We start from the raw sequence: 56,038 nt of genomic DNA on the forward strand, positions 1-56,038 counted from the left end.
CCTTCCGCCTGCTGACCGCAGCGGACGGCGTCCCGCTCCCCCGCGCGGTCGCCGCCAGCTGCTCGGTGCCCTTCGTGTGGACCCCCGTCAGCATCGACGGCCGCCCCTACGTCGACGGCGGTGTCCGCTCCGGCACCAACGCCGATGCCGCCGCCGGGTACGAGCGGGTCCTCGTCATCGCCTGCGGACCCGAAGGGCCGTCTCCGTGCGGACCCTGGCTCGACGTCGCGGTCGAGGCCCTGCGCGCCGGTGGCTCGTCGGTCGAGGTCGTCGTGGCCGACAGCGCGTCCCAGCAGGCCTTCGGCACGAACTCGCTCTCGCTCGCCACCCAGGCGCCGTCGGCCGAGGCCGGCCACGCCCAGGGCACCGCGGTCGCCGAGCAGATCGCCGCCTTCTGGGCCGAGGACCTGGCGAGCGTGCACGCATGAGCGCCCCGTTCTCCGACCTCGACCAGTACATCGCGCTCCCCCGCGTCGACGGCATCGACGTCAGTCCGGACGGCACTCGCGTCGCCCTGACGGTCAGTGCACTCGATCCGGACGGCACCGGTTCCCGCCGGTCCATCTGGCAGGTGCCCACGTCGTCGACCGACGACAGCCGGTCCGCTGCGCGCCCGGTCCGCCTCACCCGTTCCGCCAAGGGCGAGGGCGGCATCGCCTTCACCCGCACCGGCGACCTGCTCTTCGTCTCCGCCCGGCCAGACGCGGACGCCAGCGACCTCGAGGCGGCGCAGCTCTGGGTGCTGCCCGCCGCGGGTGGCGAGGCCCGCCCGCTCACCCGTCTCGCCGGGGGTGTCGGTGGCGTCCTGGCCACCGCGTCGTCGTCGGACGTCGTCGCGCTGACCGCCGACCTGCTGCCGGGGGCCGGTTCCGACCCGTCGACGGTGCTCGAGGCCGACGCCGGGCTCCGGAAGACCCGCAAGGACAAGCACGTCCGCGCGATCCTGCACGAGACCTACCCGGTGCGGTACTGGGACCACGACCTTGGTCCGGCCCAGACCCATGTCCTGACGCTCGACACGGCCGGCGGCGCGGACGAAGTCGCTCAGCCCGTGGACCGCACGCCGTCCCCCGGCCGCTCCCTCGACCACGTCAGCGGAGCGCTCACCCCCGACGGATCGGTCCTGCTGGCAGCCGTGGGCGTCCGGGAGGCCCGTGGACACCGCTCGACGCTCGTCACCATCGACCTGTCCAGCGGCCACCGCACGGTGCTGTTCGACGACGTCGACGTCGACCACGAGATGCCGGCGCTCAGCCACGACGGTCGGACGATCGCCTGGGTCCGCACCGTCCGCTCCACCCCGGCCGGTGCGAACCAGCAGGAGGTCTGGACGGCCGGCATCGACGGCTCCGACGCCCGCCGCATCGCGGCCGACTGGGACCGTTGGCCAAGCGAGCTCGTGTTCGAGCACGGCGACGGGGCGCTCCTGGCGGTCGCCGACCAGGACGGCCGCGCGCCGGTCTTCCGCATCCCGCTCGACGGCGGCGCCGTCGAGCAGCTGACGCACGACGACTGGGCGTACTCGAGCCTGCGCGTGGCGGAGGCGACGGGCGTGGTCGTGGCGCTCCGGGCTTCCTGGGCGGCGCCGCTGCACCCCGTGCGGATCGCGACGGACGGTACGGTGACCGCGCTGGCGACGCCGGCGCCCCTGCCGGACGTGCCCGCCCACCTGGAAGAGGTCGAGACGACCGCTGCCGACGGTGCCCGTGTGCGCGGCTGGCTGGTCGTACCCGAAGGCGACGGGCCGCACCCGCTCGTCCTGTGGATCCACGGTGGGCCGCTCAACTCCTGGAACCAGTGGTCGTGGCGGTGGAACCCGATGCTGCTCGCGGCACGCGGGTACGCCGTGCTGCTGCCGGACCCCGCGCTGTCCACCGGTTACGGGCTCGACTTCGTGAACCGCGGCTGGAACGCCTGGGGGCAGGCGCCGTACACCGACCTGATGGCGATCACCGACGTGGTCGAGGCCCGAGCCGACATCGACGCCTCCCGCACCGCGGCGATGGGCGGGTCGTTCGGCGGGTACATGGCGAACTGGGTCGCCGGGCACACCGACCGGTTCCGGGCGATCGTCACCCACGCCAGCCTGTGGGCGCTCGACCAGTTCAACGGCACGACGGACTCGTCGCAGTACTGGTCGTCGATCTTCGACGCCGACGGGATCGCGGCGAACGACCCGCACCGGTTCGTGGGCGACATCACGTCACCGATGCTCGTCATCCACGGTGACAAGGACTACCGGGTGCCGATCGGCGAGGGGCTGCGGCTGTGGTCCGAGCTCGCGGAGCACCACGCGGCGCCGGACGGCTCGATGCCGCACCGGTTCCTGTACTTCCCGGACGAGAACCACTGGGTGCTCTCCCCGCAGCACGCCGTGGTCTGGTACGAGACGGTGTTCGCGTTCCTCGGGCAGCACGTGCTCGACCAGGAGTGGGAGCGACCCGAGCTGCTCGGCTGAGCGACACGTCCGGACCGAAGGAGCAGCCGCCGACGATCCCTGCCCGCGCCGCGACCACGGCTCAGAGGGCTTCGAGCACGTCGAGCGCCCGCTCGACCCCGTGCTCTGCCCGCATCCGCCGCCCCACGTCGGCGGCACGGTCGCGGCGGGTCAGGGCATCGCGCATCGCGGGTTCGAGCGTGCCCACCGACAGGCGACGCAGCGGAACCGGAGCGGCGGCCACGCCCTGTCGGTGCAGCTGCGCGGCCCAGAACGGCTGGTCCGCGGTGACGGGCACGACGACCGCGGGCACGCCGGCGCGGGCAACGGCGTGCGCGGTACCGGCCCCGCCGTGGTGCAGGGCGAGCGTCGCGCCCGGCAGCACCGCGTCGAACGGCGTCGACCCCACCGCCAGCACGTCGGGGCCACGGAGCGCAGCCGGCAGCGCGAGGCCGCCCGCCCCGGTGACGAGCAGCACCCGGAGGCCGTGGGAACGGGCAGCCGTGACGATCGCAGACCCTCGAGCCGCTGCGTCCCGCGCCGTCCCCGTCGCCATGGACCCGAACGAGGCGACGATGAAGCGACCGGCCCGCAGGAAGTCGCCGACCTCGGGGTCGAGTGACGCCGACGGTGTCGCCTCGTACCAGGCCCCCGTCTGGTGCACCCGCTCGGGCCAGTCGTCGGGCCGCGGGAGCAACGCGGGACTCACAGCCATGAGCGTCGCACGCGACGGCGACCGCCGCGCGGGACGACGGCCGCCCGGCAACTCGGCGGCGGCGCGCACCACGTCGGCGTCGAAGAGACGGGCGACGGCGCGGGGGACGGCGTAGGTGGACCGGTTGCGCGGGCCGAGGTCTCGGGTCGCCGTCGGGCCTCCGGCGGCGGGGAAGCGCTCGCTCGGGGTCGCCACGGGTGCGAACTCCACCAGCACGCGGGGGACGCCGAGCGCGTCCGCCACCATCGGAGCGCTCAGGATCAGCGGGTGGTGCACCACCACGCCGGGGCCGAAGTCGACGCTCTCCCGCACCGCGGCCGCGAGCATCCGGCGCATCGCAGGACGCACCTCGGTGCGCAGGTGGTGCGCGAGCACTCGAGGGGTGCGCCGGACGGGGAACAGCACCCGGTGCGCGTCCAGGCCGAGGCGCACGGTGTCGACACCGTCAGGCGCGACCGCGTCGTCCGGCAGCGCCAGCCGCACCTGGTGTCCGCGGGACAGGGCACGTCGTGCCAGTGCGGCGAAGGGCTCGACGTCGCCGCGGGTGCCGGCGGTGAGCAGCATCATGCGCATCCGACCAGTGTGGCGGGGAAGCCGGCGCCCGGCGTCACCGTCGGCCGGGTACGCTCGGGCCCGTGACTGACGGACTCGAGCGGATCCCGCGAACCGCGCTGTCCGGGATCGGACCGGCCGTGCGCCGGCTCCTGCTCATCTCGCGACCGGTGCTGTGGATCAACACCATCGGCTCCGGGCTCGTTGCCGTGTGGCTCACCGGCGCGCTGTTCGACGTGCGGGCGTTGCCGCTCATCCTGTGGCTCACCCTGCCGTTCAACCTGCTCATCTACGGCGTCAACGACATCTACGACCAGGACACCGACGCGGCCAATCCCCGCAAGGGGTCGATCGAGGGTGCCAGGATCCGACAGTCCGAGGTGCGACTGATCGCCTGGGCCGTCGCGGTCGTGAACGTCCCGTTCCTCGTCTACTTCTCCATCGCACTGCCGCCGCTCGCGAACGCGGTGATCCTGCTCTACGCGGGTGTCTTCGTCTTCTACTCCGCACCGCCGCTGCGGTTCAAGGCGCGGCCGTTCCTCGACTCGCTGAGCAACGCCGCGTACGCGCTGCCGCTGGTCATCGTCCCCGCGGCGCTCTCGGTCACCCCGGTGTGGCCGGCTGCCCTCGGCCTGATGGCGTGGAGCGTGGCCAAGCACGCCTTCGACGCGGTGCAGGACATCGAGGAGGACCGCCGTGCGGGCATCACCACCACCGCGGTCCGGCTCGGCGCGCGCGGGACGGCATGGTGGAGCGGGTCCTGGTGGATCGCCTCGACGGCACTCTTCGCCGTGGTGAGCGTGCCCGTGGCCGCAGTCAACCTGCTCATCGCCGGCATCCTGGTGGTGTCCCTGCTGCGTGATCCGACGCCGGAGACCGGTCACCGCCTGTACCGTCTGTCGGTCGCCTTCCCGTACATCGCGGGGTCGTTCGTCGGGGTGCTCCTCATGGTGTCGATCGTGTTGGGAGGCCGCTCGTGAGCCGCATCGTCGTGGTCGGGGGCGGGATCGGCGGCCTGACCGCCGCCGCGCTGCTCGCACGTGCTGGCCATCGGGTCACCCTGCTCGAATCCTCCGCAGAGCTCGGCGGCAAGAGCCGGCGCATCCACCTGGGTGCGGACCGGATCGACACCGGCCCGTCGTTGATGACGTTCCCCGCCGTGTGGGACGAGTTGCTGCGGCGACTCGGCGACGGCGCGGACGCGGGCGCACCCGAGCGCACTCGCGATGCCGGTCACCTCGACCTGGTGCGGATGCCCGAGGTCGGTCGCTACTACCACGACGGCGAGGAGACCTCGCTGCCGGTGGCGCCCGACCACCCGTGGTACCCCGCCTGGCGCCGGTTCTCGGACCTGCACGCACCCCTCGCCGACGACGTGACCGAGCTGCTGCTCGCCGACCCCCTCGACCGCGCGGCCCTCCCGGCGCTCCGTCGGCTCCTGGCCGTCTACGGTTCGCGACTCACGACGCGCGCCTACCTGGACGGCTTGCAGTGGCTGCCGGACGGGCTGCGCGAGATCATCGCGATCCACACCCTCAACGCGGGCGTCTCGCCGGCACGCACCCCGGCCCTCTACGCGAGCATGCCGGCGATCATGGCGGAGACCGGTGCCTGGGTGCCGCGCGGCGGGATCTACGAGATCGTGCTCGCGCTGGCCCGGCTGGCCGAGGCCGCCGGAGCCGAGGTGCGCACCGGCGAGGCCGTCACCCGCATCGAGCGCGGGTGGGTCACCACCGAGGTCGGGCGGTACCCGGCCGACCTCGTCGTCAGCGCCGTGGACGCCGACCGACTCACCACACTGACGGGCCCGTCGCGGATCCCACCGCTCCCCCGTCTGCGTCCGCGCACCCTCTCCTGCTCGGCCGTCGCGGTGTACGGCGTCCTCCGCCAGGAGTTGCCGGCGGACCTCGCGGCGCACAGCGTGGTGCTCCCGACGAAGCCGGCGGCACTGCACCGCAGCCTGGAGGCCGGCGACGAGCCGGCGGACACCATGGTGTTCGTCAACCAGTACCGCGCGGGTGAGGTGTACCCGAACGGGCGCAGCACCGCAGGGATCCTGCTCACCGCGCCCGCCGACGGCGGTCACTACACGGCGGAGCACCCCTTCGTGCGGCGCGAGGTCGACCGTGTCTCCCGCGCGATGGGACTCGACGGGCCCCTCACCGACCTGCTCGACGAGCAGGTCGTGCTCGATCCGCAGTACTACGGCGAGGGCGGCGAACCACACGGGGCGCTCTACGGAGCGGCACGCCCGCCGTGGCTGAGCGGGCCGTTCCACAGTCCCTCGTACAACGACCCCTGGCGGCCCTGGCTGTGGCGGGTCGGTGCGTCGGTCCACCCCGGCGGCGGCGTCCCGGCGGTGGTGGGTGGCGCGATGATCGCGGTGAACCGGCTGCTCAAGTCGACACCGGCCTGACACGAACGAGCGAACCGGCGAACCGGCGAACCGCTCCACACCAGCCGGGCAGTTACACGAACGCGGCCTGCCCGGTGATCGCCCGGCCGACGATCAGGGTGTTCACCTCGCGCGTGCCCTCGTACGAGTAGATCGCCTCGGCATCGGAGAAGAACCGAGCGACGCCCTTGTCGAGCACGATGCCGTTGCCGCCCTGCACCTCGCGGCACCAGGCGACGGTCTCGCGCATCTTCGAAGTGGCGAACGCCTTGGCCATCGCGGAGTGCTCGTCGCCACCGACCCCGGCGTCCTGCATGGCCGAGGCCTGCGTGCAGAGTGCGATCGAGGCTGTGATGTTCGACAGCGACTTGACGAGCAGGTCCTGCACGAGCTGGTGCGCGGCGATCGGCTTGCCGAACTGGACCCGCTCGCGGGCGTAGGCCAGGGCGGCCTCGTACGCGCCGATCGCGATGCCGACCGCCTGCCAGGCGACCTCGGTGCGGGTCAGTCGGAGCACCTCGGCGGTCGAGCGGAACGACGTGGCGTTCTGCAGCCGACGCGACTCGGGGACACGGACGTCCCGCATGACGATGTCGGCGTTCTGCACGCCGCGCAGCGCGATCTTGTCCTCGATCTTCGTCGCGGTGAAGCCCGCGGTGTCGGTGGTGACGAGGAAGCCCTTGACCTGGCCGTCGGCGACGTCCTTCGCCCAGATCACGACGACGTCGGCGAAGGTGGCGTTGCCGATCCAGCGCTTCTCGCCGTCGAGCACCCACTCGTCGCCCTCGCGCCGCGCGGTGGTGCGCAGGCCCTTGGCGGAGTCGCTGCCGGAGTACGGCTCGGTGAGTCCGAAGGCCCCGATGAGCTCGCCGGCGGCCATCCGTGGCAGCCACTCCCGCTGCTGCTCGTCACTGCCGGCGACCGCGATGGAGTTCATCGCCAGGCCGGACTGCACACCGATGAAGGTGGCGACGCTGGCGTCGACCCGGCCGAGCTCGAGTGCTGTCCACCCGCGGTAGACGGCCGAGTTCTCGAACCGGCGCACCATCGGGACGCCCGGCCCGTACATGCCGAGCTCGGCGAGCGGCGCGATGACCTGCATCGGGAACTCGGCCCGCGCCCAGTACTCGTCGGCGATCGGCCGGACCTCCTGCTCGAGGTACTGCCGGAGCTGCCCGAGCGACGCACGCTCCTGCTCGGAGAGCTGCTGCTGGAAGCCGTAGAAGTCCGATTCGAGCAGGGCCGTGGCGGGCATGGTCGTTGACATGGGAACCACGATGCATCATTCTCGAAAACGTTGCAAGAGAGGATCGCGTGTACACATCAGACTCTGCGCTGCGCGCCTTCCGGGAGGCCCGTCACACCTTCATCGCCGGGTCGCGGATCGACATGGGGGCGTTGGCTGCCGCACTCGGCGTCGATCGCACGTCACTGTTCCGCTGGGTCGGCAACCGTGACCGGTTGCTGTCCGAGATCTTGTGGTCCCTCGCCGTCCCGACGCTCGACGGGGCAACCCACGCCGCCGACGAGATCGGAGCGACCGGGGCTGCCCGGCTCGTCGTCGTGCTCGACCGGTTCACCGCGGACCTGATCGACGCCCCGTACTTCCGGGCGTTCCTGACCCGCGAACCGGCTCGGGCGATGCGTCTGCTGACCACCTCGGAGAGCGACGTGCAGAGCCGGTTCGTCGCCCGGGTCACCGCACTCATCGAGCAGCAGGAGTCGTCCGGTACGTTCGATCCGGCACCGTTGTCGGCTGAGGAGCTCGCACGGCTGCTCGTCCGGATCTCCGAGTCGTTCACCTACGCCGAGTTCATCTCCGGTGAGACCCCTGATCCCGACCGGGCACGTGCGGCGTTCGAGTACGTCCTGCGGCCCGACGCGGTGCACGCCACACCCGCACCACCGATCGGAGACCGATGACCATCGACGAGTACCCGTTCCGCCGCTCCTACCCCACCAGGTGGAACGACAACGACATGTTCGGGCACGTCAACAACACGATCTACTACTCGGCGATGGACAACGCGTCGACGTACTGGTTCCGCGAGTTCGCCGGGCTCGACCCGTTCTCGTCGGAGTGGATCGCCGTGCTGGTGTCGTCGAGCTGCCGGTTCGTCGAGTCCGCCGTCTGGCCGGACGTCATCGAGGTCGGGATGCGCTCGAAGCACCTCGGCACCACGAGCCTGTCGTGGGAGTTCGGCCTGTTCCGGCAGTCCGACGGGGCGCTGCTCGCCACGGGTGAGTTCGTGCACGTCATCATCGACCGTGAAGGTGCCCGTCGTCCGATCCCGCTGCCCGCCGAACTCCGCGAGCTCGTCACGGGTTCGATGGTCGCGCAGCAGCCCGCCGTCGCCGACTGAGGACCTCAGCCCTTCAGCGCAGCCAGCTCGAGGTTGATGTCGTCGGGGTCCTGCACGGACAGGATCACCATGCCGGCGTCGCCGAGGTCGGTGACCTCGCCGTGCTCGACCCCTGCGGCGTCGAGGCGTGCAGCCGCCTGGTGCAGCTCGTCGACCGACCCCACGACGAAGCTCACGTGGTCGAGGCCGACGGTGTCAGGGTCGAACGTCTGCCCCGCCGGGGCGACCGGACGGAGCCCGAACACCTGGTCGCCGAGCCGGAACACGGAGCCGCCGTAGAAGCGCTCACGGTCCTCGCGCACGCCGGGCTCGTCGACCTGGTCGCTGAAGTCGATCGCCGGGTCGGTGCCGAGCAGCTGCTGGTAGAACGCCTTGCTGCGGTGGATGTCGGTCACGGTGACACGGACGTGGGCCAGGGCGGTCGGGCGTGCGAACGGCTCGGTCATGGTGGAGCTCCTCAGGGTTGCGCGCCGTGGTTGCGACGCGCACCCGAGGCAACCCTCGGTGCCTCCGAAGCACCCGAGGCCGTGCGGCGACCGGACAGCCGCGCGCACGACGTTCCGCACGCCGCACAACCAGAGCGCCCCCGAATCACGCGATCGCGCGGTTCGGGGGCACTTCGGTCGTGCAAGCGGCGCTGGACCCGAACGCCAGCGCCGCGGTCCGGGGTCAGATCAGGTCGTCGGTCAGGTGGTTCGGCGTGCCGAAGCGGTGCGCCGTGATCGACACCGCCTGCTCGCGGACGAACGGCAGGATCTCGAGCCGCCCGGCCTCGGTCACCGGGCCGCCGTACACCGCGACGTCCGGACGACCACCGACGGCGGAGTACAGCGCCGAGGTGTCCCCACCGATGAGCCGCACGCGGGTCGAGGGACCAGAAGCGACCGAGCTCGCGAAGGCCCCGTCGGACACCGTCTGCGACAGCGAGCGCACGATCGGCAGCGACCGGATCGCCGAGGCGACGGACGACGGCAGCGTCGCGGCCGTGGAGACCTCGATCGTCGTGCCAGCCCGGAGTGCGGCTGCGACGACGCGGACGAGCTCGATCACCGAGGCGTCAGCGTCCGCGTCGGCGACCGCGGCCAGCCGCACCTGCACCGACGGGAACGGCAGGTACCGGGCGATGTTCCGCTCGGCGGAGAGCGCCGAGACGTCCGTCGCGGTGCCGAACAGCGTCGACCAGGCCTGCTCGTCGGACGCCAGCGGGCGGTCGAGCATCGGCGAAGCGACCTCGGCAGCCCGGGCGAACGCCGAGACCGGACCCGACACGGCGACACCGGACGCACCGGCCGCCGGTGCCGGCGTCCACGACCCGAGCCCGAGCAGGTAGTTCAGCCCACCGGCCTTCGTGCCCGCACCGACCGCCGACTTCTTCCACCCGCCGAACGGCTGCCGCCGGACGATGGCGCCCGTGATGCCACGGTTGACGTAGAGGTTGCCCGCCTGGATCCGCGACAGCCACGTGCCGATCTCGGCCGGGTCGAGCGAGTGCAGTCCCGAGGTCAGGCCGTAGTCGACCTCGTTCACGATGTCGATCGCCTCGTCGAGGGAGTCGGCGGTCATCATGCCGAGGATCGGGCCGAAGTACTCGGTGCGGTGGAACTCCGAGCCACGGCGGACGCCCTGTCGGACGCCCGGGCTCCAGAGCTTGCCGGTCTCGTCGAGCTGCTTCGGCTCGACGGCCCAGGACTCCCCCGCGCCGAGCGTCGTCAGGCCGTCGAGCAGCTTGCCCGATGCCGGCTCGATGACCGGGCCCATCTGGGTCGCCGCGTCGGTCGGGTAGCCGACGGTGAGCGACGACACCGCGTCGAGCAGCTGGTTCCGGAAGCGCTTGGACTTGGCGACCGAGCCGACCATGACCACGAGGGACGCAGCCGAGCACTTCTGGCCGGCGTGCCCGAACGCGGACGCGACGACGTCCTTCACGGCGAGGTCGAGGTCGGACGACGGCGTGACGATCACGGCGTTCTTGCCCGAGGTCTCGGCGAGCAGCGGCAGGTCCGGGCGGAACGAGCGGAACAGCTCGGCCGTCTCGTACGCACCGGTGAGGATGACCTGGTCGACCATCGGCGACGCGATGAGCTGCTGCCCGAGGTCGTCCTCGGACACCTGCAGGAACGCGAGCACGTCGGCCGGTGCCCCGTGGGCGTCCAGCGCGGTCTCGATGATCGAGGCGAGCACGGCGCCGGAGCGCTCGGCGGGCGGCGCGGGCTTCAGGACGACGGCCGACCCGGCGGCCAGTGCGGCGAGGGTGGACCCGGCGGGGATCGCGACGGGGAAGTTCCACGGCGGCGCGACGAGGGTCAGCGCTGCGGGCGTGAAGGTCGCACCGTCGACGTCGTCGAGCGAGGACGCCAGGGTGCCGTAGAAGTGCGCGAAGTCGATCGCCTCGGACACCTCGGGGTCGGCCTGGTCGATGGTCTTGCCGGTCTCCGACGCCATGACCTCGATGAGGGCGGCACGGTTCGCCTCGAGTGCGTCGCCGACGGCGTGCAGCACAGCGCCACGCGCACCACCGGACCAGGTCCCCCAGACCGCACCGGCGGCCTTGGCGCGACCGAGCGCGGAGTCGAGCGCCGTGGCGGAGCCGACCCGGGCCTCCTGGACGGCACGGACGCCGAGCGTCGACGAGGCGACCCGTGCGGTGATGGCGTCGCCCCAGGCGCGGACGGCGCCGACCGAGGGGTCGCTGTCCGGGGTGTTCTCGAAGTGGCCGGGGCCGGGGCGGCCGACGGCGGCGTACCGGTCTGCGACCCGGTGGGATGCCGGCGCTTCGAGCCCCTCGGGCGTCGCGAGCGGCACCAGGGAGGCGCGGAAGCGCTCTTCTTCGCGGGCGAACAGTGGCGGCGACGACACCAGCGAGAAGACGGCGGACATGAAGTTGTCCTGCGACGCGCCTTCTTCGAGACGACGGATCAGGTAGGCGATCGCGACGTCGAACTCGCCCGGGTGGACGACCGGCGTGTAGAGCAGGAGCGAACCGACGGTGTTCTTCACGGCCGATGCCTGCCCCTGCGCCATGCCGAGCAGCATCTCGAACTCGATGCCGTCCCGCACGCCGCGCTCACCGGCGAGCAGCCAGGCGTGGGCGACGTCGAACAGGTTGTGCCCGGCGACACCGACGCGGACGTTGTCGACGCGCGATGGGGTGAGCGCCCAGTCGAGCACCCGCTTGTAGTTGGTGTCCGAGTCCTGCTTGGTGTGCCAGGTGGCGAGCGGCCAACCGTGCACCGAGGCCTCGACCTGCTCCATCGGCAGGTTCGCGCCCTTCACCAGCCGGACCTTGATGCCGGCACCGCCGCGGGCACGGCGGGCGGCGGACCACTCCTGCAGCTCCTGCATCGCGGCGAGCGCGTCGGGCAGGTACGCCTGCAGCACGATGCCGGCTTCGAGGCCCAGGAACTCGGGCTCGTCGAGGAGCTTCGTGAAGACCGCGATGGTGAGGTCGAGGTCCTTGTACTCCTCCATGTCGAGGTTGATGAACTTGGCGGGGCTGGCGGCTGCGGCGCGTTGGAAGAGCGGTCGGAGCTGCTCGACGATGTCGTCGACGGCGTGGTCGAACGCCCACGGGGAGTGCGGGTGCACGGTGGACGACACCTTGATCGAGACGTAGTCGACGTCGTCGCGGGCCAGGAGCTTGTGGGTGCCCTCGAGCCGGCGGGCGGCTTCGCGTTCGCCGAGCACGGCCTCGCCGAGCAGGTTGACGTTGAGGCGGACGCCGTCGCGCTTGATGCCCGCGATCGCCGGGCCGAGCTTGGAGTCGGTGGCGTCGACGATCAGGTGGCCGACCATGTTCCGGAGGACGCGGCGGGCGATGGGGACGACGACATTCGGCAGGACCGGGGCCATGCCGCCGCCGAGCCGGACGAGTCCGCGGAGCGCGGCGGGCAGGAACCCGGGGGCGTCCGGGGCGATCTGGCGGAGCTTGCGGGCGGCGACGGCGAGGTCTTCCGGTCGCACGACGCCGTCGACGAACCCGACGGCGAAGTCGAGGCCGGCGGGGTCGGCGAGCACCCCGGCGAGCTGCTTCGCGGAGCCGTCGACGGGGTACGACTCGGCCTCGGCGAGCCACTGTCGGACGAGCGCGACGGACTGGTCCGCCAGGGCGTCGTGGTCGATGGCGGAGTCCTCGTGCAGCGTCGTCATGGGTTCAGTGTGGAGGTCCGGGATGCGGTAGCGGAAGTGAGCGTTCCTGATGGATACCGTTCAGTTGCGCTACCGTTCCGGTCGCGCTCCGGCTAGCGTCGGACCATGCTCGACGTCCGCCGTCTCGTGCTCCTCCGTGAGCTGTCCATCCGTGGCACGATCGCGGCCGTCGCCGAGGCGGTGAACTTCACCCCGTCGGCGGTCTCGCAGCAGCTCAGCGCCCTGGAGCGGGAGGCCGGTGTGCAGCTGTTCCGCAAGGCCGGCCGACGGCTGCAGCTCACCCCGCAGGCCGAGGTGCTGGTCACCGCGGCGGGCCAGGTGCTCGACGTCCTCGAGCACGCGCAGTCCCAGGTCGAGGAGACCCTGTCGTCCGTGCAGGGCCGGGTGCGGGTTGCCGTGTTCCAGTCCGCGGCCCTGGCCCTGATGCCGAGCGCCCTGCACGAGATGGCGACGGAGCACCCCGACGTCCGGGTCGAGATGGTGCAGCGGGAGCCGGAGACCGCACTGAACGAGACATGGGCTCGTGACTTCGACATGGTGATCGCCGAGCAGTACCCGGCACATGCCGCACCGCACCTGCCCGGGCTCGACCGATCGGACCTGACGACCGACGCGGTGCGGCTCGCCCTGCCCCCGCTCGACACCGCGCTGCGCCCGGTGTCGTCGCTCGAGGACGCGCGCACCATGCCCTGGGTGATGGAGCCCCGCGGCACCGCGTCGCGGCACTTCGCCGAGCAGGTCTGTCGGCGCTGGGGTTTCGAGCCAGACGTCCGGTACGAGACCGCCGACCTGCAGACGCAGATCCGCCTGGTCGAGTCCGGCAACGCGGTGAGCCTGATGCCGGACCTGATGTGGACCGGCCGGACGACGACCTGTCGACTGCTCGAGCTGCCGGAGGGTCCGCGACGGACGATCTTCACGGTGGTCCGCGCCGCTGGCGCGTCGTCGCCAGCGGTGCGTGCTCTCCGCGCCGCGCTCGAACGTGCCGCGTCCGTCGTCGGAGCGTGACACGGCGGTCTGGAGGCGCGGCTCGGGTCGGCACGACGGCTGCGGAGCTCCGTTGCCGTCGTGATCATTCTGTGATCGAGCGATCGTCAGGACTGGCCAGCGGGCGACATTCCCTGAGTAGAGGACGCTGATCCGGCGTCCCGTCCAGGCATCCGAGGGGGATCCCGTGAACCAGTCCTGCAAGTACACCTTCCGCCGCAGCGCGGCGATCGGAGCGGCGATCGCGATCGTCACCGCTTCGTCGGCGTTCGGCATCGGGGCGAGCGCCGCCTCCGCAGCGACCGACGAGACCGCTGCGCCGAGCACCACCGCGACGTCGGCTCCGCAGGGCACGACCGCCGCGGGCACCGCGCCGACGCCCCCCGCCGCCGCAGAACAGCCCGCCCCCGAGGCATCGACACCCGTCACCTGGGCGGAGCCGTCGAGCAAGGACGCGCCGATCGTCCTCACCGTGACCGCCGGCCAGCCGTTCTCGCACACCTTCACCGCCCAGGGCGGCGACGGCCCGTTGGAGTACCTGTTCAACCCGTTGAACTTCGACCCGACCAACGACGTCAACGGCTGGTCCTGGAACGAGCAGACCGGTGTCCTGAGCGCCACCCCGAAGAGCACGTTCGACGGACCCGCACTGTTCCAGGTCACCGCGACCGACCTGCACCAGACCGCCGTGCAGTACGTCCAGGTCGACATCGAGCCCGGCGCCCCGGTGGGTGTCACGTTCGGCGTCGACAGCTCGGACTCCGACGTCAGCTGGCAGGTCGACGCCGACGGGACGATCCGGGAGTACGCGCCGGGTGGCACCGGTGACACCGTGGTGTCGGAGGTCCCCGCCACGGTCGGCTCCTCGATGACCCTCGCGGGGCTGGCCGTCGACGCGCTGGGCAACCGCACCACCCCGGGCGACGAGTACCCGCGCTCGACCGTCACGAGCACCACCGCGTCCGACGGCGTGGTCTGGGACCCGAACTGGTCGGCGAACACGGTGACGTTCTTGGAGCCGGGCACCCGCACACTGACGGTGTCCGAGGGCGGCGTCTCGACCTCGTTCACGGTCCGCGTCCCCGAGGCCCCCGCTGCCGTCGCCGGCATCACCATCGGGGTGCTCCCCGCGGACGGGACCTCCGGCGACCGGTGGGGCGTCGATGGCGACGTGATCACCTACTACCCGGCGGACGGCGACCCGCAGCAGGTCGACGCGATCCCGGCCCGACAGGGTGACCGGGTGCAGATCCGCGCCCTGGCCGTGGACGCCGACGGGCAGCCGGTCGGCGACCACACCGACCTCACCTTCACGAGCGACGTGGCCAGTGACCGCACCGAGTACGACCCCGAGGCTGTGGCCACGTGGGTGACCTTCGAGCACGCGTCGCCGCACACGATCACCGTCGCGTCCGGAGACGTGACGAGCACCATCCGCTTCGAGGTGCAGCCGACGGCGACGACCACGGTCACGACCACCCACACGCCGACCGCGTCGGGCACCCTCGCGTACACCGGTGCCGACGAGTCCGGCCCGCTCGCGTGGGCCCTCGGTCTCCTGGCATCGGGCGCCGGCCTGCTCGTCTGGCGCCTGCGTCGCCGACTCGGCTGAGGCACGTCACGGCAACCGCCTGACGGACCGGAGGTGCGCGGCGAGACCGCCCCGCACCTCCGGCCCGTCGTCGCGCGTTTCTGTGAAAAACCCCAGATGAGAGCCGGTAGTACCGAGACGAAACCGTGATCTCCGGCAGGGGTCGGAACGGGTCCGTGAACCGTAACGTCAGCACAGAGGAGCGCGCGGGCACCGCGTGCTCACCACCAGACTCCCGAGGGGGAACCATGCACCAGTCCACCAAGCCGCCCGTCCGCCGCGCGGCGACGATCGGCATCGTCGTCGCGGCGACCGCCATCGGCTCGGTCATCGGCGTCAGCGCGCCCGCGACGGCGGCGACGCCGACGCGGACGACGACACCGACGAGCACCACGGCGACCGCGACACCGGGTGCCAGCCTGACGCACGCCGCCAGCCCCGCCGCGAAGGCCACGGACAGCGCCACCCCGGCGGCAGCACCGGGTGACGGCAGCGACCTCGCGTTCACCGAGCCGTCGACCCAGGCCGCCCCGATCGCCCTCACCGCGACGGTCGGCACGCCGTTCAGTCACACGTTCACCACCACGGGCGGCAACGGCACCGTCGGGTACGCCATCCAGGACGCCCCGTCGGCGGACTACACGGTGAACGTCGAGACCGGCGTGCTGAGCGGCACGCCGACGACCGCCGGCACGTTCGACTTCGAGGTCGTGGCGCTCAGCGGCTCGACACAGGTGACCGAGTACGTCCGCCTGACCGTCTCGCCGTCGCCGGTCGTCTTCACCGAGCCCTCGACGAAGGCGAAGCCGCTCGCCCTCACCGCCACCGCCGGCGCGACGTTCACGCACACGTTCCGCACCACGGGCGGCACGGGTTCGCTGGCGTACGCGATCCAGGACGCACCCTCGTCCGACCTGACCGTCAACGTCGAGACCGGGGTGCTCACCAGCACCGTGACCACCGCTGGCACGTACGACTTCGAGGTCGTCGCCCTCCGCGGCACCGCGACCGCCACGGAGTACGTGCGCCTGACCGTCCTGCCGGCCGCACCCGTCGGGGTCCGCGCGATCGTCGACACCGGCACACCCGGCGCAACGGTCTGGTCGGTCGCACCCGGTGGCGTCATCAGCGCGTTCTCCGGCGGGGGCGACCCCCTCGGCACCGTCAAATCGATCCCCGTCCAGCAGGGCGGCTCGCTGGTGGTGTCCGGCCTCGCCGTCGACCGGTTCGGCAACCCGACCGCGCCGGCTTCCGTGAGCACCGGGTTCGGCGCGACGGTGACGAGCTCGGTCGCGTCGGACAAGATCGCCACCGATCCCCGGGGCGACGCCTCGAAGGTGACGTTCCCGCACGCCTCGGACCACCGCCTCACCATCACCCAGGGCGGCGCCTCGACCACGTTCGTCGTCGCCGTCCGTCCCGTCGCCACGGCCGCGGTCGCGACCACCACGAGCGGCACCCCCGGCACCCTCGCCTACACCGGCGCCGACGAGACCACGCCGTTGGCGTGGGCGCTCGGCCTGCTCGCCGCCGGCGGGGGCCTGCTGGTCCACCGTCTGCGGCGCCGTCGCGCCTGAGACGCGACCGACGAACGGACGGGAGGCCCGGTGCCCGCTGGCACCGGGCCGCCCGTCCGTCCGTCCGCACCGCCGCAGCCGCGCCGCGGCTGCGGAAGTCAGGCGGTTTCCCGCACACACCCCCAACCCGGGTCACATTCCGGTGAATCGTCACAGCCCCAGGACCTGATCCCGCTACGATCCGAGAACGCCGACATTCTCGGCAAATTCACATGATCCGGGCCTGTGGCCCGGACCGATTCCCTGGGGGAACCCGTGCACCGCAGCACCTCCACAGTCCGTCGCGCCTGCGCCGTCGGCACCACCGTCGCCCTGGTCGGCCTGACCACCGGCCTCGGCATCATGACCGCGACGGCCGCCAACGCCGAGACGCTCGACACCACGCAGCCGATCTCGGCCGTCGAGACCCCGGCCCCGGCCGAGGGCAGCGAGACGTCCACGCCGACGGATCCGCCCGCCGACACCACGCCCGAGACCCCGGCTCCCGCCGAGGAGACCCCGGCTGCACCGGCACCGGAGGCCACCGACGAGCCCGTCGCTCCGGAGACCACCGCGCCGACGGCCACCGAGGCGCCGACGCCGACCGAGACCCCGAAGCCGGACGTCACCGCCGAGGCCGCCGACGCCACCGTCGCCATCGAGGGCGCGGCGAAGGTCGGCACCCGACTCGTCGCCGTCGTCACCGGCTTCGACGACGAGGCAGGCTACAAGTACTCGTGGACCGACCAGGACGGCAACGTCCTGTCGAAGGCCGCGAGCTACGTCGTCGACCCCACCGACGTCCGCAAGACCATCACGGTCGCCGTGACGGGCACGCTGCCCGGCGCGACCGAGACGTCGACCGTCACCTCGGCCGCGACCGCGGCCGTGACGCAGACCCCGGCGTTCCTCGGCGCGGACGGCCAGCCCACCAAGGCCGGCGCGACGCAGGACAACCCGCTCGCGCTGAGCACCGTCGCCGGTGACGCCTTCTCGCACACCTTCCGTGCGCAGGGCTTCCCGGAGCCGAAGTACAGCCTCACCTGGTTCTCCGAAGAGGACGCCGACTACGCCGAGGAGTTCCCCGAGGACGAGTCGTCCCCCGAGGAACAGCTCCCCTTCGACCTGACCTTCGACGCCTCGACCGGTGAACTCAGCGGGACCGCCACCTTCGCGATGGACTACGACTTCGCCGTCACCGCGACCAGCGGCACCGAGTCCGTCACGCAGTACGTGTCGATGACCGTCGAGGCCGCAGCCCCGATCGGCGTCATGGTCTACACGACCGACCGCGCTGGCCTCTTCGATGACAGCGACCAGGAACGGACGAGCTGGATCATCGAGCCCGACGGCAGCGTCTTCACGCTCGGTGAGGACGACTTCCAGATCGGCGGCCGTCCGACCATCGAGCAGGGTGGCACGCTCGTGGTCCAGGGCGGTCTCGTGGACCGCTTCGGCAACCCCGAGGGCGGCTTCGACAGCGAGACGCGCGAGCTGCCGACGGTGACGTCGGACATCGCCAGCGACGTCATCGCGCCCGACCCCGAGCTCGGTGACTTCGGCATCGTCGGCGTCACGTTCCCGCACGCGTCGATCCACAACCTGACCGTCGCCGCCGGCGACTTCAGCACGTCGTTCGCCGTCGACGTCCGGCCGACCGTCGCCGCCGGCATCGCCGACCCGACCCCCGTCGCACCCGCAGCGGCCCCGGTCGCCCCGGTCAACACCGGCGGCCAGCTCGCCTACACCGGCTCGGACACCACCGACGCACTGCCGTGGGCCCTCGGCCTGCTGGTCGCCGGTGCCGGCCTGATCGGCGCCCGCTTCGCGCGCCGTCGTCGCGCCCAGCGCTGACACCCGGAGACGTCTCCCGTCCGTCGCGTGCCCGCGCGGCGGACGGGAGGCCCGCCACGGCCCCGCCTGCTCCCCACCGGAGCAGCGGGGCCGTTCCCGCATCAGCACCCGGGTGGGTCCGCGCCGGTAGCGTTGGCGACATGCCCACGCTGCTGCACATCGACTCCTCGGCCGACCTCTCCCACTCGCGCTCGCGCGCGCTGACCGCAGCCTTCGCCGATGCCTGGCGCGCCCGCGGCCCGGAGTACACGGTCGTCCGGCGCGACCTGCACATCGACCAGCTCCCCCACCTGGAGAGCTCCGCGCTGCACTGGGCCGCCGCCGACCGCACCGCCGACGAGACCGTCGCGCCCGAAGCCGACGCACTGCGGCAGGAGGTCATCGACGAGCTCCTGGCCGCCGACGTCGTCGTGGTCGGTGCGCCGCTGTACAACTACACGGTGCCCTCGACCCTGAAGGCCTGGATCGACCGCATCCACGTGCCCGGCATCCTGACCGGCGGCGTGCAGCCCCTGGCCGGGCGACCCGTCGTGACCGTGGTGAGCCGTGGCGCGACCTACGACGCCGGCACCCCGACCGAGGGCTGGGACCACGGCTCCCCCGTCCTGCACATCGTGCTCGGCACCGCGCTCGGCATGAAGCTGTACCCGATCACCGTCAGCGCCACCCTGGCCGACCGGCTGCCGGACCTCGCCGCCCTGGCCGAGCACGCCGCCGCCGAGTTCGCCGACGCGAAGACGACGATCGAACGCCTCGCGACGACGCTCGGCTGACCCGCGCGGCCGCAGACGGCTGAGGTCAGGCGGGCCGCACCTCGTCGGCCCGCCCGAGCAGGTCTGCGTGGAAGGCCGTCTGCGTCAGTGCGCTCGCGAGCAGGAACCCGGTCATCGACTCGATCCCGCCGCTGAACGGCACCCGGGCGGCGACCTCGAACAGCGTCGGACGGTCCAGTGCGTCGAGGGCCGCGGCGACGTGGCGGGAGCGTTCCTCCCGGTGCCGGGCCAGGGTCCGCGCACGGGTGACGACGTCGCGGAACCGGTACTCGTGCCCCGGGCAGACCTCGAGCTCGGCGTACGGGTCGAGCCGGGCCAAGGACGCCAGGTAGTCCCCCAGTGGGTTGGTGCTGGTCCGTCCACCGAGCCCGATGCCGGAGTTGATCCGCGGCAGCACGTGGTCGCCGGAGAACAGCAGCCCGTCAGCCTCGTCGAGGAAGCACACGTGCCCGCCCGTGTGCCCCGGGGTCCAGAGCGTGCGGATCGTCCGACCGGGGATCGGCAGCAGGTCGCCGTCCTCCAGCGACACGTCGGCGTACGGCGCCTCGATCCGGCCCATCCCGATCCGACGGCCGCTGCCCCACGCCTCGACGACCCCAGCCCGCAGGTGTTCGGGCAGCCCCCACGTCGCGATGTCCGCGTCGTTCCGCTCGGCGTCCGCGCGCTCCCGTTCGAGCGCTCCGACCTCGAGCCCGTGCATCGCCACACGGGCGCCCGTCGCCCGGCGGATCGCAGCTGCGGCGCCCAGGTGGTCGGCGTGCAGGTGCGTCACGGCAACGAGCGACACGTCATCCAGGTCCCGTCCGATCGCGGCGAGACCGTCCCGCAGCTCGTCGAGACGGCCGTCGGCCGACCACCCGGGGTCGATCACCGCGAGCGAGCCGTCCGCCCCCTCGACGACGTAGACCAGGGTGGCGTCGGGCACCCCGAACCGGAACGGCACCGCGAGGGTCCAGATGCCCGGCCGGACCTGCTCGACGGGCGGCAGGACACCGTCACGGAGCGCGGCGGCCTGCACGGGGCTGATCGGTTCCGGGGCCGGCGCTGCCGGCGGGGGCACGGTCGTCACGCTCGCCACCATACCGACGCGTGTTTGGCCGGCGATGGCCCTGCTCCCGACGCATGGTGAGCAGAAGAGGTCGGGTGCGGGCCGTGGACCCGACCATTCCTGCTCACCGAACGCACGCGCCGGGCGGAGCACGGGCCTCCAGGCAGACGGCGCAGGCTGCGCAGCACCGCGTCGACAGCGCCGACGACGCGCGCGAGTAGACAGGACGCATGGAGATCGCACCGATGCTCGCCAAGGCCGTCGCCACCGTGCCCGACCCGGACAGCACGAAGGGCGGGCTGCGGTACGAGCCGAAGTGGGACGGCTTCCGCGGCATCGTGACCATCGACGGCGACGACGTCGAGATCGGCAGCCGCGGCGCCAAGCCGCTCACCCGGTACTTCCCCGAACTCGTCGAGGCGTTCCGCGCGCAGTTCGGTGGACGCGACCACCCGGTCGTCCTCGACGGCGAGGTGATCCTGCGGTCCGGCGAGCCCGGTGCCGAGCGGCTCGACTGGGAGGCCCTGTCACAGCGCATCCACCCGGCGGCCTCACGGATCGCCAAGCTCAGCGTCGAGACCCCGGCACAGTTCGTGGCGTTCGACCTGCTGGCGGTCGACGGGCAGGAACTGCTCGACCTGCCGTTCGACGAGCGCCGCGAGCGCCTGGAACAGCTCGGCGACGCGATGACCGCCCCGCTCTTCGTCACCCGCACCACGCTCGACGTCGAGCAGGCCCGCGAATGGCTCACCACCTTCGAGGGCGCCGGGCTCGACGGCGTCGTCGCGAAGCCCCGCGCGCGGCCGTACGAACCGAACAAGCGCACCATGCTCAAGATCAAGCACCACCGCACCGCCGACGTCGTCGCCATCGGCTACCGCGTGCACAAGAGCGGCTCCGGTGTCGGGTCGCTGCTGGTCGGCCTGTACGACGCAGACGGCGAGCTCCGCCAGGTGGGCGGCGTCTCCGCCTTCACGGACAAGCGACGGGCCGCGTTGGTCGAAGAACTCGAGCCCGTCGTGCTCCGCGATGCGGACGGGAGGCCCGTGACCGGTGACGGGGAACGGTCGCGGTTCTCGTCGGGTCGCGACACGTCGTTCGTCCGGCTGGCGCCGGAACTGGTGCTCGAGGTCCGGTACGACCAGATGGAGGGCGACCGGTTCCGGCACACCGTGCAGTTCGAGCGGTGGCGGCCCGACCGTGACGCGACGTCGTGCGGGTTCGAGCAGCTCGAGGTGCCGAGTGCGTACGACCTGCACGACGTGCTGTCCTGAGGCGTTCGCCACCGCCCCTGTGCGCTCCTCCGGGTCGTGGAACGCACTGCGGTGTCCGTTTGTCGCTGTTCTGTCACGTTCCGGGAAAAGTAGTTAGCCGAACTAGCGAAGCCGTGCCAGGATGATCTCAGCAGCACGAGGCGTCCATTCCGGAGCCCCGGATGCCTGGATCGAATGGGGATCGACATGAGCACCAGCACGCTTGTCCGCCACCCTCAGCGGAGCCCCTTCACCGAAGTCCGAGAAGCACGGCGTCAGCGCGTCCTGCAGCTCAGCGCGGTCATCAGCGCCATCGCCGGCGTCACCGCCACGGCGCTCGCACTCGTCACGATCGGACTCGGCGCGTGATCGTCGACGGCATCACCGACGCGCACCGCGGCACCTGGTCGCGACTGACCCGCCTGCACACCGCGAGCGTCGGGCTGCCGACGCACACCACCCGCGTCGAAGACCCGGACCGCCAGCGGGACGTCTCCTCCGCAGCCTGAGGTTCGGCTCGGCTGGGCCCGTCTGCTCGACCGCTGGGCCTCAGCTCGGCTTCTTCGCCCGTGAGGGCTGCACGCGCGGCGGTTCCCCCGGCATCTTCGGGAAGTCCGGCGGGAACGGCAGCTCCCCCTCGCCGTTCGCCAGGTCACGCTCCCACCACTCCAGCAGCGGTGCGATGCTGCCCGGCTGCTCCCGCATCGACTCCCACGGGTCGCCGGTGGTCTGCAGCCGCTCCGGAACCGTCCGGATCGTGAAGCTCGTCGGGTCAGCGGTCGGCAGTTCGTCCCATGTGATCGGCGTCGACACCGAGGCGTGCGCCAAGGCCCGGGGGCTGTAGGCACCGGCCATCGTGCGGTCGCGGTTCGCCTGGTTGAAGTCGACGAAGATCCGCTGTCCCCGTTCCTCCTTCCACCACGCCGTCGTCACCTGGTCGGGCATCCGGCGTTCGAGTTCACGCGCTGCGGCGATCACCGCGTGCCGCACGTCGAGGAACTCGTGCTCGGGGTGGATCGGCGCGAACACGTGCAGGCCACGGTTGCCGCTCGTCTTGATCCACGTGATCAGCCCGGCCTCGTCGAGGACCTTCCGGAGCTCCTCGGCCACGGGCACCGTGTCACCGAAGCCGGTGCCGGGCTGCGGGTCGAGGTCGATGCGGAGCTGGTCCGGGTGGTCGCTGTCCTCGGCGCGTGAGGCCCACGGGTGGAACACCACCGTGTTCATCTGGGCGGCCCACACCGCCACGGCCGGCTCATCGATCACGAGCTGCGGGTGCGACCGGGCACTCGGGTAGGTCACCGTCACCGAACGGACGTAGTCGGGGGCTCCCTTCGGCGGGTTCTTCGAGAAGAACTGCTCGCCGTCGACACCACCGGGGAACCGCTGCAGCGAGATCGGCCGGTCGCCGTTCGCCCGGACGAAGGCATCGCCCACCGTCACGAGGTACTCCGCCAGGTCGAGCTTCGTGATCCCCGCCTCGGGCCAGAGCACCCGCGAGGGGCTGCTGATCCGGACCTCGCGGTCGCCGTCAGGCCCGGGCACACGCACCATCGTCGCTTCGCTCGCCATGCAGCGGACCGTACACGCGTGCCCGCCGCGCGCCCGCAGCCCGGTGTGCGTGCGCCTTCGCGCTCCCGCTGGACACCGGTGTTCCCGGGTCGAACACGCGCACACCGGTGTTCAGCGCACGAACACCGGTGTCTTGCGGGCAGCACTCACATGACGTTCCAGTGCAGGTGACCGTTCGCGTCAGGACCCTTGCCACCGCAGGTGTACGAGTTGCCGTTCGCCGCCTGCGCGACGACACCGGCCTGCGCATCGGCGCAGAACGCCCCGGGCGTGATGAAGTCCTGCGACTGCGCGGGCGCCTGCTCGACGGGCGCGGGAGCAGGAGCAGCTGGCGCAGGCGCGGGAGCCGCGGGGGCCGGAGCAGGCTCGACGTACGACCCGACCGCGGTCACCTCGGGCACCGGTGCCGTCGACACGGTCCTGGACACCTGGACTCGGTCCGTCTCGACGCCGTCGGTGGTGGTCACGCGGTACGTGCGGGTGAGCACGCCGTCGACACCCGCCGTCTGCAGCCGCGTCTGGCCCTTCGCCAGGGTCGGATCGTCGATGGTGGTCTTCCGGAAGTGGATCGGGAAGTCCTTCGAGACCTCCGACACCTCGACGACCGGGGTCGGCGTCGGGGTCGGCGTCGCGCTGGGTGTCGGGGTCGTGGCGACGTCGGCGACGGCTCGCGGAGCAGCCGTGTCCTGGCTGGCACTGGTCACGGCGGCACCGACCACAGCACCGGCGGTGCCCACGCCTCCGACCCAGATCACCGCTGCGATCGCGACGACGACCGAAGCCTTCGCCTTCGTCGGTAGTGCTGACCAGCGCATCCTGCGACATCCCCTCGTGTTCGGTACGACGATCCAGGGTGCCTCGTTCTCCGTCGACCGCTGCACCCCCACTCCGGGGCAGCCGCGCTGTGAGGATGAACCGTGCGCCGGGCAGGATGGGGCAGGTGAACGCGTACCTCGGCATCGACCTCGCGTGGGGACTCGGCTCGGATCGGAAGGCCGCGAACGAGACCGGGCTGGTCGCGATGGACTCCGACGGCACGATCACCGACGCCGGGTGGGCCCGCGGGGTCGACGCCGTCACCGACTGGATCGCCGCGCACCTCGGGCAACGGTCCCTCATCGCGGTGGACGCCTCGCTCGTCGTGACGAACCCGACGGGGATCCGCGAGTCCGAACGACAGGTCGGGCAGCGCTACGGCCGGTGGAAGGTCGCGGCCAACCCGACGAACCAGGCATCTGCGGCGAGCGCCGGCTCAGCGCTGCTCGACCGGCTGACCGCACTCGGCGTTGGGTACGTCTCCGACACGGACGCCATGCGGGCACGGACCGGTCCGGCGATGTTCGAGTGCTACCCGTACACGACGCTGGTGGGGGTGGAGGAGCTCGGGTACGAGGTCGAACGCCCCCGCTACAAGCGACTCGACCTGCGGATCCCCGCCGCCGAGGCCCGTGCCCGTCGCGCCGAGGCCTTCGACGAACTGGTCCGGCGGCTGCGCGAGACCCCGCTCGACCCGCCGCTGCTGCTCGACTCCCACCCGCTGACGCAGCGGCTCGCCGATCCGTCGGTGCTGCACGGTCCGACGCACAAGCACCGCGAGGACCTGCTCGACGGGGCGCTGTGCGCGTGGACGGCGTCGTTCTGGGAGCGACACGGCGACGAGCGCGTGCAGATCCTGGGAGGTGATCCTCCCCACCGACACGGCCCGGACGCCGCTGGCGCGTCGCCCGGGAACCGGCGGCGTGGGCCCACCCTCCCCACCGACACGCCAGACGAGGCGGGCCGCCGGCCCGTCGTGGTGGCGCCCGCACGCCCGTCGCAGCGGGGGCCGCGCGGCTAGGGTTGAGCAGTGAGCTCGACGACCGAACCCCTGCACATCGGGCTGGTGTCGCTGCACACCTCCCCCGGAGACGAACCCGGTTCGGGCGAGGTCGGCGGCATGAACGTCGTCGTCCGGCACCAGGCCGAGGCGCTGGCCGACCTGGGCCACCACGTGGACATCATCACGCGCCGGTCCGCCCCGACGCAGCCGGACTCGGTCTCGCTGGTGCCGGGCGTGTGTCTGCGGTTCCTGTCCGCGGGACCGGCCCAGCCGGTGCCGAAGGGCGAGCACGACGCGTTCATCGAGCCGTTCCGCCACGAGCTCGAGCAGCTCGGGCAGTTCGACGTCCTGCACTCGCACCACTGGTTCTCCGGAGCGGCCGCTCTGCCCGTCGCCCGCGAGCGCGGCATCCCCCACGTGCAGTCCTTCCACTCCATCGCTGCCGACCCGGCGACCCCGCTGTCCGAGGGCGAGCGCCCCGAGTCCGCCGGTCGCATCGCGGGCGAAGAACTGCTGGCCCGCGAGTCCGACGCCGTCGTCGTGGTGTCCGAGGCCGAAGCGTCGACCGTGCGCTCGCGGCTCGGTGGCGACGACGCCCGCATCTGGATCGTGCCGCCGGGGGTCGACGGTTCCGTCTTCCGTCCCGCTGCGGTCGGTGCGCGCCGCGCCGCCTCGCCCTACGTGGTCGCGGCGGCGCGCGTGCAGCCGCTCAAGGGCCTGGACCTGGCGATCGAGGCGATCGCCGACATCAGCCTGGAGGCCCGCCCCACTCTGGTCATCGCGGGCGACGTCTCGAGTGAGGCGGGCGACTACGTGGACGAACTGCGTCGGCTCGCCGACGCGCGTGGCATCGCCGACCACGTCACCTTCATCGGGCCGCAGTCCCGTGCCGACCTGGCGTTCCTGTTCCGTGGCGCGGCAGCCGTGCTCGTGCCGTCCCACTCCGAGACGTACGGCCTCGTCGCGCTCGAGGGGTCCGCTTCCGGGGTGCCGGTCGTGGCCGCCGCTGCCGGGGGCCTTCGTGAGGCCGTGGTCGACGGGGAGACGGGTGTCGTGCTCGAGTCCCGCGACCCGCAGGACTGGGCGAACGAGATCGAGCGGATCCTGACGGATGCGCCCTACGCCGCCGGGCTCGCTGCTGCGGGCCGGGAGCACGCGGAGCGGCTCAGCTGGGAGCGGTCGGCCGCGGGGCTCGAGGACGTCTACCGCCGGGTGCTCGGACGCTCGTGAACAGGTCGGGGGCCCCGGACACGGGCGATCGGTTCGCGGCGTTCTGGGCCGCGATCGACGCCGTGCCCGTGGAGTCCGACGCCGAGGCGCTCTACGACGTCGGATCGGCCGAGGGGCGGCTGCGTCGGGCGAACCTGACGCGGTACCTGGAGCAGTCCGGGCCGGGTGCCGACACGCTGCTCGTGGCCGAGGCCCCGGGGTGGCGCGGCATGACGAACACGGGCGTGCCGTTCACGAGCATGCGTGAACTCGGGTCCGAGTACCTCGTGCCGCCGGACCCGACCGCCCCGTGGGAAGCGTCGTCCCGCGTCGTGCACGCCGCACTCGAGGGGTGGCACGGCGCGCTCCCCGTCGCGTGGGCGATCTTCCCGCACCATCCGTTCGTGGCACCGGACCGGCTGACGAACCGCACGCCCCGGCCCGCCGAGGTCCGTTCGGGAGCCCCCGTCGCGCTCGCGCTGCTGGAGGCCCTCGGCGGCGCGGACCGGGTCCGGGTGGTCGCCGTCGGTCGGAAGGCGCAGGGAGCGCTCGCGCTGGCCGGCATCGAGGCGGTCGCCGTGCGGCACCCGGCGCAGGGTGGCGCGAAGCAGTTCACCGAGCAGGTGCGGGCGCTCGACCGCTAGCCGTCGGCCCGTCCCGGTGAGGTGCCGGTCGGGTGCCGGTCGGGTGCCGGTTGCGTCCCGCTCAGGCGGAGCGGACCTCGACACCCTTCGTCGCCAACCGCTCGGCGACGTGGGCGGGCAACGGTGCGGCGGCGTACACGGTGCGGAGCTCCGGCAGGTCGAGCAGGTCGTCCCAGTTCTGCGGGTCGAATCGGTCGTCCGAGCCGTCCCAGCCGGGGTGGACGTCCTGCAGGACCTCGAGGTCGGAGTCCACCCTGATCTCCGTGACGAGCGACAGGTGCGACGGCAGCAGGTCGAGGTCGTCGTAGTACTCGCGCGCCCGGTCGTCCTGCCCGTCGACGTCGAGGTCCTCGTCGGTCTCGTCCTCGGCGTCCGGGTCGTAGGGGTCGAGGACGTCGAGGTCGTAGCAGAGGACATCGAGCACCAGGAGCTTCGCGTTGAAGTCCGCGAACTCGATGGGCTCCTCGGTGGTGTTCGACTGCTGGTCCATGGCCCGGAGCGTATCCGTCGCCGCGGGACCGTGTTGCGATCGCGAGAAACCTTCCTGTGGGACTGGACAGCAAGGTGTTCCGCGCGCAAGGGTGACGCATGGCCACCACCAAGACGGACCGCCCACAGCAGGAGCAGCACGAGCTCCGCCGGGTCATCGGTCCCAAGCTCCTGCTGCTGTTCATCGTCGGCGACATCCTCGGTACGGGTGTCTACGCGCTCACCGGCCAGGTCGCGGCCGAGGTCGGTGGGGCAGCGTGGCTCCCGTTCCTCATCGCGTTCGCGGTCGCCCTGCTGACGGCGTTCTCGTACCTCGAGCTCGTGACGAAGTACCCGCAGACCGCCGGCGCCGCGCTCTACGTGCACAAGGCGTTCGGCATCCACTTCGTCACGTTCATCGTGACGTTCATCGTGATGTGTTCCGGGATCACGTCGGCGTCGACCGCGTCGCGGGCGTTCGCGGCGAACCTCGGCGCGGGGTTCGGCATCGAACTGCCGAACGGCGTGGTGATGCTCATCGCGATGGGCTTCATGCTCGCGGTGATGTTCATCAACTTCCGCGGGGTGAGCGAGAGCGTCAAGACGAACGTCGTGCTGACGCTGGTCGAGCTGTCCGGTCTCGTCATGGTGATCCTGATCGGGTTCTGGGCGATCGCGGGCGGCAACGCGGACTTCTCGCGGGTCGTGATGTTCGAGACGCCGGAGGACAAGTCCCTGCTGCTGTCGATCAGCACCGCGACGTCGTTGGCGTTCTTCGCGATGGTCGGGTTCGAGGACTCGGTCAACATGGCCGAGGAGACGAAGGACCCCTCGCGCATCTTCCCGAAGATCATGCTCACCGGCCTCGGCATCACCGCCGTGATCTACGTGCTCGTGTCGATCTGCGCCGTCGCCGTGGTGCCGATCGGTGAGCTCGCCGGCAACGAGACGCCGCTGGTGACCGTGGTGCAGACCGCGGCGCCGGACTTCCCCATCGCCGACCTGCTGCCGTTCATCTCGATGTTCGCCGTCGCCAACACGGCCCTGATCAACATGATGATGGCGTCGCGGCTGCTCTACGGCATGAGCAAGCAGGGCGTGCTGCCGGGCTTCCTGTCCCGCATCTCCCCCGCCCGTCGCACCCCGTCGACCGCGATCGTCTTCACCACGCTCATCTCGCTCCTGCTGATCGGGTGGGTCTCGCTCGACCCCGACTCCCCCATCGTCGTCGTCCTCGGCGGCACCACCTCGCTGTTGCTGCTGACGGTGTTCGCCGTCGTCAACGTGACCGTGCTCGTGCTGCGCCGCGACAAGGTCGACCACAAGCACTTCCGTGCCGGTGTGGTCATCCCGATCATCGGCATCGTCACGTGCCTGTGGCTCGTCATGCCGTTCTCGTCCGGTCGTGACCCGCAGCAGTACCAGATCGCCGGCGCCCTGCTGGCCCTGGGCGTGCTGCTCTGGGTCCTGACGTGGTTCACCCACGGACGGAAGCAGGCTGAGAAGGCCCCGACCGGACTCGTCACGGAACCGACGAAGGTGCAGCGCCCGCCGCACGACCAGCGCGACGCCTGATGGACGCGACGAGCGTCATCTGGACCGTCGTCATCGCCGTGATCGCCGCGCTGTCGCTGTCCGCCGGAGGCTGGCGCCTGCGTCGGGCCCGGGGTCAGGGTCAGGGTCAGGGTCGAGGGGTCGGCCGACGCGACCGCTGACCGCCGCGCACGGATGACCGTGACGGTTCTGGTTCACGAAGCCCTGCGCTTCGTGAACCAGAACCGTCACTCGTTGTTGGGGATGCACCTTCCCCGCGGCGAGCAACCGGCGGCGGACCGCGGACTCCGAACCGCGAACCCCGAATGTGCGACCACGGCGGGCCGCCGCAGGCTTCCCAGGAGGCGCCCGTACGCTCGTGCTGCTCTTCCTGCTCCGTCCGCCCAGCACTCGCCCAGCCCGTCGAGAGGTCCCGTCATGCGCCGTGTCGGCATCACCCTGGCCTCGGTGTTCGGCGCCGGGATCGTGGCGGTCGGCATCGGCGTGGTCGTCCTCGTGGTGATCGCGGTCAACTCGCTCGCCGGGGTCGCGAAGTCGAGCGCCGCGACACCGGAGCCCGCGTGCCCGGCCGTCGCCTCGAAGACGATCGGCGGCATGGTCGTGCCGGCCGGACCCGTCGCCGGCTTCTGCCAGGACCGCCTGGTGAACGCCGCGCACGTGATCGAAGCCGCCCAGGCACTCGGGATCGGCCCGCACACGCAGGCCGTCGGTGTGATGACCGCGATCGGTGAGTCGAGCCTGGTCAACCTGGACCACGGCGACGCCGCCGGCCCGGACAGTCGCGGACTGTTCCAGCAGCGCGACAACGGCGCCTGGGGCACGTACGAGCAGCGGATGGACCCGTACACGGCCGCGACGATGTTCTACACGAAGCTCGTGAAGGTACCGGGCTGGAAGACGATGACGCCGACGCAGATGGCACACGCAGTGCAGATCAACTCGGACCCGGACCACTACGCGAAGTCGTGGCCCGAGGCGAAGGTGATCGTCGAGGAGCTCACCGGCCAGACCGTGCCGGACACCGCTCCCCAGGGCTGACCCGTCACGAGGCCACCGCCTGCGTTTCCTCGTCGAACTCGACGATGGCCGCTCCGCCGGAGTGCACGACGACCTGCGCGCGGAGCCGGACGGACTGCTCGTCGAGGGCACACGCGCAGGCGTCGACCCACTCCCAGTCCACCGGGTAGAGGCGATCGGCGCCGGGGCGTTCCCACGCGAGCACGACGTCGGCGGCACCGAGCTGCGCGACGATGTCGGCGATCAGGGCGGCGAAGTCGTCGACGTGTTCGTCCGGCGAGTACGGCAGGTCGGCGATCGGCAGCAGGAACGGGATCGACATCCCGCGGTCGTCGAGGAACAGCACCCAGCACTGCCGACGCAGCGGGCGTTCGACGACGGCTTCGACGAGTGCGACGACGTCGTCGTCGGTGCGGACGGGTTCACGGGTCAGGCGGTCGAGCATCTCGGTGTCAGGCATGGCCCCAGCGTGGCGGCCCAGCATCCACCCCCGAGGCGACGACCAGCTTCTGTGGAGAGACGCTCGACGAGCCCGGCCTGTGGAGGAAGAACCGCTCAGATGCCGTGCGTGACCGAGCTGTCGACGAGCAACAGCGAGGCGAAGAACACCGCGACGATCGCCGCCATACCGACGAGCACCACCGGCCAGGTCAACCGTCGGCGCACGAGCCGCAGTACGCACACCACGATCGTCGCGACGAGCACCACCGCCACGATGATCGGCCCCAAGACGACCACGGAGTCACCCAGCGTCTCGTTGCAGGTGTTGCCCGGTGCCGCACACGACACGAACGCCAGCGACATGAGCTTGATCCCCCACCCCGCTGCCAACGCACCCACCGTGAGCACCACGAGCAGGGCGGCGGAGGCGACCACGTCCGCGACGCGAGCGCGTCCTGCCAGGGGGTGCCGGGCCTCCCGACCGAAGCGCGCCGGGCCGGACCCGAGCGGATCGGGACCCGACGCAGGACCCGATCCCGGCCCCACCCCGGGGGCCGGCCCGGTCTGCCGCGCGGGCGCGCCCATCAGGAGCGCCGGCCGCGCGTCGACCAGAGGGCGAGCGCGATGAGGACGGGCTGGCCGAACAGGCGACCGAAGCGCTTCTCGTCGCTGTCCAGGCCGAAGGCGTCGCGACGGTTGACCCACTGCGACAGGTTGCCGGGGAAGATCACCGTGAAGAACAGGGCAGCGATCGAGCCGACGAAGCGACGCGCAGACTTCGGCGCGAGCACCAGGGCCGAGCCGAGCGTGATCTCCGCGACCCCGGACGCGAGCACCGTCGTGTCGTCGTCGAGCGGCACGAAGTCGGGCACCTGCGCCGTGAACTCCTTGCGCGCGAAGGTGAGGTGGCTCGTGCCCGCGACGACGAGGGCCAGGCCGAGCAGGACGCGGAAGAAGGAACGCATGCCTCCATGGTGCCCGTTCCCACGGCCGGATGCCCGCGCTGCGCGACCCGGACGTACCCGAAGCGAGGTTCACTCGCTACCATGCCGTCCATGGGAGCAGTCGCTCGGGACCACGAACCGCCGGCAGCTCCGGCGACCTTCGCGGTGTTGCTCGGACCGGTCGCGTTCTACCTGGGCATCATCGTGCCCGCGCAGTCCACCATCCGCCACGTCCTGCTCGCTGCCGTGTTCGGGCTGGTCTGCGTGCTGAGCGGCTGGCGGGCGATCCGGATCGCCGGCCGTCGCCGAGCCGTGCAGGTGTGGTCGTGGATCGGCATCGTCATCGGCACCGCCGGACTCGTCATGCTCGTCTGGCAGGTGCTCGTGATCGTGAGCGGCGGCACGTTTCCGCCGCCGTTCTGGTCGCCGTACGCCAACCGCTGACGCGGTCCGGCCGGGAGGCCCGGATCGGGTCCGCCCCGCCGCCCACGAAACGGGTCGGTCCGGGTCAGGGCCGCCCCACCTGACGACGCCGGGTCACCAGCCGAGCGTGCCGGGCGCGCCCTTGAACGGGCCGACGATGTCCGCCGTGATCCAGCCGCCGTAGAAGTCGCCGTCCTGCGCCTGGACCCGTTCGCCGCCGACCTCGCACGAATCCATCGCCGACGGGTAGATCGCGACGCGTTCCCGCAGCGACTCGTAGCCGGGGACCGGTGTCGGGTAGTTCCACGCGGCACGGCTCGCGACCGTGCCATCGCCGCCGACGACGTCGAAGTAGCGCGCCAGGCCCTTGAACTCGCACATGCTCGATCCCGACGCCTTGACGAGCGCGCCCTCGGCCAGGTCGGCCATCGGCAGGTAGTAGACCGGCGGGTGCGAGGTCTCGAGCACGCGGACGGCGTCGGTCGTGTCCGCGACGACCGTGCCGCCCAGACGGACGACGACGCGGGCGGTGACCCGCTCGACGGCGGGTGGGCGGGGGTAGTCCCAGACGGATTCCTGGCCGGGGCCGGGCTCGGTCCTCTTCGGGTGGCGCATGCTCCAGGTGTACGCCCGGAGCCTGCGGTGCAGCCGCGTGCGTGCGCGGAATCGTCTCCGGGTGCACCATGGGCGGGTGACGACGACGACACGCACCCTGTTCCGACGGAAGCCCATCGAGACGATCGATGACGAGGCCGGGGGCGAGGGCGGCCTGAAACGGCACCTCGGCCTGTGGCAGCTCACCGCGATCGGCATCGGCGGCATCATCGGCGCCGGCATCTTCACCCTCGCCGGCACCGTCGCGAACGGCGTCGCCGGACCCGCGGTGCTGATCAGCTTCCTGGTCGCCGGCGTCGCGAGCGCCGCCGCCGCCCTGTCCTACGCCGAGTTCGCCGGGCTCATCCCGAAGGCCGGCAGTGCGTACACGTACGGCTACGCGGTGCTCGGCGAGATCGTCGGGTGGTTCATCGGCTGGGACCTGTTGCTCGAGTACACCGCGATCGTGGCGGTGGTCGCGATCGGCATCTCCGGCTACGTGGGGTTCCTGGTCGGCCAGTTCGGCATCGACCTGCCCGCGTGGATGCTCGGCGCCCCCGGCACCGGTGACGGCCACGTCATCGACGTGTTCGCGATCGCGCTGTGCCTGCTCACCGCGTTCGTGCTCACCCGCGGCATCCGCAGCGCCGCCCGGTTCGAGTTCGTCGCCGTCGGCATCAAGGTGGCGCTCGTCGTGCTCATCGTCGTGCTCGGGGTGTTCCACATCAACAGCGCGAACTACTCCCCGTACTTCCCGTTCGGGTTCGGCGGCGTGATGACCGGCGCCGCGACCGTGTTCTTCGCCGTGTTCGGCTACGACGCCATGTCCACGGCGGCCGAGGAGTCCACCGACGCCCGCAAGCACATGCCGAAGGCGATCCTGCTGTCCCTCGGCATCTCGATGGTCCTCTACGTCCTGGCGACGCTCGTGCTCACCGGGATGCAGAAGTACACCGACATCGACCCGGCGTCGGGCTTCTCGTCGGCGTTCGCGTCGGTCGGGCTCGGCGGTGTCGCCAACGTCATCGCGATCGGTGCCATCGTCGGCATCGTCACGGTGCTGGTGACGTTCATGCTCGGTGCCTCGCGCGTCTGGTTCTCGATGAGCCGCGACGGTCTGATGCCGAAGTGGTTCGCGAAGACCGACCCGAAGCGGCACGTGCCGACACGGGTGACCTGGATCCTCGGCATCGCGTCGGCGATCCTGGCCGGGGTGCTGCCGATCGGTGTCGTCGCGGAGCTCACGAACATCGGGATCCTGCTCGCGTTCGTCGTGGTCTGCTCGGCCGTGGTGGTGCTGCGCTACCGGCAGCCCGACCTGGACCGCCAGTTCCGGCTGCCGTTCATGCCCGTCATCCCGATCATCGGCGTCATCGCGTCGCTGTGGCTCGTCACGTTCCTGCAGTGGGAGACGTGGGTGCGGTTCGCGATCTGGTTCGCGATCGGGCTCGGTGTGTACTTCGGGTACTCGCGGAAGCACAGCAAGCTGGCCGAGCCGGCGAAGCGCTGACCCCGAGCCCCTGCGCGGCTACCGCGACGGAGACCGTCGGCGTCTCAGCGCCGCCCAGACAACGGCGACCACCACGCCCGCTGCGAACCACAGCCACGAGTTCGGCTGCCCGGCGAGCGCACCGGCCGCGCTGCCGATCAGCCCCAGCACGAGGGCGGTCAGCGGCAGCCACTGCTTGGTCGTTCGTGTGGGTCGGGATGCCATGGGCGAGACCTTCGTGACAGGGGTGCGGACAGCGCCGAGCCGCAACTGCACATCGACGGATCCGGCTCGGAGTGGAGCCAGTGTACGGCTGGGTCGTCGAGGACGATCGGTGCAGCTCAGCGCCGCAACGTCTCCCGCGGGTACTCCCCGAACCGGGCCGCGTACACCGACGCGAACCGCCCCATGTGCGCGAAGCCCCAGCGCCGCGCGACGTCCGCCACCGAGGTAGCGTGCGGCTCGAGGACCCGCAGTTCCTCGTGCACGCGCCCGAGCCGCACCTCGCGCAGGTACGTCATCGGCGAGCGCTCGAACGCCCGCTGGAACGACTCCTGGATCCCGCGGATGCTGAGTCCCGCGGCCTGTGCGACGTCGGCGACGGTCAGCGGCTCGTGGGCGTGTGCCTGGATGAACTCGACCGCGGCACGGAGTCGTCCGTCGCTGCGGGTGCCGTACCCGGAGGGGAACCGCTCGGCCTGCAGCGGGTACATCCGGAACAGGGCGCGGGCGACGTCGCGCTGCGCTTCGTGCCAGGCGAGCGACTCCTCGCCCTCCTCGCGCAACGCGTGGAGGGCACCCGACACGGCGGTGCGCCAGAGTGCGACGGCGGACGGGTCCGGGGCGGCGGTCGTGTCGAACGCCACGGTGCCGTCGACCAGGTGGTTCTCGGCAGCGACGTCGAGCACCAGGTCCCGGCGCAGGTGCACCAGGCGCTGGTCCCAGTCCTTGTACTCCATCTCGAACCGGCGCTCGACGGGGAACATCGTCGGGACGCCGGGCTGCATGCGGACCTCGTCGTGGCCGACGTCGACGCGGGCTTCGCCGCGTTCGAGCCACTGCACGACGACCTCGCCCTCGGTGGCGACGTCGCCCCGCAGGTACCCGTGCATCTGGGAACGGCGGATGCTGAGCCGTTCGTCACCGACGCCGACGTACTTGAACCAGTAGTCCTGGTCGAGGGCCCGGGAGTACCAGGCCTTTCCCGCGTACATGCCGGCGAGCGAGCTGATGGCGGAGTCGGTGTCCTGCCCGGCCACGGCGACGAGTGAACGCGGCGGCGTGGGACGCGCAGCGGGGTCGGAGCCCGGAGCGGGCGACTTCGACTCGGTCGTGTCGGTCATGGGGCCACCTCTCTCTCCTGGAAGCAGAGCGGTGTGATCACGTGCGGTGGTGCCGACCTGCCCCCTCACGCTAAGGAGCGGTGCGTGGTCGTACAACCAGGTTGCGTTCCGTGGCCTAACGGCCGGTCCAGCGCACCCAACCGTGCACCTGGGCGGCGGCGCTCTCGAACGACGAGTGCCCACCGGTCAACGAGTGGTCCGGTGAATCGACCGTGTACGTGTCGGTCCGGGTGATGTCGCACACGACTTCCGAGCCGAGCCACCCGTTCCAGTGGTCGGCTGAGTCGCGTACCCACCGCAGTCGGTCCGGCATGCGTTTCCAATCGGTTCCGTGGACCGCAGTCGTCGCGCTCCGGTGTCGACGGTAGCCCTGCCCGATGTGGGGCGCCCAGGGTGGCGGCGCGGATCGTCGGTGGCGACTGGCACGATGGACCCGTGCCAGCAGCCCCGATGATCGACGCCGTCGACGTCATCCGATTCGTCGGGCCGCAGACCTTCGGCCGTGCACGCGACGTCGTCCGCGCCGGACTGGTCGACGACGCCACCTGGCACGACGACGACGGCACGGTCACCGCGGTCGTGTCCGGCACCGCCGATGACCCGTACGAGCTGCGCGTCGACACCACCCCGGCTCGCGGCGACTTCGTCCGCCCGGTCCGCAGCAGCTGCAGCTGCCCGCTCGGCGGCGACTGCAAGCACGTCGCGGCTGCGCTCCTCACCATCAACGCCCGCGCCCTCGCCGCGAACGCCGGCCCGCGTCCGGACGCGCCGGCTCCGCCGCCCTCTGACTGGAGGCACGACCTCGCCCGCCTCGCCGGTGACGACGAGCAGGCGCCCACCCCGCAGGGCACGCGGATGGGGCTGCAGTTCGAGTTGCGTGACGCGGTCCCCGCCAAGCTCGCCTCGCGAGCCCGTGCCGCGGGCCGTGCGCTGCCGACGGCGTCCCGCAGCGTGCGGCTCGGCGTCCGCCCGGTGACCCGAAGCGACGCCGGCAACTGGGTGCGTGGGCAGCTGACCTGGGGCACGCTCCCCTACTCGCAGAACCGGCTCGGCGTCGGTGCCGAGCAGCACGCCTGGTTCCTGCAGCTCGCCGCCCTGCACCGTGCCGGGCAGCTCGCCGGGCTGCCGGGCGAGAGCGACTGGCTGCACCTCGACGACTTCCGGAGTCCCCTGCTCTGGCCGCTCCTGCAGCAGGCCGCGACGCTCGACATCGCGTTCGTCACCGGCAAGCGCGAGGGCGGCGCGGTGCTCGGCACGCAGGCCCAGGTGCTGCTCGACGTCGGCCGGCACGACGACGCCGTGGTGATCGGCGCGAGTGCGGTGCTCGACGGCCGACCAGTGGTGCCCAGTGCGGCGCGGATGATCGGCGACCACGGCGTCTACGTGTTCCGCGAGAGCCCCGAGTTCACGGTCGCCGTCGCCCCGACCCCCGCGCCGGTGCCCGAGGACCAGCGCCGCATGCTCGTCGAGGGCACCCGCATCACCGTGCCGACGGCCGAGGTCGACGAGTTCCTGGCGGACTGGTCGCCCCGGTTGCGCGGTGCCCTCGGGCTGGTCAGCTCGGACGGCTCGGTGGAGCTGCCCGAGCGCACCCCGCCCGAACTCGTGCTCACCGCGACCTTCGAGCCGGCCCGGGCGCCGCGCACCGACGACCGCGTGCACCTGCACTGGCGCTGGCACGTCGACGGCCGGAAGGACCCGGTGTCCCTGCACGGTCCGCTCCCCGACCTGTCCGGGCTCCGTGCCGCCGACGATCCGGCCGGCACCGACGAAACTCCCGTCTCGGACCCGGCCGCGGCGGTGGAGCCGGCCACGGCGACGACGGCAGCCGACGACGCGACGCGGGCCGGGCCTCCCGTCCGCACTGCCGGACCCGGTGGCGGACTGGACTGGTTCCAGGACGGCACCATCGACGGCGCCGACGTCGCGGTGTTCGCGAACGAGTTCCTGCCGGAGCTGCCGTCGCTCGGCGTCCGCACCGTCGTGCAGGGCGAGCGGCTCGACTACGAGCGGCTGAGCGGGCGACCGCACATCCGCGTCACGACGATGCCGTCGGACAAGCACGACTGGTTCGACCTCGGCATCATCGTCAGCGTCAACGGCAAGCAGATCCCGTTCACGCTGCTGCTCACCGCGCTCGCGGGTCGGCAGCGACGCCTGAAGCTCGTCGACAACTCGTACCTGTCCCTGGCCGACCCCGCGTTCGACCGGCTCAAGGAACTCATCGACGAGGCCCGCGACCTGGACGAGTGGGAGCCCGACCAGCCGATCGCCGTGACGCCGCTGCACGCCGGGCTGTGGACCGAGTTCGACCTGCTGGCCGACGAGACCTCGCACGACGAACGCTGGCAGGCGATCACCGCGGGGCTGCTCGGGGCGACTCCCCCGGGTGACGTCCCGGTGCCGGACACCGTGCACGCCGACCTGCGGCCCTACCAGCACGCCGGGTACGCGTGGCTGTCGTTCCTGGTGACGCACGGCATCGGCGGGGTGCTCGCCGACGACATGGGTCTCGGCAAGACGCTGCAGGTGCTCGCGATGGTCGCCGCCCGTCGTGCCGCGGAGCCCGACGCTCCCCCGTTCCTGGTCGTCGCACCGACCTCGGTCGTCGGCAACTGGGCGGCCGAGGCCGCGAAGTTCGTGCCGTCGCTGCGGGTCGCGACGGTGACCTCGACGTCGCTGAAGGACCCCGGGCTCGTCGCACGGACCGCCGCCGCGTCGGACGTCGTCGTCACGTCCTACGCGCTGCTCCGGCTCGATGCCGACGCCTGGACCGACCTGCCGTGGTCGGCGCTGGTGCTCGACGAGGCCCAGTTCGTGAAGAACCCGCAGTCGCAGACCCACCGTGTCGCCTCGGAGCTGCAGGCACCGGTGAAGTTCGCGATCACCGGCACCCCGCTCGAGAACGGGCTGACCGACCTGTGGGCACTGTTCCACATCGTCGCGCCGGGGCTGCTGTCGACCTGGACCCGGTTCGGCGACGACTACGTGAAGCCCCTCGCCTCACCCGAGCTCCGGGGCGAAGCCCGTCAGGAACTCACCGGGCGGCTCCGTCGACGGATCCGGCCGCTCATGCTCCGCCGCACCAAGGAAGCCGTCGCGTCCGACCTGCCCCCGAAGCAAGAACAAGTGGTCCGGGTCACGCTCGACCCCGCGCACCGTGCGCTGTACGAGCGCACGCTCAACCGGGAGCGGCTGAAGGTCCTCGACCTGATCGACGACCTTTCCAAGAACCGGATGATCGTGTTCCGGTCGCTGACGCTGCTGCGGATGCTCGCGCTGTCGCCGGCGCTGGTGTCCGCCGGAGCGTCCGGGTCGGCGTCGGCGGACTCTGACGTCACGTCCGGCTCGGCCCCGATCCCCTCGGCCAAGCTCGACCTGCTGCTCGACGAACTCGAACAGCTCGCGGCAGAGGGGCGACGCGCCCTGGTGTTCAGCCAGTTCACCTCGTTCCTGCGGATGGTGTCCGACGCCCTCGACGCCCGCGGCATCGGCTACGAGTACCTCGACGGCTCCACCCGCAAGCGTCCCGAGGTCATCGAACGCTTCCGGCAGGGCACCGCTCCGGCGTTCCTCATCTCGTTGAAGGCCGGCGGCTTCGGACTCACCCTGACCGAGGCGGACACCGTGTTCGTGCTCGACCCGTGGTGGAACCCCGCCGCCGAGTCCCAGGCCGTCGACCGCACGCACCGCATCGGTCAGACCCGGTCGGTGAGCGTCCAGCGGTTCATCGCCGAGGACACCATCGAGGAGAAGGTCCTCGCCCTCGCCGCCCGCAAGGCCGAGCTGTTCGCCACGATGATCGACGACGACGCCCTGTTCGCCGAGGACCTGACCGCCGACGACATCCGTTCCCTGCTGACCTGACCCGCCGCCTGCCGGCTCCCCCGCTGTTCGCCCGCCGCCGCGCTGCCCGCCGCCGCACTGCCCCGCTGCCCCGCCAGATCCGCACGGTGCAAGGTCCGCCAACCCGTGCGACGTTGCCCGCCCCGTGCCACGCCACAACCCCGCACCGAACAACCCCGACCGCACACACCGACCAACCCCGCACCGTGCCCACCACGCTGCCGTGCTGCCGCGCCAGATCCGCACCGTGCGAAATCCGCCAACCCGTGCGAGATTGCCCGCCCCGTGCCACGCCACAACCCCGCACCGAACAACCCCGACCGCACACACCGACCAACCCCGCACCGTGCTCACCACGCCGCCCCGCCGCCGCGCCAGATCCGCACCGTGCAAGGTCGCTCAACCCGTGCGAGATTGCCCGCCCCGTGCCACCCCACAACCCCGCACCGAACAACCCCGACCGCACACACCGACCAACCCCGCACCGTGCCGCGCGCGCCGCCCCGGTATGTCGGTCACGCACGAGATGATCGTCCCTGTCCCGCCAGACCCGCACCACCGCACCACGTTCCGCCCCGCACCACCTGGAGTCCCACCGCATGACGTCCCGCCGACGCCGCAGCCGCATCACCCTGACCTCCGTCCTCGTCGTCCTGGCCCTCGCCGTCGGTGGGTACGCCCTCGACGCCACCGGGGCCCTCGGCCCGGACGCCGACGCGGCCGGCACGACCGACGCGGCCGGCACGACCGCTGCGGGCGGCACGACCGCTGCGGGCGGTCCCACGGCCGTGGAGACGACCACGATCGGACCGCAGGAGGCGTCGTCAGGGGCGAGCCCGGCCTCCAGTCCGACCGTCAGCCGCGGAACCGACGCCGACGCGGTCCGCGCACGCACCCAGCTCGCCGACCTGCCCGTCAAGGGCAAGGCGGCGGCCACCGGCTACGACCGCACCGGCGACTTCGGCAGCGCCTGGCTCGACGTCGACCACAACGGGTGCGACACGCGGAACGACGTCCTCGCCCGCGACCTGGCCGGCATCACCCGCGAGGGTCGCTGCAAGGTCCTCACCGGCACCCTCGTCTCGCCGTACACCGGTGCGCGGGTGGACTTCGTCCGCGGCAACACGACCTCGACGCTCGTGCAGATCGACCACGTCGTCGCGCTCGAGAACGCCTGGCGCACCGGAGCCCAGCGCCTCACCGAGACCGAGCGGCAGGCACTGGCGAACGACCCGGTGAACCTGTTCGCCGTCGACGGCCGGTCCAACTCGCAGAAGGGCTCCGGCGACGCGGCGACCTGGCTCCCCGCGAACAAGGCGTTCCGCTGCACCTACATCGAGCACCAGGTCACGGTGAAGACGAAGTACCACCTTTGGGTGGCCCCGGCGGAGCGGGACGCGATGGAACGCGTGCTCGGCGCCTGCTGACGTCGGGCCGCCCGGCGCCGCTGAGTGTCAGCCTGGAGGCCCGGCGCACCTCCGCCCCGCGTGGCAGGCTGCGGACATGGCTGAGCAACTCACAGTGCCGCAGGCGTTCGCGCTCCTCCAGGTCGAGCCCGGCGGCCGCAAGTCCCTCGACGGGCAGACGCTGGACACCGGTCTCGCGGGCGCGGTCCTCGCGGACCTCGCACTCCGCGGTGTCGTCTCGCTGCAGGACGGCCTGGTCACCGTCGTCAACGGCGCCGCCACGGGCGACCCGGTACTCGACGGCGTCGTCGGGTCGATCGCGGCATCGGGTGCGCCGCGCAAGGCGAAGTGGTGGGTGAGCCGGCTCGGCAAGCAGCGGCTGCGCGATGACGTGTTCGCCGGCCTCGTCGCCAGGGGCATCATCAGCGTCGAGCAGGGCAAGGTGCTCGGCCTCTTCCCCACCACGAAGCACCCGGAGCGCGACGGAGCCCCGGAGGCACTGCTGCGATCGGGCATCGCGGACGTGCTGGCTCGGCGGGCGGGCCCGACACCGTTCTCCGCTGCGGTCATCGGGCTGCTCGACGCGACGAACACGCTCCGCAAGCAGTTCGGCGCGGTCGACAAGGGCCTGGTCGAGGAGATCACCTCGGGGACCTGGGCGAGCCCCGCGGTGCAGGCCGTGCTCGAGCAGATCCGAGCCGCTGCGATGATCGTCATCATGGCGGCGTCCACCGCGACGGCGACCACGATCATCACGAGCTGAGGTCGGCCGCGGGCACCCGCTGGGCACCCACTGACGAGGCCGTTGCGCGACAGGTGTAGTCTAGTTTTATCGATGCGGATGCATTGATCGGACTCGCTGCTCCACCGCGGACCCCGAGCCCTTCACCGTCGAAGACCTCAGGAGGCCTCCCCCATGCCCGAAACCACCACCAGCACCACCCGCTTCACCGACCGCGTCGTCCTCATCACCGGCGGCGGCTCCGGCCTCGGCCGTGCGACCGCCGTCCGCCTGGCCGCCGAGGGCGCTGCGCTCTCCCTGGTCGACGTCTCCGAGCAGGGTCTCGAGGCGACGAAGACCGCCGTCCTCGACGCCACCCCGGACGCGCAGGTCCTGACGACCGTCGCCGACGTCTCCGATGAAGCCCAGGTCGACGCCTACGTCACCGCCACGACCGAGCGCTTCGGCCGCATCGACGGCTTCTTCAACAACGCCGGCATCGAGGGCAAGCAGAACCCGACCGAGTCCTTCACCGCCGCCGAGTTCGACAAGGTCGTGTCGATCAACCTGCGTGGCGTGTTCCTCGGGCTCGAGAAGGTCCTCAAGGTCATGCGCGAGCAGGGCTCCGGCATGGTCGTGAACACCGCGAGCGTCGGCGGCATCCGCGGCATCGGCAACCAGTCCGGGTACGCCGCCGCCAAGCACGGCGTCGTCGGACTCACCCGCAACTCGGCCGTCGAGTACGGCCGCTACGGCATCCGCATCAACGCCATCGCCCCCGGGGCCATCTGGACGCCCATGGTCGAGAACTCGATGAAGCAGCTCGACGCGGAGAACCCCCGCAAGGCGGCCGAGGAGTTCATCCAGGTCAACCCGACGAAGCGCTACGGCGAGGCCCCCGAGATCGCCGCCGTGGTCGCGTTCCTGCTCTCCGACGACGCGTCCTACGTCAACGCGACGGTCGTCCCGATCGACGGCGGGCAGTCGGCCGCGTACTGAGTCCGTCACCTCCGACACCCGGCGCACGTCCGCGTGCGCTGGGCGTCGACCTGGAGGCGCGGCTCGGCCCCGCCGTGTCCCCCGGGCGTGACAGCATGGTCGGCGTGAGCAACGACGAGACGAACGGATCAGCCTTCGGCCGAGGCGTCGACAAGACCCCGCCGACCGCTGCCGCCGAACTGCGACGGAGGATGGCCGCCTCTCCGGCGGGCTTCCTGCGCAGCGCGGCGTGGGTGCCCTGGAAGCCGGCGGGCAGTCCGGAAGCCGGCAGCGTCGCCCACGTCATGATCCGTGACAAGCCGTTCGTGCCGGTCTTCACCGACCCCGGCGAACTCGCCGCCGGCCTGCCCGAGGCCGAGGGTCGCCCGGTGCCGATGTTCGAACTCGTGTCGGCGCTGCCCGAGGAGTTCGGCATCGTGGTCGACCCGACGAGTGCCGAGGCGGCGAACTTCCTGCACGCCGACGTCCTCGCCCAGATGCGGGTCCGGATGCAGAGCGGTGTCCCGACGAGCGACGACTGACCCGCGCGGTCCCACCGTCCGCGGCGGGCGAGTGCGGGGCGTTTTCCGCTGTGTGACGGTTCTGGTTCGCGATCCGCGGGGTTCGTGAACCGAAACCGTCAAGCGGGCGTCAGGAACCCGACGCCGCCCCGACCACCGCAAGCGTCAGCGCGAGGGCGATCGCCACCGCCGCAGCCGTCCCGAGCGCGACGAGCCACCCGAGCGGCCGCTTCCGACGGCCCTTCGCCGCGAGCACTCCGCCTGCAGTGCACACGACGACGAGGACGATCGCCTCGACCACTGCGGTCTGCATGCCCATCGACCGGTTGCAGACGCGCGTCGAGGACTCCCAGTCACACCCGTACTGCGACACCGTCCCGAGGACCCAACCGAACAGCACCGCGAAGCCGCTGAGCATCGCGATGACCACGAACAGGGCGATGGTGACGACCAGGTCGACCGTCGACGCCGTGTTCGCCTTCGGCGCCGCGACCGGGCCCGGCACTGGTGCCGCTGTCGGCTGTGGTCCCTGCGCTCCTGCAGACATCGCCCCCCGCTCCCCTGGCCCCCTCGGCCTTCTGCAGCCTAGAGGATCCGCCCCGTCGCCTCGATCAGCGGCCCCGTTCGACGAGCTCGATGAAGCGGGACAACAGCGACAGACCGGCGATCGACGGCGGCAGGCCCGTGGTGAGCGCCGGCGAGTGCACGAGGTACGCCGCCCACTTCGCCCGCGAGATCGCCACGTTCAACCGGTTGGGCATGAGCAGGAAGTCGAGCCCGCGCGGGATGTCGGCCGCACTCGACGCCGCCAGGGACACGATCGACACGACGGCCTCACGGCCCTGGAACAGGTCGACCGTCCCGACCTGGGTCCCGGTGAAGCCCGCGCGGTCCAGCTCCTGCCGGATCAGGGCTCCCTGCGCGTTGTACGGCGCCACCACGATGACGTCCTCGTCGGTCAGGGCACGCGTGTCGGAACCGTCCGTCCAGGTGCGACCGACGACGTCACCGACGAGTGCGACGACGCGGGCGGCCTCCTCGGCCGACGACGTCGTGTTGCCCGCGTGGACGACCGGCACGGGGTGCACACCCGCGTCGATGCCGTCGAGGTGCCGACCGGAGACCATCGAGGCCAGCTGCCCGTCGTAGGACAGGGCCGAGACGGACTCGGTGAGCGCGGGCTCCATGCGGCGGGTGCGGGCCAGGAAGTAGCCGAACTCCGGCGGCAGGACGTGCTGCCCGTCGGCGAGCCAGCCGAGCGCGGACTCGTCAACGGGCTCGGGGTGCGAACCCTGCGACACCTGCGGGAGCTGCTGGGGGTCACCGAGCAGCAGGAGCCGGGTCCCCGCGACCGACGAGGCGATGGTCGGGGCGAGGGAGAACTGTCCGGCCTCGTCGACCACGAGCAGGTCGAGGGAACGACGCTCGATCGTCGACTCGTTCGCGAACGTCCACGCCGTGCCACCGACGACACCGCCGGTGCCCGAGGCCTCGCACGACGACAGGAACGCGGCGACCGCGGCACCGTTCTTGGCGGGCGTCCACGCGGCGGCGTCGAGGTCGTCCTCGGTCGCGCCGGACTTCGGCACCTTCACGACCCGGTCCGCGGGGACGCCGGCGTTCACCACGGACGACAGGAAGTTCTCCGACGTCGCGTGGGACTGCCCGACGACGCCGACCCGCCAGCCGTACTCGCGGACGAGCCGTGCGACGACGTTCGACCCGACGTAGGTCTTGCCCGTGCCGGGAGGGCCCTGGATCGCCAGGTACGAGCGGTCGAGGCCGAGCAGGGTCGACACCACGGCCGACACCGTGTCGTCACCCTGCGCCGAGACGATCGCACCGCGCGGGGGCACCCGGCGCAGCAGGTCGAGCGCAGGGTCGGGCAGCATCGCCGGCAGCTCGTCGAGCACGGCCTGCCCCCACCACGCGATCGCCTCGGGCTGGGGTTTGGCACGGGGCGGCGCCGACGGGGCGAGGGCCGCCGGGAACTCGTGGTGCGGCTCGCCACCGACGGGCAGGCCCTCCTTCACCAGGACCTCGACGGCATCGCCGTTGTCCCACACGTCCACGATCACGGCGCGCGACGACGCGCCCTTCGACCCGGGGCCCGGAGAAGTGACCGATGGCGGAAGCGGGTCGTCGTAGACCAGGTGGGGCGTGCCTCCAGGCCGGAGCCGCGAACCGGGCGCGAGCGTCCCCGACAACCGGAGTTCCCGCGACTGCGAGCGAGCACGCGGCAGCGTGTCCCAATCGCGCTCGACGGACGCCCGCTCCACGACGAGGACATCACGCGTGTCGGCCCAGTCGTCGACCGGGTTCCGCAGGCGGTCGAAGTGGTCCTGCCAGAAGGTCTTCGCCTCGCGGCGGTGGTAGTCGATCGCGGCTGCGGCGAGCGCCAACGCGGTCTGGTCAGGAGTGCGGTCGAGGGCGTCGACGTCCTCGAGCTGCGCGGCCAGGGCGACGTACACCGGATTGGGTTCGCGCTCGACGGGGATCGGCGGGACCTCGAGCTCGAGTGCCGGGTCGGCCGCGTCCGGGTCGTCGGTGCGCAGCGAGCGGAGCCAGTCGCGCAGGCGCAGGGTCGAGCGGCAGTCGTAGGCGTTGTAGTCGGCGACCTGGTCGAGCATCCGCTGCCCTTCGACGGCGTCGCCGTTCCGGAGTTCCTCGATCGCGTCGACGTAGGCGGTGATGCTGTCCGCGGCGTTCGTCACGTCGCTCTCGCGCAGGTCCAAGCCCATGTACAGCGGTTCGAGCTTCTTGATCGAGTAGCTGTGGCTCCCGACGACCAGGGCCTTGCGGACGATCGGGTACAGGTCGACCAGGACGCCGGCGCGCAGCAGGTCGTCGACGGCCTCTTCGCCGACGCCGTGCCGGGCGGCGAGCGACAGCAGGTGTGTCCGCTCGTACGCCGCGTAGTGGTAGATGTGCATGCCCGGGTACTGCTGCCGCCGGGCCTCGATGAACGCGAGGAACTGCTCCAGCGCGACTCGCTCGTCGCGGATGGTGTGCGCCCAGAACGCGGTGAACTCGGCGCGGTCGTCGACCAGGCCGAACAGGTAGTCGAGGCCCCAGTGCACGCCGTCCTCGGTGTGCAGGGGGTCGCCCTCGAAGTCGAAGAACACGTCGCCCGGGTCGGGTGCGGGGATCGCGTCGAGCGCGCGGGCATCGAGGACGTCGAAGCGCGGCTTCACAGGCTGGTCCGGCCGGTCGGCACCGTTCCGTCGGGCGGTCTCCGTCTCGATCTGGAGGCTCGCCTGACGTACCAGCCGATCCTGCGTCGCGCGGGACAAGCCCGGTACTGCCCGGGTGCGGACCGCCAGGTCGTCGATCGTCCGCGCCTCGTGCTTGATGAGCTTCGCCCGCTGGTCCAGGCGCATGCCCGCGACGAGCACGAGGTCGCGGTGCTCGGCCACCTGGGTCGAACAGACGGCGCACCGGCCGCACGACGAGTAGCGCGGATCACCCCACTGCAGTTCGGCGTCGGCAGCGATGCGCTCGGCGATCACCCGCTGCAGCTCGGCGCGCTGCGTGCGGTATACCGGCGCGATGTCGGCGAGGTCGTGCGTCGTGGTCGTCCGGTCGCCGAGCACCAGGTGCACCTGCTGTCCGGTCGGGATGCCGTGCGCTTGCATCTGCTCGGCGTACGCGGCGAGCTGCAACAGGGCGCTGATCTTGGCGTGGCGGGCGAGCTTGGTGTCGTAGACCTCGTACTCGCCGTGGTCGTTGCGGATGATGAAGTCCGCGAAGCCGATGAACCCGGGGGCGTCGGCCGTCGGCGCTGCGTGGAACGTCGGTTGGTACAGGACGTCGGCGCCGTCGACGAAGGCCTGTCGTGCTTCGGCTGCGGCACGTGCGTAGTCCGGCGGTGCGGGGCGATCGAACTCGACGACGGCGCGGGTCTGCTTGAGGACCTCGAGGTAGTCGAGCTCGTGCTGGTCCCCCAGCCGTGCGGTGCGCTCGAGCATGTCGTCGTGCACGTCCGGCAGGGCTTCCCCGCGACCGAGCTTGGCGTCGAGGCGGCGGAGGAACGCCCACTCGCAGGCCGACCACGTGCTCAGGTCACTCGGGCTGAGCAGCACGTGCCCGTCGACGCCGATCTGCATGCGCTCCCCCTCGTCCTCTGGTGCGCTGAAAGCCTAGGGGCGAGCGCCGACACCGCTCGCTCGGGCGGTCAGCCGGCGACCGGCACGAACCGCGGGCCGTCGTACCCGTTGCGGGTGACGTGCGCGGTGAAGTCGGCGAGCGGTCGGACCCAGTGCCCGCGTTCGCCGTACAGCGCCTGGTAGACGACCACCGGCTCCTCGGTCTCCACGTCACGAGCGACCAGGACCACCTCGTAGTCGTTCCCCTTGAAGTGCCGGTACCGCCCGGGTGTCACGTCGATAGTCACAGCCTCGATCGTAGGCAGGTGAGCCGTCCGCCGCCGACGCTGGAAAGGTGCGCTGTTCACGGCGCAGGTGTCCCCACCCCGGCGGGCGGCTCGTCTGACGGCTGAACGACGCGACGGCCGCGCCGAACCGCCAGACCGCCGGACCGCCGGACCGCCAGACCGCCCGGCACCGTCACGAACGGACACGTGCTTCCGTGCGGACAGCACCACGACGTACGGTCACACCATGACCGTCATCGTGGCCGTCGCCGTGCTGGCGGGGGTTCTCGCCCTCGCCACCGTCCTCGGGCTGCTCCTGCGTTCCAGGACCGGCCGCGCGAAGCCCAGCCCGACCGCGCCCGACGGCACCGCCAGCACCGTCGACGACCTCGCCTCCGCCGATGCGTTCGGCAGTCGTGCCACCCTCGTCCAGTTCTCCACGCCGACGTGTGCTCGTTGCCCGGCCACGCGCCGGTTGCTCGACGCCGTCGCAGACCACCACGAGGGCGTTCGACGGATCGAGATCGACCTCGCCGAGCACCCCGGCCTGGCGAGCCGCTTCAACGTCCTGCAGACCCCCACGGTCCTGCTCGTCGACGGTTCCCGGATCGTTCGCACCCGCTTCGGAGGCCCACCCCGCCCACCCGAGCTCGCCGCAGCCCTCGACACCGTCCTGACCACAGGCAGAACAGACACCACACGCGGCACAGGTACCTCAAGCACCACCGGCACCCAGGAGTCCCGATGACTACCACGACCGACACCGACCGCGGCATCGACCCGCGCTCCCCGCGCTTCGGCGCCGCGATCACCACGGTGCTGCTCGCCGCGACGATCGTCCTCACGCTGATCCCCGCGACGTGGGTCGCCGGCATCGTGCTGCTCGCGGTCATCGTCGTGCTGTTCGCCGTCGGAGGCATCGCCGGCATCCGCCGTCACCCCTACGGCGCACTCTTCCGACGGGTCGTCCGCCCGCGCCTGGGCCCGCCCGCCGAACTCGAGGCCCCGGAACCCCCGACCTTCGCCCAGCAGGTCGGCCTGTTCGTGACCGCGGTCGCCCTGCTCCTCGCGCTGCTCGGCGTGCCGTACGCCGCCCCGATCGGTGCCGCGGTCGCCCTGGTCGCCGCGTTCCTCAACGCCGTCTTCGACGTCTGCATCGGCTGCCTGCTCTACGTGTGGCTGGTCCGCGCGGGCATCTTCCGTCCGCGGCGCGGCGTCGCCTGACGGCCGGGAGGCGCGACTCACCCCCGCGGCCCAGGCCGCGCTGGCAGGGCGGTCCGGTTTGGAGGCGCGCCTCGCCTCCGCGACGCACGCGAAGCGGGCGGTCCTCGTGGGTTGGAGTGCATGGGGGACGACGAGGGCATCGCCCGTCGCGCTCGGCGGCGGACGATCTGGATCGCCATCGGCGGGGTCGTCGCGAAGGCGGTCGTCGGGCTGTTGCTGCCGAGCGGCGACGATGCGCTGAGCCGGTTCCTGACCGTCCTCGGGTATGCCCTGGCGCTCGGCGGGTTGAGCGGGACCGGTTCGATCCTCCCGTCGACGATCAAGCTGGCTCAGACGATGCAGTGGCCGGTCCGCGAGCTCGACCGAACGGGCCGACGGAGCGACCGCCGCGCCGTGTTCGCCGGGAGGCCGATCGAACCGCGCGACTCCGAGATGGCGCATCGTGCTTTCGACTGGGCTCGGAGTGCGGCGCTGTCGATGCCCCTCTCGCTCGCCCAGTTCCTGCTGCTCTACGCCGGGATCGCGGGACCGCAGATCCCGAACCTCATGAGCGACGACGACTCCTTACGGGTCAAGAGGAGAACGGCGGAGGCGCCCAGTGCGCACATCACGGTCAAGCGTCTACACCGCGGGGTCAAACTGCGTCCCTGTCTGCCACGTCCTCGAACAGCAGCACGCCGTCCGTCCCGCCTCCCACACTTGGCCAGCGCCGAGAGACGGAGCGCGGGCGATCACCGGACCATCCCTCGACCGCGGGAGGGTCTCAACTGCCTGACGGCTTCGACGATTCGGAAGGGCGCGGATTCAGCGGTGTCCCGAGCTTGGGTGGGTTTCCGGGCACGCAGTGCCCGTAGATGATGACTCCAACGAAGCCGGGATCGGTCTGGAACTGCAATCCGTACCCGTCGGCAGCGGTCCCGCCGTTGTAGCCGTTCGGGTAACCGATGACCGTCCGGGGAGGCGACAACGTCTCGTCGTGCTGTACGCGGATACCTTCCATGCCCAGCCTCGACTTGAGCGCGGCTGCAACACGCTTCGTCACATCATCCGGCGTACCGGAGAGAGGTTGATTCCGGATCGCGGTGAGCATGAACTGCGCCCCCGCTCCACCCTGCGAGGAGCAGCCGTTCCATTCCGACTCGGTCCCCTCGGCCCATCCATCCTCTCCGACAACCGACGTAATCGCGGCGAAGATGTCGAGCACATTCTGATGTGACTCCTGCAACGTCATGGATGAATCCTTGCTCGCTGGGGTGTGGGGTCCGGTGTCAGAGCAGCCGGTGATGAGAGTCGCAACGAGTGCGCACAACGCACCCACGACGGCCCGTCGGTCATTGAGTCGGATCACCGGTCAGTCCTGTCTGCCACTCGTACATGAACCAATTGTCCTTCGTCTGCTGCCGCATCCGATCGAAGGGAGCACCAGCTTCAGGGATCTGATCGCCAAGACCCATCGTTGCCTTCGCAGTGTTGTACTGCGCGGTCGTCGCATTGTCGAAGTACGAGTAGCGACCTTGATCATTGCCCTCGCGACCGTCGTACGGGCCGTGATGGGTGATGCCGTTCAGCGTGTCAGCACCGGACCCTTGCGTCTCGGCGCTGAAGTCATGGGCGCCCCAGGACGGGTCCGTCGGGTCCTGGCGGCCCGACAGGTTCTGCCCGGTGATCGCCCACCCGTCTTTCGCTCCTTGGCTTGCGAACACCTCACCCTTCGGCACCTGCAGTGCGTCGGCGTTCGGCGCAACGTCCGTGACCCCGGCGGACCCGAGGAGCACGACGTGGTCGGCGTGGGTCTTCGTCAGCGCGATCGTTGCCACGTTCGTGCCGTACGAGTGCGCGACGACAGACAGGCTCGAGTCTCTACCCGACGCTGCACGAACTGCGTCGAAGCCGTTCAAATCGGCGACGAGGGCGTCAGCGCCCGTGTGGGCGCGCCCGTTCGCCACGACAGATGCGAACGACAGGTCATCCGCCATCGGCCCGTGATACCCGATCCAGGAGACGACTGCCACATTGGAGGGGGCGGTCTTCCCGAGTACCGCTTGTTCCGCTCGCATACCGGCAGCAATCGTTGCGTAGTTCTGCACGGTCCCGTCCTGGTACGTCGCCGTGTTCATGCCGGGCACGATGTACGTCACGTGCACCGCGGTGTCCATGTCACCGGCGACGATCTGCGCCAACGGCGGCCTGTCATCGACGAGCGAGATGAGCGAGACAGGTTTCGTGTCCAACGTCATCTGAATGTTCTGGTATCCGTCGCGCTGCCGTTCCCAGATCTGGAGTTGCGTCCGGGCGGCCGCGGCGGCCGCGGGGCTCGAAGCGCTCTTCAACTGCTTCTCCCAGTACGACGTCTTCTGCTTGGCTTCGCTGAGCTTGTCCGCGAGCACAGTCTTGTTCGCTCGCGCCCTCGCCCAGTACGCGACGCCGTTCAGGTTCCCGAGCGCCACCGGGAGCGCCGCGACGAACGCATCCTGCTCGGCGGAGTGCGCACCGGCCGGACCGGACATCGCGTTCCACCACAGCGCCACGTCCTTCGCGTCCATGCGCGCCAAGCGTGCAGCGATCGCCGGATCGTCCTGCAACGCGGCGATCGACTCCTTGTCAAGCGTGCCGAGCCACGTGAGGAACTGCCCGTCACTCATCTTCGCCACGGCCGCGGCAGACTTGAGCGTGCCGACGACCTCCGGAGCTTCCAGAGCCGAGGCAGCACGTCGATCGGCTGCATCGCGCCGCATCACCAGCTCTTCCCACTGCACGGACAACCGCCCCTGCAGCCCGGCGAGGCTCGCCGCTCCGTTCTGCAACTGTTGGAGCTTCACTGTGTCCGACTCCACCGCGTCCACGCTCTGCGCGGTCGCGGTGGCCGCGCGGATCGCGCGGGCATTCGCCGCGACGTCATCGGCTGCGTTCTGCTGGGCAGTCTGCACTCGCTGCGCTTCGTCCTGGATCTGCTGCACCTCGCGTGCATACGTGCCCAACGCCGAAGCGGCCTCGTCGAGCCGAGCCGCGATGCGCTGCGAACTCGCGGGCACCGTCGCCGCCACCGTGACGAACCGCTCCTGCGCCTTCCCGCTCCACCCGGACTGCGCTGCCTCAGCAGCGTTCACCACCTGCCGAGCCCCGGCACGGACTGCGTCGGCGTGCTGCGTGTGCAAGCGTGCAAGCCGACGGATCCCGTCCGGATCGCCCGCTGTCGGATCGGCAGTCATCGCAGCTCCTCCGCCAGACCCGCGTCCGTCTGCTCCATCTCCGAAACAGCGTCCTGCACAAATCGGCTCAACGTCTCCGCGTCCTCACCGAGCGAACGGACCATCGCGTCCTGTGCCCGCGCAGACGTCGTGAATGCCGATGCCACGACATCAGAACCGAAACACCCACCATCCGCCTCGGAGAGCGCCCGCTCCGAACCGAACTCCGCCGCCGCATTCTTCGCCTTCGTCGCAACCGCATGCATCACAGACGCATCGACCGTCAAATCCCCCAACGTTGCCCCCTTCGCCCGCCAACGCTCCCCAAGCATAGACCGATATGTCACCCCTTTGCGAGCGGTCGGGTCCGTCCGCTGGATGATCGCGACGGCCTCAATGCGGGTCGCTGAGGCCGCGGCTCCGACGCTCGACGGCTCCTCGCCGAGCCGGTTGCAATGTCAGTGTCGATTCGATCTTTGGAGCTTCGCGCGCGGCGGCAGACTCGTCTACGTCTACGTCTACGTCTAGGTCGGCGCCGGCACGCCGGGCCGGCTCGGCGTCCTCGACGCCAGCGAGTGCCCGCCCACCTTCGGTACCGACCCGAGCCAGGTGGTCGGCGTGATCGCCGGCGGCGACCCCGCCCTGACCACCGCGGTGGAGGGCGCCGAGGACGACGAAGCAGCCGCCGTCCGCGACCTCGACGCGCTCGGCCTGACGGCCGACGACGTGGTGGTCGGGATCAGCGCGTCCGGCAGGACGCCCTACGTCATCGCGGCCATCCTGGAGGCCCGTCGCCGCTCCGCCCTGTCGGTCTCCGTCGCGTGCAACCCCGACTCGGCCGCGGGGCGGGAGGCGGACATCGCCATCGACGTCGTCGTCGGCCCCGAGTTCATCGCCGGCTCTACCCGCCTGAAGGCGGGCACCGCGCAGAAGCTCGTGCTGAACATGCTCACCACGCTCGCGATGGTGCGCAGCCACAAGACGTACGGCAACCGCATGGTCGACGTGCGGGCGACGAACGCGAAGCTCGTCGCCCGGGCGTTCTCGCTCGTGCAGGACGTCACCGGCGCTCCCCCCGCCGAGGTCCAGGCAGCGCTCGACGCCTCGGACGGCGAGGTGAAGACCGCCATCGCCGTGATCCTGACCGGCGCCTCCGCTGCTTCGGCCCGCGAGCGCCTCGTCGCTGCCGACGGCTCCCTGCGCGCCGTCATCTCCTGACCTGGTCTCCCTCTTTCCGCTCGATTCCTTTCCCCCGAGGAGCACAGCAATGCCCGATGCACAGCAACTCGCCCAGCAGATCCTCGACGCCGTCGGCGGTTCCGCGAACATCGCCGACGTCGAGAATTGCATGACCCGCCTGCGGGTCGAGGTCGTGTCCGACTCTTCCGTCGCGCTCGAGGATCTGAAGGCCACCGACGGTGTCATGGCCGCCATCGCGGCCGGCTCGAACCTGCAGATCGTGCTCGGTCCGGGTCTCGTCGACCGCGTGGCCGCCGGCCTGGAGGCCCTGCGCGCGTCCGCCCCGTCCGCTGCAGCTGGTGGGTCCGGTGCGTCGCCTGAGGAGCTCGCCGCTCGCGGCGCGTCGATCAAGGCGTCCGCACGGTCCCGCTCCGACGGCCGCACCATGCGCGCGATCCGGAAGATCTCCGCGATCTTCATCCCGCTCATCCCCGCACTGATCGCCTGCGGGCTGATCGCCGGGATCAACGGCATCCTGACGAACCTGGGGTGGGTACCCGGCGTGACGCCGTTCCTCGGGGTGCTCTCGTCCGGTTTCCTGTCCCTGCTCGCCGTGTTCGTCGGCATGAACGCCGCGAAGGAGTTCGGCGGCACGCCCGTCCTCGGCGGTGCGGTCGGCGGCATCCTCGCCGCCTACGTCGAGCGCTTCATGCGCCGGGTCACGCCAGAAGTCATCGCGCTCATCGTGGTGCCGACCGTGACCGTGCTCGTCGCCGGGTCCGTGACGCTCGGGATCCTGATGTCCGTTGCGGGTGTCGTCTCCGTCGCGATCGGTACTGCTGCGACCTGGCTGCTCGCGAACGGCGGGGCGTTCGCCGGCTTCGTGCTCGGAGGTCTGTTCCTGCCCCTCGTCATGACCGGCATGCACCAGGGACTCATCCCGATCCACACCACGCTGATCGACCAGACCGGGTGGACCGTGCTGCTGCCCGTGCTGGCGATGGGTGGCGCCGGGCAGATCGGTGCGTGCATCGCGCTGTGGGTGCGGTTCCGGTCGAACGCCTCGCTGGTGCGGACCATCCGTGGTGCACTGCCGGCCGGGTTCCTCGGTGTCGGAGAGCCCCTGATCTACGGCGTGACGCTCCCCTGGGCCGGCCGTTCATCACCGCGTGCATCGGCGGAGCGTTCGGCGGCGGTGTCGTCGGACTGTTCGACCAGCTCGGGCACTCCGTCGGGGCGATCGCCATCGGGGCCTCGGACCTGTCGCTCATCCCGCTGCTGAACGGCTCGTCCGGCTACGGCTGGGCGCTGCTCGGGTACAGCAGCGGTCTCGTGACCGCCTACGTCGTCGGGTTCGTCGCGACGCTGTTCTTCGGGGTGTCTGCGTCGGTCCGTGCTGATCTCGAGGAGCAGTCCGCTCCCGGGGCGCCGCTCGACCTGGTGTCGTCGGCTGTGCCGGCTGATGCGACCGATGCGTCTCCTGCTGCCGGTGCCGCGGGGACTCCTGCAGCCGGTGCCGATGCCGGTTCCGCTCGGGCGGGGGCTTCGCGCTGATGCGGTTGGGCGCGAGCGCGTACCTGGCGCATGCTCCGCTGGCGGGTCCGACCTTCGGGGCCGCAGCGGAGGCGGGTGCGACGCTCGCGTTCACCTCGTTGCACATCCCGGAGCACTCCCCCGCCGGTGCACGCTCCGCGGAAACCGCGCTCGTGTCGGCTGCTGCGTCCGCAGGGCTGTCGGTCGTGGCCGATGTCTCCCCCAACATCGCCCGGCTACTCGGTGATTCGCCGCGGGCGTTCCTGCGGTTGATCGGGGTGGCGTCAGGACTGACTTCGGGTTCTGGGTCGCTGAGATCCAGTCGATCGCTGCCGTCCTGAGGGGCGCCCGTCGCGAGAAAATCGGATCAGGTCTGCCAAGGACCTCGAGTTGCCAGACTGTCAGCGGTCCTCCCTATGCTCGACCGCGTGCTTCACCTTGGCAACAGCGCCGGACACAAACACCCACCGCCCCACGCGACCGATCGTCCAACCTGGCGCCGCCAGGACGGTGCTTCGCTCGCTGTTCCGGTTCCAATGAGGCTACAGTCGTCGAGAAGTTCGTTAGCACTGCACAAGCTTCGGCTCAGTTGCACCCTTGCCAGGGGCACCCGTTCACCACGGTGCACGATCGTGCCGCCACCCTCGCGCTTGACTCTCGGAGTCTTTCTCGAACCGCACAACAGCGGCAACTGAGGCGCGATGTCGCCCCTCAGATGGCGATCATGTTAGCTGATCCGCAGACAAGCGGCTTCCCGAGCCCCCCTCCCCCCACCCGTCATCGACACGACGTCGCTTCCCGCCTTCCGGCCTGTTCACTTGAGATCATGGAAGCGGAAGGCACTCGTCGACCATCACCACTGAAGGAGAACCGAGCTTGAGCACACTCCGTGCTGTTGAAATCTGCGCCGGCGCGGGCGGACAGGCCATCGGTCTTCACCGAGCAGGCTTCCACCACGAGCTCGCTATCGAATTGGACGCCAACGCAGCGGCAACGCTTCGGTTGAACACTGACTGGGCGGTCGCGGAAGGTGACGTGGCAGACCCGTCAGTCTGGGACCCGTCGGACTACGAAGGTATCGACCTCCTGGCTGGCGGTGTGCCATGCCCACCGTTCTCGATCGCAGGGAAACAACTTGGGTCAGCAGACGAGCGTGACCTCTTTGCGTGGGCCGTCGAGCAAGTAGGCGTTATGAGGCCCCGGGCCCTGCTACTTGAAAACGTACGAGGGCTCGCATCTTCGCGGTTCGCTGCGTATCGCCAACGAGTCCTCGACAGACTTGCTGAATTCGGTTACGTCGCTGACTGGAAACTCCTGCATGCCGCGGACTTTGGCGTAGCTCAGCTCAGGCCACGATTCGTGCTCGTGGCGATGAGGCCTGAGGACGCCGCCTACTTCGAATGGCCCGCTCCGAGCACCGCGCGGACCACCGTGGGAGAGGCTCTACAAGACCTGATGGCGGCTAACGGATGGCCGCATGCGGCAGAGTGGGCTGCTCTGGCTAATGGCATTGGCCCAACCTTGGTTGGGGGAAGTAAGAAGCATGGCGGAGCAGACCTTGGCCCGACCCGAGCAAAGCGCGCTTGGGCCGAGCTTTATGTCGACGGCAAAGGGGTAGCGAACGAAGCGCCCGGGCCTGCGTCCCCTAGCCCCATCGAACAAGCACCCAGACTTACCGTAGAGATGGTCGCGCGATTGCAGGGCTTCCGAGATGATTTCGATTGGCAGTTCAGCGGGAAAAAAACGTCCCAGTACCGCCAAATCGGCAATGCCTTCCCGCCCCCAGTGGCCCAAGCTATTGCAACATCTATCGCGAGCGCACTCGATCACCGAGGAGAGAAGCATCCTGTACCGCAACTCGTCTCGGCCGTCCACGACCCGGT

At 71.1% G+C, this 56,038-nt stretch carries 54 protein-coding genes and 1 pseudogene (2 of these 55 cut by a window edge); 34 read left to right on the top strand and 21 right to left on the bottom strand.

Features of this window, described 5'->3' with window-relative positions; translation table 11 throughout:
* Together ITJ50_RS12870 and ITJ50_RS12875 are read left to right on the top strand one after the other, a co-directional pair.
* Positions 1 to 428, top strand: the final stretch of a protein-coding gene (locus tag ITJ50_RS12870) for a patatin-like phospholipase family protein (RefSeq protein ID WP_071251586.1). It extends 469 nt beyond the left edge of the window; 428 of the gene's 897 nt are visible here — the last part of the coding sequence; the start codon falls outside the window, past its left edge; the stop codon is at positions 426 to 428.
* Positions 425 to 2,458: an alpha/beta fold hydrolase gene (locus ITJ50_RS12875; protein ID WP_017886570.1), complete on the top strand. Its 2,034-nt coding sequence runs from the start codon at positions 425 to 427 to the stop codon at positions 2,456 to 2,458. Before ITJ50_RS12870 ends, ITJ50_RS12875 begins: the two co-directional genes overlap by 4 nt.
* 61 nt (positions 2,459 to 2,519) lie before the next feature.
* Here ITJ50_RS12875 and ITJ50_RS12880 read toward each other — a convergent pair whose 3' ends face one another.
* Positions 2,520 to 3,725 (bottom strand): glycosyltransferase, encoded by a 1,206-nt coding sequence (locus tag ITJ50_RS12880; RefSeq protein ID WP_194590628.1) that lies wholly within the window; start codon positions 3,723 to 3,725, stop codon positions 2,520 to 2,522.
* 62 nt (positions 3,726 to 3,787) lie between these two features.
* Here ITJ50_RS12880 and ITJ50_RS12885 point away from each other — a divergent pair, with 62 nt between their 5' ends.
* Positions 3,788 to 4,684: a UbiA family prenyltransferase gene (locus tag ITJ50_RS12885; RefSeq protein WP_017886568.1), complete on the top strand. Its 897-nt coding sequence runs from the start codon at positions 3,788 to 3,790 to the stop codon at positions 4,682 to 4,684.
* The gene (locus ITJ50_RS12890; protein WP_194590629.1) at positions 4,681 to 6,120 is read left to right on the top strand and encodes a phytoene desaturase family protein; all 1,440 of its coding nucleotides are present in this window, start codon (positions 4,681 to 4,683) and stop codon (positions 6,118 to 6,120) included. Before ITJ50_RS12885 ends, ITJ50_RS12890 begins: the two co-directional genes overlap by 4 nt.
* Positions 6,121 to 6,172: 52 nt before the next feature.
* Here the strand turns inward: ITJ50_RS12890 and ITJ50_RS12895 are convergent, their stop codons facing one another.
* A complete protein-coding gene (locus tag ITJ50_RS12895; RefSeq protein WP_416354620.1) occupies positions 6,173 to 7,366 on the bottom strand; it encodes an acyl-CoA dehydrogenase family protein in 1,194 nt (397 codons plus the stop codon).
* Between the two features lie 47 nt (positions 7,367 to 7,413).
* Here ITJ50_RS12895 and ITJ50_RS12900 point away from each other — a divergent pair, with 47 nt between their 5' ends.
* On the top strand, positions 7,414 to 8,022 hold the full coding sequence (locus tag ITJ50_RS12900; protein ID WP_017886565.1) for a QsdR family transcriptional regulator: 609 nt from the start codon (positions 7,414 to 7,416) through the stop codon (positions 8,020 to 8,022).
* A complete protein-coding gene (locus ITJ50_RS12905) occupies positions 8,019 to 8,462 on the top strand; it encodes an acyl-CoA thioesterase (RefSeq protein ID WP_017886564.1) in 444 nt (147 codons plus the stop codon). The genes ITJ50_RS12900 and ITJ50_RS12905 overlap by 4 nt, the downstream gene beginning before the upstream one ends.
* 5 nt (positions 8,463 to 8,467) lie before the next feature.
* Here the strand turns inward: ITJ50_RS12905 and ITJ50_RS12910 are convergent, their stop codons facing one another.
* A complete protein-coding gene (locus ITJ50_RS12910) occupies positions 8,468 to 8,908 on the bottom strand; it encodes a VOC family protein (RefSeq protein ID WP_017886563.1) in 441 nt (146 codons plus the stop codon).
* A gap of 223 nt (positions 8,909 to 9,131) precedes the next feature.
* The gene (locus tag ITJ50_RS12915; RefSeq protein WP_194590630.1) at positions 9,132 to 12,608 is read right to left on the bottom strand and encodes a proline dehydrogenase family protein; all 3,477 of its coding nucleotides are present in this window, start codon (positions 12,606 to 12,608) and stop codon (positions 9,132 to 9,134) included.
* Positions 12,609 to 12,713: 105 nt separating this feature from the next.
* Here ITJ50_RS12915 and ITJ50_RS12920 point away from each other — a divergent pair, with 105 nt between their 5' ends.
* From ITJ50_RS12920 to ITJ50_RS12940, 5 genes are all read left to right on the top strand, one after another.
* Complete coding sequence (locus ITJ50_RS12920; protein ID WP_017886561.1) at positions 12,714 to 13,616, top strand: LysR substrate-binding domain-containing protein; 903 nt, start codon at positions 12,714 to 12,716, stop codon at positions 13,614 to 13,616.
* Between the two features lie 166 nt (positions 13,617 to 13,782).
* Positions 13,783 to 15,207, top strand: coding sequence for a hypothetical protein (locus tag ITJ50_RS12925; RefSeq protein ID WP_194590631.1), 1,425 nt, complete (start codon positions 13,783 to 13,785; stop codon positions 15,205 to 15,207).
* Between the two features lie 227 nt (positions 15,208 to 15,434).
* On the top strand, positions 15,435 to 16,763 hold the full coding sequence (locus ITJ50_RS12930) for a hypothetical protein (RefSeq protein WP_194590632.1): 1,329 nt from the start codon (positions 15,435 to 15,437) through the stop codon (positions 16,761 to 16,763).
* Positions 16,764 to 17,018: 255 nt separating this feature from the next.
* The gene (locus tag ITJ50_RS12935) at positions 17,019 to 18,596 is read left to right on the top strand and encodes a hypothetical protein (protein WP_017886559.1); all 1,578 of its coding nucleotides are present in this window, start codon (positions 17,019 to 17,021) and stop codon (positions 18,594 to 18,596) included.
* A gap of 140 nt (positions 18,597 to 18,736) precedes the next feature.
* On the top strand, positions 18,737 to 19,369 hold the full coding sequence (locus ITJ50_RS12940; protein ID WP_194590633.1) for an FMN-dependent NADH-azoreductase: 633 nt from the start codon (positions 18,737 to 18,739) through the stop codon (positions 19,367 to 19,369).
* A 25-nt stretch (positions 19,370 to 19,394) separates the two neighbouring features.
* On the opposite strand, the gene ITJ50_RS12945 is transcribed toward ITJ50_RS12940, so the two are convergent.
* Positions 19,395 to 20,438, bottom strand: coding sequence for an MBL fold metallo-hydrolase (locus ITJ50_RS12945; RefSeq protein ID WP_194590634.1), 1,044 nt, complete (start codon positions 20,436 to 20,438; stop codon positions 19,395 to 19,397).
* Positions 20,439 to 20,647: 209 nt separating this feature from the next.
* On the opposite strand from ITJ50_RS12945, the gene ITJ50_RS12950 reads away from it, so the two are divergent.
* The 3 genes from ITJ50_RS12950 (at position 20,648) to ITJ50_RS12960 (ending at position 22,179) form a co-directional block, all read left to right on the top strand.
* Positions 20,648 to 21,691, top strand: coding sequence for an ATP-dependent DNA ligase (locus ITJ50_RS12950; RefSeq protein ID WP_194590635.1), 1,044 nt, complete (start codon positions 20,648 to 20,650; stop codon positions 21,689 to 21,691).
* A 186-nt stretch (positions 21,692 to 21,877) separates the two neighbouring features.
* Positions 21,878 to 22,039, top strand: a complete 162-nt coding sequence (locus tag ITJ50_RS12955) for a hypothetical protein (RefSeq protein WP_156155271.1) — start codon at positions 21,878 to 21,880, stop codon at positions 22,037 to 22,039.
* The gene (locus tag ITJ50_RS12960) at positions 22,036 to 22,179 is read left to right on the top strand and encodes a hypothetical protein (protein WP_017886554.1); all 144 of its coding nucleotides are present in this window, start codon (positions 22,036 to 22,038) and stop codon (positions 22,177 to 22,179) included. Before ITJ50_RS12955 ends, ITJ50_RS12960 begins: the two co-directional genes overlap by 4 nt.
* A 40-nt stretch (positions 22,180 to 22,219) precedes the next feature.
* On the opposite strand, the gene ligD is transcribed toward ITJ50_RS12960, so the two are convergent.
* On the bottom strand, positions 22,220 to 23,242 hold the full coding sequence (gene ligD / locus ITJ50_RS12965; RefSeq protein ID WP_194590636.1) for a non-homologous end-joining DNA ligase: 1,023 nt from the start codon (positions 23,240 to 23,242) through the stop codon (positions 22,220 to 22,222).
* Between the two features lie 146 nt (positions 23,243 to 23,388).
* Positions 23,389 to 24,057 carry a G5 domain-containing protein gene (locus ITJ50_RS12970; RefSeq protein WP_082046812.1) on the bottom strand — a complete coding sequence of 223 codons (669 nt, stop codon included), beginning with the start codon at positions 24,055 to 24,057 and terminating at the stop codon, positions 23,389 to 23,391.
* Between the two features lie 125 nt (positions 24,058 to 24,182).
* Between ITJ50_RS12970 and ITJ50_RS12975 the strand changes: the two genes are divergently transcribed.
* From ITJ50_RS12975 to ITJ50_RS12985, 3 genes are read left to right on the top strand one after another with little or no spacing between them, the layout of a single operon-like run.
* Positions 24,183 to 25,079: a DUF429 domain-containing protein gene (locus ITJ50_RS12975; protein ID WP_017886552.1), complete on the top strand. Its 897-nt coding sequence runs from the start codon at positions 24,183 to 24,185 to the stop codon at positions 25,077 to 25,079.
* Positions 25,080 to 25,088: 9 nt separating this feature from the next.
* A complete protein-coding gene (locus tag ITJ50_RS12980) occupies positions 25,089 to 26,291 on the top strand; it encodes a glycosyltransferase (RefSeq protein ID WP_017886551.1) in 1,203 nt (400 codons plus the stop codon).
* Positions 26,288 to 26,914 carry a uracil-DNA glycosylase gene (locus ITJ50_RS12985; protein ID WP_017886550.1) on the top strand — a complete coding sequence of 209 codons (627 nt, stop codon included), beginning with the start codon at positions 26,288 to 26,290 and terminating at the stop codon, positions 26,912 to 26,914. The genes ITJ50_RS12980 and ITJ50_RS12985 overlap by 4 nt, the downstream gene beginning before the upstream one ends.
* A gap of 61 nt (positions 26,915 to 26,975) precedes the next feature.
* On the opposite strand, the gene ITJ50_RS12990 is transcribed toward ITJ50_RS12985, so the two are convergent.
* Entirely contained in the window at positions 26,976 to 27,404 is a 429-nt protein-coding gene (locus ITJ50_RS12990) for a DUF6892 domain-containing protein (protein ID WP_017886549.1), read from the bottom strand.
* Positions 27,405 to 27,502: 98 nt separating this feature from the next.
* Between ITJ50_RS12990 and ITJ50_RS12995 the strand changes: the two genes are divergently transcribed.
* The 3 genes from ITJ50_RS12995 (at position 27,503) to ITJ50_RS13005 (ending at position 29,974) form a co-directional block, all read left to right on the top strand.
* Entirely contained in the window at positions 27,503 to 28,957 is a 1,455-nt protein-coding gene (locus tag ITJ50_RS12995) for an APC family permease (protein ID WP_017886548.1), read from the top strand.
* Positions 28,957 to 29,097: a hypothetical protein gene (locus ITJ50_RS13000; RefSeq protein ID WP_194590637.1), complete on the top strand. Its 141-nt coding sequence runs from the start codon at positions 28,957 to 28,959 to the stop codon at positions 29,095 to 29,097. Before ITJ50_RS12995 ends, ITJ50_RS13000 begins: the two co-directional genes overlap by 1 nt.
* Before the next feature lie 256 nt (positions 29,098 to 29,353).
* The gene (locus ITJ50_RS13005) at positions 29,354 to 29,974 is read left to right on the top strand and encodes a hypothetical protein (protein WP_017886546.1); all 621 of its coding nucleotides are present in this window, start codon (positions 29,354 to 29,356) and stop codon (positions 29,972 to 29,974) included.
* 4 nt (positions 29,975 to 29,978) lie between these two features.
* Here the strand turns inward: ITJ50_RS13005 and ITJ50_RS13010 are convergent, their stop codons facing one another.
* From ITJ50_RS13010 to ITJ50_RS13020, 3 genes are all read right to left on the bottom strand, one after another.
* Entirely contained in the window at positions 29,979 to 30,413 is a 435-nt protein-coding gene (locus tag ITJ50_RS13010; protein WP_017886545.1) for a hypothetical protein, read from the bottom strand.
* A gap of 95 nt (positions 30,414 to 30,508) precedes the next feature.
* Positions 30,509 to 31,006 carry a DUF6264 family protein gene (locus tag ITJ50_RS17510; protein ID WP_228500578.1) on the bottom strand — a complete coding sequence of 166 codons (498 nt, stop codon included), beginning with the start codon at positions 31,004 to 31,006 and terminating at the stop codon, positions 30,509 to 30,511.
* On the bottom strand, positions 30,979 to 31,359 hold the full coding sequence (locus tag ITJ50_RS13020) for a hypothetical protein (RefSeq protein WP_017886543.1): 381 nt from the start codon (positions 31,357 to 31,359) through the stop codon (positions 30,979 to 30,981). The genes ITJ50_RS17510 and ITJ50_RS13020 overlap by 28 nt, the downstream gene beginning before the upstream one ends.
* A gap of 90 nt (positions 31,360 to 31,449) precedes the next feature.
* On the opposite strand from ITJ50_RS13020, the gene ITJ50_RS13025 reads away from it, so the two are divergent.
* Entirely contained in the window at positions 31,450 to 31,782 is a 333-nt protein-coding gene (locus tag ITJ50_RS13025) for a hypothetical protein (RefSeq protein ID WP_017886542.1), read from the top strand.
* Positions 31,783 to 31,875: 93 nt separating this feature from the next.
* On the opposite strand, the gene ITJ50_RS13030 is transcribed toward ITJ50_RS13025, so the two are convergent.
* Entirely contained in the window at positions 31,876 to 32,376 is a 501-nt protein-coding gene (locus ITJ50_RS13030) for a DUF427 domain-containing protein (RefSeq protein WP_031259408.1), read from the bottom strand.
* A gap of 76 nt (positions 32,377 to 32,452) precedes the next feature.
* On the opposite strand from ITJ50_RS13030, the gene ITJ50_RS13035 reads away from it, so the two are divergent.
* Positions 32,453 to 33,865 (top strand): amino acid permease, encoded by a 1,413-nt coding sequence (locus ITJ50_RS13035; protein WP_017886540.1) that lies wholly within the window; start codon positions 32,453 to 32,455, stop codon positions 33,863 to 33,865.
* 18 nt (positions 33,866 to 33,883) lie between these two features.
* Here the strand turns inward: ITJ50_RS13035 and ITJ50_RS13040 are convergent, their stop codons facing one another.
* The 3 genes from ITJ50_RS13040 to ITJ50_RS13050 all read right to left on the bottom strand — a co-directional run bounded on the left by ITJ50_RS13040 (position 33,884) and on the right by ITJ50_RS13050 (position 35,500).
* Positions 33,884 to 34,069, bottom strand: a complete 186-nt coding sequence (locus tag ITJ50_RS13040) for a hypothetical protein (RefSeq protein ID WP_194590638.1) — start codon at positions 34,067 to 34,069, stop codon at positions 33,884 to 33,886.
* Positions 34,070 to 34,185: 116 nt separating this feature from the next.
* Entirely contained in the window at positions 34,186 to 35,187 is a 1,002-nt protein-coding gene (locus ITJ50_RS13045; protein WP_071251569.1) for an AraC family transcriptional regulator, read from the bottom strand.
* A gap of 115 nt (positions 35,188 to 35,302) precedes the next feature.
* Positions 35,303 to 35,500 carry a hypothetical protein gene (locus tag ITJ50_RS13050; protein ID WP_017886538.1) on the bottom strand — a complete coding sequence of 66 codons (198 nt, stop codon included), beginning with the start codon at positions 35,498 to 35,500 and terminating at the stop codon, positions 35,303 to 35,305.
* A gap of 122 nt (positions 35,501 to 35,622) precedes the next feature.
* Here ITJ50_RS13050 and ITJ50_RS13055 point away from each other — a divergent pair, with 122 nt between their 5' ends.
* The 5 genes from ITJ50_RS13055 (at position 35,623) to ITJ50_RS13075 (ending at position 42,680) form a co-directional block, all read left to right on the top strand.
* Positions 35,623 to 39,054, top strand: a complete 3,432-nt coding sequence (locus tag ITJ50_RS13055; protein ID WP_194590639.1) for an SNF2-related protein — start codon at positions 35,623 to 35,625, stop codon at positions 39,052 to 39,054.
* A 578-nt stretch (positions 39,055 to 39,632) separates the two neighbouring features.
* Positions 39,633 to 40,460: an HNH endonuclease family protein gene (locus ITJ50_RS17950; protein WP_194590640.1), complete on the top strand. Its 828-nt coding sequence runs from the start codon at positions 39,633 to 39,635 to the stop codon at positions 40,458 to 40,460.
* A 76-nt stretch (positions 40,461 to 40,536) separates the two neighbouring features.
* Positions 40,537 to 41,202, top strand: coding sequence for a GOLPH3/VPS74 family protein (locus ITJ50_RS13065; RefSeq protein WP_082046814.1), 666 nt, complete (start codon positions 40,537 to 40,539; stop codon positions 41,200 to 41,202).
* A gap of 153 nt (positions 41,203 to 41,355) precedes the next feature.
* Positions 41,356 to 42,159 carry a glucose 1-dehydrogenase gene (locus tag ITJ50_RS13070; protein WP_042537417.1) on the top strand — a complete coding sequence of 268 codons (804 nt, stop codon included), beginning with the start codon at positions 41,356 to 41,358 and terminating at the stop codon, positions 42,157 to 42,159.
* Between the two features lie 104 nt (positions 42,160 to 42,263).
* Entirely contained in the window at positions 42,264 to 42,680 is a 417-nt protein-coding gene (locus ITJ50_RS13075; RefSeq protein ID WP_194590641.1) for an SseB family protein, read from the top strand.
* A 109-nt stretch (positions 42,681 to 42,789) separates the two neighbouring features.
* Here ITJ50_RS13075 and ITJ50_RS13080 read toward each other — a convergent pair whose 3' ends face one another.
* The 3 genes from ITJ50_RS13080 to ITJ50_RS13090 all read right to left on the bottom strand — a co-directional run bounded on the left by ITJ50_RS13080 (position 42,790) and on the right by ITJ50_RS13090 (position 47,052).
* A complete protein-coding gene (locus ITJ50_RS13080) occupies positions 42,790 to 43,206 on the bottom strand; it encodes a hypothetical protein (protein WP_194632762.1) in 417 nt (138 codons plus the stop codon).
* Positions 43,207 to 43,270: 64 nt separating this feature from the next.
* Positions 43,271 to 46,765: a TM0106 family RecB-like putative nuclease gene (locus ITJ50_RS13085; RefSeq protein ID WP_194590643.1), complete on the bottom strand. Its 3,495-nt coding sequence runs from the start codon at positions 46,763 to 46,765 to the stop codon at positions 43,271 to 43,273.
* A 68-nt stretch (positions 46,766 to 46,833) separates the two neighbouring features.
* Positions 46,834 to 47,052: a DUF1653 domain-containing protein gene (locus tag ITJ50_RS13090; protein ID WP_231564030.1), complete on the bottom strand. Its 219-nt coding sequence runs from the start codon at positions 47,050 to 47,052 to the stop codon at positions 46,834 to 46,836.
* Between the two features lie 226 nt (positions 47,053 to 47,278).
* Here ITJ50_RS13090 and ITJ50_RS13095 point away from each other — a divergent pair, with 226 nt between their 5' ends.
* The gene (locus ITJ50_RS13095) at positions 47,279 to 47,779 is read left to right on the top strand and encodes a thioredoxin family protein (protein WP_082509324.1); all 501 of its coding nucleotides are present in this window, start codon (positions 47,279 to 47,281) and stop codon (positions 47,777 to 47,779) included.
* Positions 47,776 to 48,255 (top strand): DUF4395 domain-containing protein, encoded by a 480-nt coding sequence (locus ITJ50_RS13100; RefSeq protein WP_017886528.1) that lies wholly within the window; start codon positions 47,776 to 47,778, stop codon positions 48,253 to 48,255. Before ITJ50_RS13095 ends, ITJ50_RS13100 begins: the two co-directional genes overlap by 4 nt.
* A 763-nt stretch (positions 48,256 to 49,018) precedes the next feature.
* Here the strand turns inward: ITJ50_RS13100 and ITJ50_RS13105 are convergent.
* The 3 genes from ITJ50_RS13105 to ITJ50_RS13115 all read right to left on the bottom strand — a co-directional run bounded on the left by ITJ50_RS13105 (position 49,019) and on the right by ITJ50_RS13115 (position 51,739).
* Positions 49,019 to 49,486, bottom strand: a complete 468-nt coding sequence (locus ITJ50_RS13105; protein ID WP_056068165.1) for a hypothetical protein — start codon at positions 49,484 to 49,486, stop codon at positions 49,019 to 49,021.
* Between the two features lie 100 nt (positions 49,487 to 49,586).
* Positions 49,587 to 51,464: an alpha/beta hydrolase gene (locus ITJ50_RS13110; protein WP_017886526.1), complete on the bottom strand. Its 1,878-nt coding sequence runs from the start codon at positions 51,462 to 51,464 to the stop codon at positions 49,587 to 49,589.
* Positions 51,461 to 51,739 (bottom strand): hypothetical protein, encoded by a 279-nt coding sequence (locus ITJ50_RS13115; RefSeq protein WP_167578294.1) that lies wholly within the window; start codon positions 51,737 to 51,739, stop codon positions 51,461 to 51,463. Before ITJ50_RS13115 ends, ITJ50_RS13110 begins: the two co-directional genes overlap by 4 nt.
* A 244-nt stretch (positions 51,740 to 51,983) precedes the next feature.
* Between ITJ50_RS13115 and ITJ50_RS13120 the strand changes: the two are divergent.
* From ITJ50_RS13120 to ITJ50_RS13135, 5 genes and pseudogenes are all read left to right on the top strand, one after another.
* Positions 51,984 to 52,661 (top strand): annotated as a pseudogene (locus ITJ50_RS13120) (N-acetylmuramic acid 6-phosphate etherase); the annotation flags it as partial.
* 49 nt (positions 52,662 to 52,710) lie between these two features.
* The gene (locus ITJ50_RS13125) at positions 52,711 to 53,904 is read left to right on the top strand and encodes a PTS transporter subunit EIIC (protein WP_228500366.1); all 1,194 of its coding nucleotides are present in this window, start codon (positions 52,711 to 52,713) and stop codon (positions 53,902 to 53,904) included.
* Between the two features lie 50 nt (positions 53,905 to 53,954).
* Entirely contained in the window at positions 53,955 to 54,176 is a 222-nt protein-coding gene (locus ITJ50_RS17520; RefSeq protein ID WP_228500368.1) for a hypothetical protein, read from the top strand.
* On the top strand, positions 54,176 to 54,496 hold the full coding sequence (locus ITJ50_RS18005) for a MupG family TIM beta-alpha barrel fold protein (protein ID WP_194590645.1): 321 nt from the start codon (positions 54,176 to 54,178) through the stop codon (positions 54,494 to 54,496). Before ITJ50_RS17520 ends, ITJ50_RS18005 begins: the two co-directional genes overlap by 1 nt.
* Before the next feature lie 535 nt (positions 54,497 to 55,031).
* On the top strand, positions 55,032 to 56,038 hold the 5' portion of the coding sequence (locus tag ITJ50_RS13135; protein WP_194590646.1) for a DNA cytosine methyltransferase. The gene runs 250 nt beyond the window's last position; 1,007 of the gene's 1,257 nt are visible here — the first part of the coding sequence; it begins with the start codon at positions 55,032 to 55,034; its stop codon lies beyond the right edge, outside the window.

Origin of the sequence: Curtobacterium sp. VKM Ac-2889 (genome assembly GCF_015350855.1) — a bacterium.
Lineage (GTDB): Bacteria > Actinomycetota > Actinomycetes > Actinomycetales > Microbacteriaceae > Curtobacterium > Curtobacterium poinsettiae.

Excerpts from the sequence above, each read along its gene's own strand:
- ITJ50_RS13100 (WP_017886528.1), top strand. The coding sequence starts at position 47,776 with ATGACTACCACGACCGACACCGACCGCGGCATCGACCCGCGCTCCCCG.
- ITJ50_RS13085 (WP_194590643.1), bottom strand. The coding sequence starts at position 46,765 with ATGCAGATCGGCGTCGACGGGCACGTGCTGCTCAGCCCGAGTGACCTG.
- ITJ50_RS12875 (WP_017886570.1), top strand. The coding sequence starts at position 425 with ATGAGCGCCCCGTTCTCCGACCTCGACCAGTACATCGCGCTCCCCCGC.
- ITJ50_RS12895 (WP_416354620.1), bottom strand. The coding sequence starts at position 7,366 with ATGTCAACGACCATGCCCGCCACGGCCCTGCTCGAATCGGACTTCTAC.
- ITJ50_RS13095 (WP_082509324.1), top strand. The coding sequence starts at position 47,279 with ATGACCGTCATCGTGGCCGTCGCCGTGCTGGCGGGGGTTCTCGCCCTC.
- ITJ50_RS13005 (WP_017886546.1), top strand. The coding sequence starts at position 29,354 with ATGCGCCGTGTCGGCATCACCCTGGCCTCGGTGTTCGGCGCCGGGATC.
- ITJ50_RS13105 (WP_056068165.1), bottom strand. The coding sequence starts at position 49,486 with ATGACGTTGCAGGAGTCACATCAGAATGTGCTCGACATCTTCGCCGCG.
- ITJ50_RS13110 (WP_017886526.1), bottom strand. The coding sequence starts at position 51,464 with ATGACTGCCGATCCGACAGCGGGCGATCCGGACGGGATCCGTCGGCTT.
- ITJ50_RS13025 (WP_017886542.1), top strand. The coding sequence starts at position 31,450 with ATGGGAGCAGTCGCTCGGGACCACGAACCGCCGGCAGCTCCGGCGACC.
- ITJ50_RS13070 (WP_042537417.1), top strand. The coding sequence starts at position 41,356 with ATGCCCGAAACCACCACCAGCACCACCCGCTTCACCGACCGCGTCGTC.
- ITJ50_RS12940 (WP_194590633.1), top strand. The coding sequence starts at position 18,737 with ATGCCCACGCTGCTGCACATCGACTCCTCGGCCGACCTCTCCCACTCG.
- ITJ50_RS12920 (WP_017886561.1), top strand. The coding sequence starts at position 12,714 with ATGCTCGACGTCCGCCGTCTCGTGCTCCTCCGTGAGCTGTCCATCCGT.
- ITJ50_RS12950 (WP_194590635.1), top strand. The coding sequence starts at position 20,648 with ATGGAGATCGCACCGATGCTCGCCAAGGCCGTCGCCACCGTGCCCGAC.
- ITJ50_RS13000 (WP_194590637.1), top strand. The coding sequence starts at position 28,957 with ATGGACGCGACGAGCGTCATCTGGACCGTCGTCATCGCCGTGATCGCC.
- ITJ50_RS12880 (WP_194590628.1), bottom strand. The coding sequence starts at position 3,725 with ATGCGCATGATGCTGCTCACCGCCGGCACCCGCGGCGACGTCGAGCCC.
- ITJ50_RS13045 (WP_071251569.1), bottom strand. The coding sequence starts at position 35,187 with ATGACCGACACGACCGAGTCGAAGTCGCCCGCTCCGGGCTCCGACCCC.
- ITJ50_RS13010 (WP_017886545.1), bottom strand. The coding sequence starts at position 30,413 with ATGCCTGACACCGAGATGCTCGACCGCCTGACCCGTGAACCCGTCCGC.
- ITJ50_RS13030 (WP_031259408.1), bottom strand. The coding sequence starts at position 32,376 with ATGCGCCACCCGAAGAGGACCGAGCCCGGCCCCGGCCAGGAATCCGTC.
- ITJ50_RS12930 (WP_194590632.1), top strand. The coding sequence starts at position 15,435 with ATGCACCAGTCCACCAAGCCGCCCGTCCGCCGCGCGGCGACGATCGGC.
- ITJ50_RS17950 (WP_194590640.1), top strand. The coding sequence starts at position 39,633 with ATGACGTCCCGCCGACGCCGCAGCCGCATCACCCTGACCTCCGTCCTC.
- ITJ50_RS18005 (WP_194590645.1), top strand. The coding sequence starts at position 54,176 with ATGCGGTTGGGCGCGAGCGCGTACCTGGCGCATGCTCCGCTGGCGGGT.
- ITJ50_RS12905 (WP_017886564.1), top strand. The coding sequence starts at position 8,019 with ATGACCATCGACGAGTACCCGTTCCGCCGCTCCTACCCCACCAGGTGG.
- ligD (WP_194590636.1), bottom strand. The coding sequence starts at position 23,242 with ATGGCGAGCGAAGCGACGATGGTGCGTGTGCCCGGGCCTGACGGCGAC.
- ITJ50_RS13020 (WP_017886543.1), bottom strand. The coding sequence starts at position 31,359 with ATGCGTTCCTTCTTCCGCGTCCTGCTCGGCCTGGCCCTCGTCGTCGCG.
- ITJ50_RS13065 (WP_082046814.1), top strand. The coding sequence starts at position 40,537 with ATGGCTGAGCAACTCACAGTGCCGCAGGCGTTCGCGCTCCTCCAGGTC.
- ITJ50_RS12995 (WP_017886548.1), top strand. The coding sequence starts at position 27,503 with ATGGCCACCACCAAGACGGACCGCCCACAGCAGGAGCAGCACGAGCTC.
- ITJ50_RS13125 (WP_228500366.1), top strand. The coding sequence starts at position 52,711 with ATGCCCGATGCACAGCAACTCGCCCAGCAGATCCTCGACGCCGTCGGC.
- ITJ50_RS13040 (WP_194590638.1), bottom strand. The coding sequence starts at position 34,069 with ATGGCATCCCGACCCACACGAACGACCAAGCAGTGGCTGCCGCTGACC.
- ITJ50_RS12970 (WP_082046812.1), bottom strand. The coding sequence starts at position 24,057 with ATGCGCTGGTCAGCACTACCGACGAAGGCGAAGGCTTCGGTCGTCGTC.
- ITJ50_RS13080 (WP_194632762.1), bottom strand. The coding sequence starts at position 43,206 with ATGTCTGCAGGAGCGCAGGGACCACAGCCGACAGCGGCACCAGTGCCG.
- ITJ50_RS12955 (WP_156155271.1), top strand. The coding sequence starts at position 21,878 with ATGAGCACCAGCACGCTTGTCCGCCACCCTCAGCGGAGCCCCTTCACC.
- ITJ50_RS12915 (WP_194590630.1), bottom strand. The coding sequence starts at position 12,608 with ATGACGACGCTGCACGAGGACTCCGCCATCGACCACGACGCCCTGGCG.
- ITJ50_RS13050 (WP_017886538.1), bottom strand. The coding sequence starts at position 35,500 with ATGCCGGACCGACTGCGGTGGGTACGCGACTCAGCCGACCACTGGAAC.
- ITJ50_RS12910 (WP_017886563.1), bottom strand. The coding sequence starts at position 8,908 with ATGACCGAGCCGTTCGCACGCCCGACCGCCCTGGCCCACGTCCGTGTC.
- ITJ50_RS12990 (WP_017886549.1), bottom strand. The coding sequence starts at position 27,404 with ATGGACCAGCAGTCGAACACCACCGAGGAGCCCATCGAGTTCGCGGAC.